35 protein-coding genes (2 of these 35 only partly in view) are annotated in these 57,671 nt (G+C 46.7%); 30 read left to right on the top strand and 5 right to left on the bottom strand.

Annotation, left to right across the window (positions count from 1 at the left end; genetic code table 11):
* On the top strand, positions 1-143 hold the 3' portion of the coding sequence (locus tag A3860_RS40530) for a helix-turn-helix transcriptional regulator (protein WP_143774067.1). 40 nt of this gene lie to the left of the window's left edge; only the last 143 of its 183 coding nucleotides appear in the window; the start codon falls outside the window, past its left edge; the stop codon is at positions 141-143.
* 292 nt (positions 144-435) lie between these two features.
* On the opposite strand, the gene A3860_RS12635 is transcribed toward A3860_RS40530, so the two are convergent.
* Positions 436-4,632, bottom strand: coding sequence for a hybrid sensor histidine kinase/response regulator (locus A3860_RS12635; protein WP_081147063.1), 4,197 nt, complete (start codon positions 4,630-4,632; stop codon positions 436-438).
* Positions 4,633-4,937: 305 nt separating this feature from the next.
* Here A3860_RS12635 and A3860_RS12625 point away from each other — a divergent pair, with 305 nt between their 5' ends.
* From A3860_RS12625 to A3860_RS12545, 17 genes are all read left to right on the top strand, one after another.
* Positions 4,938-8,204 carry a SusC/RagA family TonB-linked outer membrane protein gene (locus tag A3860_RS12625; RefSeq protein WP_081147121.1) on the top strand — a complete coding sequence of 1,089 codons (3,267 nt, stop codon included), beginning with the start codon at positions 4,938-4,940 and terminating at the stop codon, positions 8,202-8,204.
* A gap of 44 nt (positions 8,205-8,248) precedes the next feature.
* Positions 8,249-10,189 carry a RagB/SusD family nutrient uptake outer membrane protein gene (locus tag A3860_RS12620; RefSeq protein WP_081147061.1) on the top strand — a complete coding sequence of 647 codons (1,941 nt, stop codon included), beginning with the start codon at positions 8,249-8,251 and terminating at the stop codon, positions 10,187-10,189.
* A gap of 33 nt (positions 10,190-10,222) precedes the next feature.
* Positions 10,223-11,494 carry a DUF4959 domain-containing protein gene (locus A3860_RS12615; protein WP_081147060.1) on the top strand — a complete coding sequence of 424 codons (1,272 nt, stop codon included), beginning with the start codon at positions 10,223-10,225 and terminating at the stop codon, positions 11,492-11,494.
* 112 nt (positions 11,495-11,606) lie between these two features.
* Complete coding sequence (locus A3860_RS12610) at positions 11,607-12,311, top strand: DUF4998 domain-containing protein (protein ID WP_081147059.1); 705 nt, start codon at positions 11,607-11,609, stop codon at positions 12,309-12,311.
* Positions 12,312-12,525: 214 nt separating this feature from the next.
* Positions 12,526-14,121, top strand: a complete 1,596-nt coding sequence (locus tag A3860_RS12605; protein WP_216823424.1) for a glycoside hydrolase family 28 protein — start codon at positions 12,526-12,528, stop codon at positions 14,119-14,121.
* Between the two features lie 144 nt (positions 14,122-14,265).
* The gene (locus A3860_RS12600; RefSeq protein ID WP_081147057.1) at positions 14,266-17,391 is read left to right on the top strand and encodes a SusC/RagA family TonB-linked outer membrane protein; all 3,126 of its coding nucleotides are present in this window, start codon (positions 14,266-14,268) and stop codon (positions 17,389-17,391) included.
* A 23-nt stretch (positions 17,392-17,414) separates the two neighbouring features.
* Complete coding sequence (locus tag A3860_RS12595; protein WP_081147056.1) at positions 17,415-19,133, top strand: RagB/SusD family nutrient uptake outer membrane protein; 1,719 nt, start codon at positions 17,415-17,417, stop codon at positions 19,131-19,133.
* 145 nt (positions 19,134-19,278) lie between these two features.
* Entirely contained in the window at positions 19,279-20,913 is a 1,635-nt protein-coding gene (locus A3860_RS12590; RefSeq protein WP_081147055.1) for an alpha-L-fucosidase, read from the top strand.
* Between the two features lie 4 nt (positions 20,914-20,917).
* On the top strand, positions 20,918-21,571 hold the full coding sequence (locus A3860_RS12585) for a 3-keto-disaccharide hydrolase (protein WP_081147054.1): 654 nt from the start codon (positions 20,918-20,920) through the stop codon (positions 21,569-21,571).
* Positions 21,572-21,591: 20 nt separating this feature from the next.
* On the top strand, positions 21,592-22,737 hold the full coding sequence (locus tag A3860_RS12580; protein ID WP_081147053.1) for a glycoside hydrolase family 88/105 protein: 1,146 nt from the start codon (positions 21,592-21,594) through the stop codon (positions 22,735-22,737).
* Positions 22,738-22,959: 222 nt separating this feature from the next.
* A complete protein-coding gene (locus tag A3860_RS12575; RefSeq protein ID WP_081147052.1) occupies positions 22,960-23,586 on the top strand; it encodes a TetR/AcrR family transcriptional regulator in 627 nt (208 codons plus the stop codon).
* Between the two features lie 63 nt (positions 23,587-23,649).
* The gene (locus tag A3860_RS12570; protein ID WP_081147051.1) at positions 23,650-24,720 is read left to right on the top strand and encodes an HlyD family secretion protein; all 1,071 of its coding nucleotides are present in this window, start codon (positions 23,650-23,652) and stop codon (positions 24,718-24,720) included.
* Between the two features lie 2 nt (positions 24,721-24,722).
* A complete protein-coding gene (locus tag A3860_RS12565) occupies positions 24,723-26,297 on the top strand; it encodes a DHA2 family efflux MFS transporter permease subunit (RefSeq protein WP_081147050.1) in 1,575 nt (524 codons plus the stop codon).
* Positions 26,298-26,319: 22 nt separating this feature from the next.
* Complete coding sequence (locus tag A3860_RS12560; protein ID WP_081147049.1) at positions 26,320-27,636, top strand: TolC family protein; 1,317 nt, start codon at positions 26,320-26,322, stop codon at positions 27,634-27,636.
* Positions 27,637-27,751: 115 nt separating this feature from the next.
* Positions 27,752-29,635, top strand: a complete 1,884-nt coding sequence (locus A3860_RS12555) for a glycoside hydrolase family 97 protein (RefSeq protein ID WP_081147048.1) — start codon at positions 27,752-27,754, stop codon at positions 29,633-29,635.
* Positions 29,636-29,673: 38 nt separating this feature from the next.
* A complete protein-coding gene (locus A3860_RS12550) occupies positions 29,674-31,719 on the top strand; it encodes a glucosidase family protein (RefSeq protein WP_081147047.1) in 2,046 nt (681 codons plus the stop codon).
* Positions 31,720-31,946: 227 nt separating this feature from the next.
* Positions 31,947-32,459, top strand: a complete 513-nt coding sequence (locus tag A3860_RS12545) for a DUF5063 domain-containing protein (protein ID WP_158085221.1) — start codon at positions 31,947-31,949, stop codon at positions 32,457-32,459.
* A gap of 54 nt (positions 32,460-32,513) precedes the next feature.
* Here A3860_RS12545 and A3860_RS12540 read toward each other — a convergent pair whose 3' ends face one another.
* Complete coding sequence (locus tag A3860_RS12540) at positions 32,514-32,990, bottom strand: hypothetical protein (protein ID WP_143774066.1); 477 nt, start codon at positions 32,988-32,990, stop codon at positions 32,514-32,516.
* A gap of 89 nt (positions 32,991-33,079) precedes the next feature.
* Here A3860_RS12540 and A3860_RS12535 point away from each other — a divergent pair, with 89 nt between their 5' ends.
* Complete coding sequence (locus tag A3860_RS12535) at positions 33,080-33,973, top strand: tetratricopeptide repeat protein (RefSeq protein ID WP_081147044.1); 894 nt, start codon at positions 33,080-33,082, stop codon at positions 33,971-33,973.
* 15 nt (positions 33,974-33,988) lie between these two features.
* Positions 33,989-34,465, top strand: a complete 477-nt coding sequence (locus A3860_RS12530; RefSeq protein WP_081147043.1) for a CYTH domain-containing protein — start codon at positions 33,989-33,991, stop codon at positions 34,463-34,465.
* Between the two features lie 5 nt (positions 34,466-34,470).
* Here the strand turns inward: A3860_RS12530 and A3860_RS12525 are convergent, their stop codons facing one another.
* From A3860_RS12525 to A3860_RS12510, 3 genes are all read right to left on the bottom strand, one after another.
* The gene (locus A3860_RS12525) at positions 34,471-35,658 is read right to left on the bottom strand and encodes an alginate lyase family protein (protein ID WP_158085220.1); all 1,188 of its coding nucleotides are present in this window, start codon (positions 35,656-35,658) and stop codon (positions 34,471-34,473) included.
* 49 nt (positions 35,659-35,707) lie between these two features.
* Complete coding sequence (locus A3860_RS12520) at positions 35,708-37,864, bottom strand: alpha-galactosidase (RefSeq protein WP_081147041.1); 2,157 nt, start codon at positions 37,862-37,864, stop codon at positions 35,708-35,710.
* A 252-nt stretch (positions 37,865-38,116) separates the two neighbouring features.
* On the bottom strand, positions 38,117-38,710 hold the full coding sequence (locus tag A3860_RS12510) for a hypothetical protein (RefSeq protein WP_081147039.1): 594 nt from the start codon (positions 38,708-38,710) through the stop codon (positions 38,117-38,119).
* A gap of 348 nt (positions 38,711-39,058) precedes the next feature.
* On the opposite strand from A3860_RS12510, the gene A3860_RS12505 reads away from it, so the two are divergent.
* From A3860_RS12505 to A3860_RS12460, 10 genes are all read left to right on the top strand, one after another.
* On the top strand, positions 39,059-42,154 hold the full coding sequence (locus tag A3860_RS12505) for a SusC/RagA family TonB-linked outer membrane protein (protein ID WP_081147038.1): 3,096 nt from the start codon (positions 39,059-39,061) through the stop codon (positions 42,152-42,154).
* 10 nt (positions 42,155-42,164) lie between these two features.
* Entirely contained in the window at positions 42,165-43,616 is a 1,452-nt protein-coding gene (locus tag A3860_RS12500; RefSeq protein WP_158085219.1) for a RagB/SusD family nutrient uptake outer membrane protein, read from the top strand.
* Positions 43,617-43,626: 10 nt separating this feature from the next.
* The gene (locus A3860_RS12495; protein WP_081147036.1) at positions 43,627-44,310 is read left to right on the top strand and encodes a fasciclin domain-containing protein; all 684 of its coding nucleotides are present in this window, start codon (positions 43,627-43,629) and stop codon (positions 44,308-44,310) included.
* Between the two features lie 123 nt (positions 44,311-44,433).
* Complete coding sequence (locus tag A3860_RS12490) at positions 44,434-46,884, top strand: glycoside hydrolase family 2 TIM barrel-domain containing protein (protein ID WP_081147035.1); 2,451 nt, start codon at positions 44,434-44,436, stop codon at positions 46,882-46,884.
* A gap of 72 nt (positions 46,885-46,956) precedes the next feature.
* On the top strand, positions 46,957-49,530 hold the full coding sequence (locus tag A3860_RS12485; RefSeq protein WP_081147034.1) for a glycoside hydrolase family 95 protein: 2,574 nt from the start codon (positions 46,957-46,959) through the stop codon (positions 49,528-49,530).
* 24 nt (positions 49,531-49,554) lie between these two features.
* Positions 49,555-51,696 carry a glycoside hydrolase family 31 protein gene (locus tag A3860_RS12480; RefSeq protein ID WP_081147033.1) on the top strand — a complete coding sequence of 714 codons (2,142 nt, stop codon included), beginning with the start codon at positions 49,555-49,557 and terminating at the stop codon, positions 51,694-51,696.
* A 17-nt stretch (positions 51,697-51,713) separates the two neighbouring features.
* Positions 51,714-52,928 (top strand): alginate lyase family protein, encoded by a 1,215-nt coding sequence (locus A3860_RS12475; protein WP_081147032.1) that lies wholly within the window; start codon positions 51,714-51,716, stop codon positions 52,926-52,928.
* 18 nt (positions 52,929-52,946) lie between these two features.
* Entirely contained in the window at positions 52,947-54,809 is a 1,863-nt protein-coding gene (locus A3860_RS12470) for an alpha-L-fucosidase (protein ID WP_081147031.1), read from the top strand.
* Between the two features lie 132 nt (positions 54,810-54,941).
* Entirely contained in the window at positions 54,942-56,117 is a 1,176-nt protein-coding gene (locus A3860_RS12465) for a glycoside hydrolase family 88 protein (protein WP_081147030.1), read from the top strand.
* 151 nt (positions 56,118-56,268) lie between these two features.
* Positions 56,269-57,671: the 5' portion of an alpha-L-fucosidase gene (locus tag A3860_RS12460; RefSeq protein WP_081147029.1), read on the top strand. Its footprint extends 34 nt past the window's final position; only the first 1,403 of its 1,437 coding nucleotides appear in the window; the start codon lies at positions 56,269-56,271; its stop codon lies beyond the right edge, outside the window.

The raw sequence follows: 57,671 nt of genomic DNA, 5'->3' as shown, positions 1-57,671 counted from the left end.
GATTGATCACCAACGTTGATCAGTTTACGTTAGCTGAATTGTACAAGATCAGTGATCTGTTGGATGTAGACTATAAGGCGATCTTTACGTTAGCGCACACGCAACATTTCGGTAATGACAAAAGGGGTAAAAAAAAACCTTGACCGGGTTATCTTAGACCTGTAACCGGTTATCCTGTTCTGCCATGCCTTATCCAAGCTCTCGCCGGATTCTCCGCGGCTGGCGGCTTCGGCGGTCAATGTACAACTCCTCCCATGTCCATAAATGATTAGTAGCCCGGAGGGGTATGAGGGCTGTCCTGGTTCGCCGGGATGGCCCTTCGTATTTGGTCAATGGTCAATGGGCAATGGGCAATAAATTTTGGCGGCGCAGGATCAGTTATTAATTTCAAATATCGCGAGCTATTCACCATTGACCATTCACCATTGACCAGCATCACGCCCGGTCCTGCAGCGCATGTAAAGCTTTTGTGCCCCATTTTTTCAGCATCAGCACCAGGTCGTCGGGGTTCACCGGTTTGCTTAAATAATCGTTCATACCGGCCTGCAGGCAATCTTCCCTGTCTTCCTGCATCGCATTTGCCGTCATGGCAACGATCACGGGTTGCTGGCCTGTATGCGTTTTCCTGATGAGGCGGGTAGCTTCCAGTCCATCCATTTCAGGCATTTGCACATCCATCAATATAATATCATAAGTTTTTTGTTGCAGTTTCCCGAGCACCTGTTCGCCGTTCTCGGCCAGGTCGAATTGATAACCCAGCTTATTCAGAATGGCTGTGGCCACCGCCTGGTTAAATGGATTGTCTTCGGCCAGTAATAATTGCAATGGATATTGTTCTGCAAACTCCGCCTGTAATAATTGCTGATCAGTAGTTTCTTTTTCTATCACCACGCTGGCGGTTTTACTGAATGTGCTGAGAATATGTTTGCACAATATCTGTTGTTTGATGGGCTTGGTTAAAACAAAACTGAACAGGTTGCGCTGTTCCCTGCTTAGCTCATCGCCTACAGAACTTAACAACATAACAGGCAGCTGAGGAAAGCGCGAACGTATGTGCCCGGCGAGCTCGATGCCGGTCATTTCGGGCATGTGCATGTCGGTTAGCACCAGGTCGAACACCACACCGCTGCTCAGTAATTCAAGCGCCTGGTTGCCCGAAGCGGCCATTACCGGGTGCAGTTTCCATTGTTCCAGTTGCACCTTAAGTATCTTTCTGTTGGTAGCGTTGTCGTCAACAACCAGTAAGCGTTTCCCTTCCACATCGCCCAGGTTCATAATGGTTTCATTGGGTACGTCCTGGCTGGCCGTTTTTGTGGTAATGGCAAATGCGAATACAGAGCCCTGGCCGGGTTTACTTTCCACTTCAATATAACCGCTCATCAGTTTAATGAGCTTTTCGCAAATGACAAGACCCAAACCGGTGCCGCCATATTTGCGGGTGGTAGAAGAGTCAACCTGCGAAAAGGCTTTGAACAGGCGTTCGAGCTTATCTTCCGGTATGCCAATACCGGTATCGCGCACTTCAAACCCTAATCGTACGGTATCGGTTGTACGATTATCCATCAGGTATACTCGTACAAACACTTCACCGGTATGCGTGAATTTAATGGCATTGCCCACCAGGTTGATCAGTATCTGGCGAAGGCGGGAACTGTCGCCGGTGATGCGGTAAGGCACATTGCATTCTATCTGATAAACAAGATCGAGCCCTATTTGTGCTGCCTTGGGCGCAAACATGTCGAGCACTTCTTCTATACAGGTACGAAGGTCAAATTCTTTTTCTTCCAGTTCCAGTTTCCCTGATTCTATTTTCGAGAAATCAAGAATATCATTGATAACGGTAAGCAGGTTCTCGCCACAGGTTTTAATGGTTTCGGTATACGACCGCTGTTCGTCGTTGAGCGGGGTTTGCCCCAGCAGCGACGCCATACCAATTACCCCGTTCATGGGTGTACGTATTTCATGGCTCATAGTAGCCAGGAAAATACTCTTGGCTTTATTGGCTTTTTCTGCTTCGGCATGGGCTTTCTCTGCATCCTGCCGGGCGCTGCGTTCTTCATTAATTGACTGGGCCAGCTGCCTGGTGCGTTCCTGCACCTGTACTTCCAACGCCGCGTTGTGTGCCTGAATGCGGCGTACGCGGTACTTGTAAACCATCAAAATGAAGGCGGCAGCGCCGATGACGCATAATAGTTTAAACCACAGTGTAAGCCAGAACGGTGGCAAAATAGTTAGCTGAATGGAAGTGGACTTACTGCTCCATTCCCCTTCACTATTCAATCCTTTTACTTCCAGTACATATTTTCCGGGATCAAGGTTGGTATATGTTGCCGAATGCCGCGTGCCTACAAAATTCCAGTTCTTATCAAATCCCTTCAGGCGGTAAGCATATTGTTTTTTGTCTTTGCTGGTGTAATTCAGGGATACAAAATCAAATGAGATCACAGAGCTTGAATAGGGAAGCGTAATCGCTTTTGTTTCGCTCACCGGCTGGGTGAGCGGTGATTTTGGGTTGTGCTCATCGGCCACCGGCACTTCTTTATTAAAGATCTGAAAGCCGGTAAAGATCAATGGCGCATCATATACTTCAGGGTGAATATTGTCGGGGTAAAATTCATTAAAGCCGTTTACGCCCCCAAAATAGATATGGCCCGAGCGGCTTTTCAGCACAGAAGTTCCGGTAAATTCATTCGATTGCAACCCATCGGCCACAGAAAACTTTTTACAGGCCCTGGTAATGGGATTAAACCGGCAGATGCCATAGTTGGTGCTCAACCATAAATTTCCTTTGTTGTCTTCGGCAATGCCTTCGATGATATTGCCGGGCAATCCATCGCGCATGGTATACACCGTGAATTGGTTGGTAGATGGGGTATAACAGTTCAATCCGAAATGGGTGCCTATCCACACATTTTTATACCGGTCTTCATAGATGTACGTGATCTGATCGCTGCTGATGCTCCTGCTGTTGTCGTTATGGGTAAAACGGGTGAACAGACCTGTTTTTTTGTCGAAGCGGTTAATGCCGCCTTCAAAAGTACCGACCCAGATATAACCCCTGCTATCCTGGAGAATGTTTACAATGCGGTCATTGCTGACGCTGTTCCTGTTGGTACTGTCAAAGCGGTAGTTGGTGAATTTACCGGTTTTAATATTGTATTTGTCAACCCCATTGCCATAAGTGCCGATCCACATCTCCTTATCGGCATCCTGAAAAATGGCGCATACATTGTTTCCGGCCAAACAATTGGCATTGCTGGCTTCATGTTTCAGGTATTTGTAGGTATTGTTCTTTTCATTGAAAACCGTAATGCCTTCGCCGTAAGTGCCCATCCATACATTGTGATCCTTATCGCCATAAAGGCTGATGATCACATTGCCGCAAATGCTGTTTGCCTTTCCGGTCTGGTGTTCGAACCGGGTGAATTGTTTTGTGCGTGGGTTGAACCGGTTCAACCCACCGCCGTCGGTCCCTAACCAGATATCGCCGCCGGTGCTTTCGCAAATGCCAAGCAGCTTGTTATGGCTAAGACTGTTGGGCATACTGCTATGGCGGTAGTGAACGAATAAGTTAAATCCTTTGCTGTGTAAATTGATGCCGCCGTTGTAAGTACCTACCCACATATTTCCCTGCCGGTCGCGGTAAACCGAATAAATGGAATTATTGGTAAGGCTGCGGTCATCGATATCATCCTGCGTATAAGTAGAGAAAACGCTGGTCTCGGGGTTGAGGATGCTCAGTCCGCCATTCTCTGTTCCAATCCAGATATTATGTGCATCATCTTCGGCCAGGGCGAATACCACATTAATAGGTAAGCTGTTGCTGTTGGCCGGGTCATTTTTAAAATGGCGGAACCGGGCCAGGTCATTCTCCATTACATCGAGCCCGCCCATGGTGCCGATCCACAAGCGATGGCGGCTGTCTTCAAAAAGCCGCACCACTGCGTTGCTCCCTAATGAATGCGCGTCATTTTGGTTTTGGCGGAACCGGGTGAACACGCCTGTCTTTCTGTTGAACAGGTTCAGTCCGTTGCGCAAAGTGCCCACCCATAAGCGGTTGCGGCTGTCTTCATAGATCGTTGTTACAAAATTATCACTGATGCTATTGGGGTCATTGCCATTGAAAACATACCTGGTGATCAAACCGGTTTTGGTATCAAGCCGGTTGAGTCCGCTGTTTTGGGTGCCAATCCATAAAATACCATCGGGGGAAAACTGCAGGGAAGTGATAAAATTATCGGCGATGCTGTTGGCGTTGTTTGCCTGGTACTTGTAATGGGTGAATTTTTTTCTGTTCCGGTCGAACCGGTCAACGCCGCCGCCCCAGGTGGCAATCCAAAGATTGCCTTTGTCGTCTTCAATAATATTTTTGATGAAATTATGGCTTAGGCTGTTGCTGTCAGTGGCATTGTTCTTATATACAGTGAATTGATAGCCATCGTAGGTATTGATGCCATCCTTTGTGCCGAACCACATAAAGCCCTTGCTGTCTTGCAAAATGCAGGTCACATTGCTTTGAGAAAGTCCATCATTTATGCCCAGATGCTCAAACCGTAATTGTTGCTGTTGCGAATGGGCAACAAAACAATTGCAACACAGGAACAAGACAAACAACCAAACTATTGCTTTCATATCGGATCAGTCTCCAGGGTTGGCCAGCTTTATATTGAGTTCATAATCCGGGAATGCCGGTTTCATGAAACGTATGCGGGGCCTGGGTTTATGCGCATGCTGTGTTTGATTTACAATAAATAAGGAAATGCATGCGATGGAATACAGGTAAACTTGTATAGTTTGAAAAAGAGCACCATTCAGCATTCACGCACATTGATCTGTTGGTAAGATAGTTTAATATAATGCTAATTTAAGGACTCCGGTTAGTGATGGTAGTTGCTAATTTGGTAATGTTTAAAGACCCTGCTACCAAACTAACGATTATGAAACCGACTTGCCCCGCCCCAACCAGGTGGCTTGCAGCTTTTTGCTGTCAGTTATTCACCTTGTATGGCGCTTATGCACAACAACCTACAGTGTACACAGCTTTTTCGAGCCCACCCATTGCACATCTTAATTCAGGCCCCACTACTTATTATACCAGTGAAGTAAGGGGAACTGTTACCGATTCGGCCGGCGCAATGCCAGGTGTTTCGGTCTTTGTAAAAAACCAGCCTGGCATTGGAACCACCACCGATCTCAACGGCAAATATCTTTTGTCGGTCCCCGATGGGAATGTTACACTGGTATTTTCCATGGTTGGTTACGATAACCAGGAAATACCGGTGAAAGGAAAGGAGATCATCAATGTTCAGTTAAAGCGTGCCTCCAACTCATTGAATGATGTAGTGGTGGTTGCCTATGGAAAACAAAAGAAACGGGACATCGTTGGTTCTGTTACCACCATCAGTCCTGAAGAATTAAAAGTTCCTTCCAGTAATCTCACAACGGCCCTGGCCGGAAGGATGGCCGGTATTATTGCTTATCAAACAACCGGCGAGCCCGGGCAGGACAATGCTTCATTCTTCATACGTGGCGTAACCACATTTGGGTACAAAACATCGCCGCTTATTCTTGTTGATGGGGTCGAATACACGGCAACCGACCTGGCCCGCATTCAGCCCGATGACATTGCCAGCTTTTCTATTATGAAAGATGCAACGGCCAGCGCTTTATATGGAGCGCGTGGGGCCAATGGAGTTATACTTATAACTACCAAGGAAGGCAAGCAGGGTAAGGCAAAAGTGTATGTGCGGTTCGAAAACTCCATTTCAAAACCTACCCAAACCGTAAAGCTGGCTGACCCCGTCACTTATTTGAAACAGCACCAGGAATCGGTATTGACCCGGAACCCGCTTGCGCCGCTGCCTTATTCACAAAGCAAGATCGATTATACCGAACTCGGTGTAAATAAGGAGATGTTCCCGGCAGTTGACTGGATGAACATGTTATTCAGGAACCAGGCATCCAATCGCCGCGGTAACTTCAGTGTAAGCGGTGGCGGACAGATCGTGAACTATTTTCTGGCAGGTTCCTTCACCCAGGATAATGGTGTTTTACGGGTTGATAAGCGCAACAATTTCAATAACAACATCAACCTCAAAACCTATAACCTGCGCTCGAACGTAGGGTTGAAGGTTACCCGTACAACCGATGTAATGGTGCGCCTGTATGGCACCTTCGATGATTATAACGGTCCCATTGATGGTGGTTCGGGTTTGTATAAAAAAGTAATGCGCACCAGCCCCGTATTATTTCCAGCCTGGTATCCCGTTGATTCAGCGCACCAGTTTGTGAACCATATCATGTTTGGCAATTACGATAAGGGAAATTATGTGAACCCTTATGCAGACATGGTCTCTGGCTATAAAGACTATAACAAATCGTTGATGAGCGCCCAGTTTGAAGTAAAGCAGGACCTTTCCTTTGTTACGCCGGGTCTTGCAGTACGGGCGTTCACCAATATCAACCGGTCTTCTTATTTTGATGTATCGCGCAAGTACAATCCGTTTTATTATGCGGCAGCCGGTTATGATAAATATGCCAATACCTACCAGTTAACGGTCATCAATCCCGACCAGGTGGGCACTGGTGTTGTGCCGCAGGGAGGAACCGATTATTTGGGCGCTCCGCAGGGGGGTGATAAAACCGTGACCTCCAATTTTTATTTTGAAGGCGCCGCTAACTATACCCGTACCATTGATAAACACGGGCTCAGCGGATTGCTGGTTGTTACCGCCCGCAGCAAACAGGAAGGTGATACCAAAACGCTGCAAAAATCATTGCCTTACCGAAACATGGGCGTATCGGGCCGCGCTACGTATTCGTTCGACAGCCGGTATTATGCCGAATTCAATTTCGGATATAATGGTTCCGAACGGTTTTATAAAAGCGAACGTTTCGGATTTTTCCCTTCAGTGGGGATGGCCTGGTATGTTAGCAATGAAAAATTCTTTGAACCCTATAAATCGGCCATCAATAAGTTAAAGCTGCGGGCAACGTATGGCCTTGTAGGAAATGATGAGATCGGCAGCGCCGATGACCGGTTCTATTACCTGAGTGATGTGAACCTGAACAGTACAACCAATAATCCCGCCTTTGGTACCGATGGCCGTTATACCCGCAATACCATTGTTATAAACCGCTACGAGAACCGCGATATTACCTGGGAAACTTCACGCAAAGCCAACTATGCCATGGAGCTGAGTTTGTTTGGCAAATGGGATATCGTTGCCGAGTATTATACCGAAAAGCGGTATAACATTTTGATGGCGCGTACGTACATACCCTATACGCTGGGCTTGCAGGTAAATCTCGATAACAATGCACCCAAGGCCAATGTGGGCGAAGCTTCGGGCCGGGGAATAGATGTTTCGGTTGAGTACCTGCAAAATTTTGGAAAAGACTTTCTCATTCAGGCCCGTGGTAATTTCACCTACGCACGCAGCCGGCTCGACAAAAACGAATCGTTGCAGTATGGGCCCGACCTGTATTATCTCAACAGGACCGGTTCGCCCATTTCACAACCCTGGGGGTATATAGCCGAGCGCCTGTTTGTAGATGATGATGAAGTAAAGAATTCGCCCACCCAAACTTTCGGCGATTACAAAGGCGGCGATATTAAATACCGCGATGTTAACCGCGATGGGGTAGTGGATAAGCTGGATATGGTGCCCATTGGTTTTCCCACTACACCGGAGATCACTTACGGGTTTGGCGTTTCGGCCAAATACAAAGGACTTGATGTGTCTACTTTTTTCCAGGGAACGGCCCGCCGTTCTTTCTTTATAGATGTAAGAGCCACTGCGCCATTTGTTTCGTACCGGTATGACGATAATGAACTGCCCGGATATATTTTGCAGAACCAGTTGTTGAAAGCCTATGCCGACGATCACTGGTCAGAAGAGAACCGAAACCTCTATGCGTTATGGCCGCGCCTAAGCCCCACACTGAATGGAAATAATAGTCAAACAAGCACCTGGTTCATGCGAAGCGGCGCTTTTCTGCGGCTGAAGCAGGTGGAGCTGGGATTTACATTTCCTAAAAAACTTACCAACAGGATCCATATCGACAACGTGCGGGTATACGCAAACGGCACCAATTTGCTCAACTTCAGTCAGTTTAAGCTATGGGATATCGAACTGGCCGGCAATGGCCTCAATTATCCCATACAAAAGGTCGTCAATATGGGTATACAGGTAAGCCTGTAACCAACATCAACTATTTACCGGTGTTCAACATTTAAAAAGCACTGATGAAAAATCTTATAATACCAATAGCACTAGGGTTGTTAATAAGCGCAGGTTCCTGCAAAAAATACCTCGATGTGGTACCTGACCAGGTGGGAACCATTGACAATGCCTTTACGCAGCGCAGTACAGCCGAAAAATTCCTGTTCACCTGTTATGCCTACATGCCAAAGCATGGCGATATGGACGACAATCCCGCCTTTAACGCGGGTGATGAAGTATGGTATATGGACCCCATACGCGATGTGGACGCCGACTTCTGGAACATTGCACGAGGGATGCAGAATGTGGGCAATCCCTATGGCAGCTTCTGGACCGGAAAGAACCAGGGCATAAAACTGTTTACAGCTTTACGCGATTGCAACATCTTTCTGGCCAATATTGATAAAGTAAGGGATATGGAATTGATTGAAAGGGAACGATGGAAGGCTGAAGTAACATTCTTAAAAGCCTACTACCATTTTTACCTGGTGCGCATGTATGGCCCCATTCCCATCATAAGAACCAATCTCGATGTGGGCAGCACACCCGAACAGGTGCAGGTGCCCCGCGAACATGTTGATAGTTGTTTCAGCTATATTGTTCAGTTGCTCGATGAAGCAGCTGCCAACGATGCGCTGCCGGCCAAGATCGTAGGTACCGAGCAAACCGAATTGGGAAGGATCACCAAAGCCATTGTGCTGGCGCTGAAAGCAAAAGTGCTGGTGACCGCTGCCAGTCCGTTGTTTAATGGCAACAGTGATTTTACCGGGTTGAAGACCGATGAAAAAGGCGGCGGCGTTCCCCTCATAAATCCGGTGGCCGATGCAAAAAAATGGGAAGCAGCTGTTGCCGCCTGTAAGGAAGCCATTGAATTTTGCCAAAGCAATTTTTATTCATTGCAACGATACAACCCCGCTTTAAATCCAAGCTGGATCATTAATGATACCATCAAAACGCAGCTCAGTATTCGCATGGCCGTAACAGAAAAGGATTTTAATACCGAAGTGATCTGGGCCAATACATCGAGCCGGGCTACCGATCTTCAACGCTGGACAATGCCCATTTTGGGCAGTGGCGCCGTGAGCGGCAGCGGCCCCAAAGGAATACTTGCCCCGCCCATTAAAATGGCCGAACTGTTCTACACCAGGAACGGGGTGCCTATAACCGAAGATAAAACCTGGGATTATGCCGGCCGCTTTCAATTAAAGACCGCAACCAGCGCTGATACTTTCTATATCAAAAAGAACGAGCAAACTGTTAAGCTGCACTTCGACCGCGAACCCCGTTTTTATGCCGACCTGGCTTTTGACCGGGGCGTTTGGTTCGGCAATTGGGTAAATAACTATTCCATCAACAATATGCTTTATGTAAAAGCAAGAAGAGCGGAGTTCGCAGCCCGGCAGGGTGTAAGTAATTTTTCGGTTACGGGTTACTGGATAAAAAAGCTGATCAGCATGGGTACAGCCGGCGCTGCTGACGGAAATGTCACCGGAAGTAATCAAACCCCGTATCCCTGGCCCGAGATCAGGCTGGCCGATCTGTACCTGTTATATGCAGAAGCGTTGAATGAAGTGAACGGCCCCGGGCCCGAAACGTTCCGCTGGATCGATGCAGTAAGGGACAGGGCCGGTTTGCCCACCGTAGCGTATTCGTGGGATAATTTTTCGAACCAACCCACCCGGTACACGACAAAAGCGGGGTTGCGCGACATTATTCACCAGGAACGATTGATTGAGCTGGCTTTTGAGGGACAACGCTTCTGGGACCTGAGAAGATGGCGCGAAGCCCATATTGTGCTGAATGCACCTATAAAAGGCTGGAGCACCGAGCAGCAGGACCCTGCCGCTTATTATAAACCGGTGGTGCAATGGACGCAGACCTTTAAGCTGCGCGATTATTTCTGGCCCATTGATCAGGACGAGATCCTTAGAAATAAAAAACTGGTGCAGAACCCCGGTTGGTGAGTGTCACTCTTCTATAACCATAAACTATTTCAAATGACAACCCATAAATATAGTATAACCGGCCTGCTATTGGTAACCATTGCAATGGCTGCCTGTAAAAAAGATAACCGGAACCCGCTTTCGAAAGATGGCTCAAAACCCGACCCGGTTAGCAACACGAAGGTTACCAACCTGGCCGGCGCTGCATTAATTTCCTATACATTACCAGGTAACGAAAACCTGTTGTATGTAAAAGCGGTGTATACGCTGAAGGGCGTGCAGAAGGAAGTAAAGATGTCGATGTACCAGAACAAATTACTGGTCGATGGCTTTGGCGATACGCAGGAACGGGTGGTTGACCTGTATGCGGTAAGCCGCAGCGAGGTAAAGTCGGAGCCCGTATCGGTGACCATAAAACCCCTTACACCACCCATCGTTAATGTATTCAAATCGATAAAGACCGATTCAACGTTTGGCGGCATTAATGTGAAATACACGAATGTTGATTCGGCCAGCATTGTATTTGAAGTGCTGGTGCTTGATTCGGTGGGCGACTGGCAGCACGCTGATTTTAATTATACCAGCATGAAGCAGGGCGCCTTTAATGTGCGGGGATTCCCGCCGGTTGAACGTACCTGGGGTATTTATGTACGTGACAGGTGGGATAATCACAGTGATACGCTCCGGGTTAAGATCACGCCTATTTACGAAGAAGCGTTGGATAAAACCAAATTCAACGACGTGCGCACCACTTATGCCAAATACATTCCGCAGTTTGATCCGCTTCCTAATTCAGGGTTACCCATAGCGAATGCCGTGGATTACAACAGCACCTATCAAATGAAAAACCTGTACGATGATAATGTGACCAGCATGTTCCATACAAAAGAGAAATATGATCTGCCGGTATGGATACCGATTGACCTCGATAAAACCGGCGCCGCAAAATTTGTGCTCAGCCGGTTCAAGGTATGGCAGCGCACCGGCAGTAGTTTTATTTTCAATCACGGCAATCCGCATCAGTGGGAAATATGGGGAACCAATAAGCCGGGTGTGGTAAGCACCAACCCCAATAACACTGATCCCAATGTGGGCTGGGTAAAGCTCGGCGAATGGGTAATGACCAAACCTTCAGGCTGGGATGTGGGGCTGAATTCCAATGAAGATACAGATGCGGCCACCAATGGGCAGGAATATGAATTCCCGAATGGCGTACCGCCGGTTCGTTATATTGGCTGGAAGAATATTGACAGCTGGGGTTCTATTGATGGCTATACCGGGTTCTTTCACCTGTTTGAGCTTTCGTTATGGGGGCAGAAGAAGTAAAGGGGTGGAGCTGCCTTTGAGGCGGACTCACCCTGATAATGGTGAGCTGCTCTTTTAGAGGGCGACCCACCTTAACCATTTTTTTAACCAGCTTACCAGCTAAACATTTAGTATGCGTGTAAAAAAATATAATACCGTCGTAGTGGCCGTATGCTGCATGGTGCTGTTTGCCTGCAGTAAAATGGACGACACGTATGATGATTTTATTAAAGATGGCGAAATCGTTTATCCCGCAAAGGTAGATTCAATAAAAGCATATCCCGGTAACAACCGTATGGGGTTATCGATGCTGCTGATCTCAGACCCGCGTATCAGTAAAGTGAAAGTATTTTGGGAGGTCAGTGGGCAGGCCGATTCAGCTGAAAGATCAGTGCAACGAACGGCGGGGGTTGATACCGTACGGTTTTCATTTCCTAAACTGGCTGAAGGCACCTATACCTTTTATATTTATTCATATGATAATGCCGGCCACCGGTCGGTAAAGACTGATGTAATAGGAACGGTATATGGAGAAAAATATATAAACCAGCTCGTGAACCGGGCAATAAAAAGCGGAACATTTGATGGCGCTGCCAATACAGCAACTGTTAAATGGTTTGGTGTTGGCACCGATGTCATCGGCGAGGAAATTATTTATACCGATATGCAGGGTGTGGTGCGAAAGCAAATTGAAAAACATGAAAGCCTGGCAGATAGTGTAACCGTGTTGCCGGCTTATACAAAAGGAAGCTCATTCCAGTTCAGGACCTTTTACAAACCGGCGCCAAATGCACTGGATACATTTTATTCCGGTTATGAAACGCGGTTGGTGCCCTGATGGAATGCGATGGTACATTTTCCCATACAGTAGTTTTAAAGGAGGTGACCTTCGTGTTGCCTCCGATTTTTTTACGCAATCGTTCCCGGGAATTTTTTCTGCCAATATTGTTGAATGAATGGCGATTTAATGGTAAAAAGTCTGTTGTAATAATTGGTTGCTTGCATTAGGAAAACCAGCTATGTTTTTGTGCTGGAAACACTGACTGATGCATATGAAACAACTTGCTTTGGGGATAGCCTTCCTGATCAGTATAATAGGGGGGCATGCAGCGCCGTGTGTTGATATTGATATCGCCCGTTACGGAGCCGTGGGCGATGGAAAAACACTTAATACCACGGCTATTCAAAAGGCCATTGACGATTGCCATCAACAGGGTGGGGGCAAAGTGATTTTCCCGGCTGGCACCTGGTTATCGGGTACCATTGTAATAAAAGACCAGGTTACGCTGCAGTTCAACAAAGACGCCCGGCTGCTGGGCAGTACCAATCTCGAAGATTATCAGAACATTGATCCATTTACCGAGGGGCTTGGTATTGATGTAGGTTGGGCCTTACTGGTGGCTGTAGATGCAAAAAATATTGGCATTGAAGGCGAAGGCGCCATTGACGGACAGGGCGCCCAATTAAAAGAGCTGCAAATTGCTACCGATACGCGGCCCGAATCACAGCGATGGGGGCGCCGCCCGTTCTTATTACGCATTGTACGCTGTGAAAATGTTACGGTAAAAGGCATAACGCTCAATTATGCAGCTGCGTGGACTTCCCATTATTTCCAAAGCAAACAGATACACATTGAAAAAGTAAAAATTGTAAGCCATGGAGTGGCGCACAATGATGGCATCGATATAGATGGCTGCCAGGATGTACACATTAAAGATTGTGATATTTTCAGCGGCGACGATGCGCTTTGTTTCAAGACCACTTCCAGCAAAATGGCCTGCAGCAATATTGTGGTAACCGGTATGCGTCTGAAAAGCAACCAGGGCGCCATAAAAATGGGTACCGAATCCATGGCCCCATTTGAGAATATCAACATCTCCGACTGCTATATCTATGACACCAACAACGGCGGTATAAAATTATTGACGGTCGATGGCGCGCATTTGCGCAATGTGAATATCTCAGGCATTACTATGGTGAATGTGCGCACTCCCATGCTCATACGATTGGGATCGCGGCTAAGCGTATTCAGGAAAGGGAAAGACAGCCAGCAGCCAACCGGTACGCTGGAAAATGTGGTGATAAAGAATGTAAAAGCACAGGCCGCGGCCAATGCCCAGTTGATGCCGCCATCAGGTATTCTTATTACCGGTGTTCCCGGTCATTACGTTACTGACCTCACGCTTGAAAATATTGAATTAAACCTGGCCGGGGGTGGAACCGTTGAGCATGCCCGCCAGCAGGTACCCGAGGCCGTTGATAAATATCCCGAGGTAAAGACCTTTGGCCCGCTGGTGCCGGCGTATGGCATCTGGGCGCGTCATGTAAAGGGTATAAAACTCCTGAATATTACCCTGCATCTCGACAGCAACGACAGGCGGCCGGCCTTTATATGTGAAGATGGAAAAGATATTCAGCTCAGCGGCTGGAAGATCCCTGAAACCTCCGGAGCCCCATCGGTCATTCGACTCGAAAATGTGGAGAAGGCCCGCATCAGCAATATGGATGTAAAAGGCAGGGCCGCGGTGCTGGTTAAAGCAGAAAGCAACAGCAAAGACATTCAGCTTGGAAAAAACAAAATTCCGGGCATAAAAAAAGCGCTCGACACAAGTGAGCTGCCGGCTAATACCGGACCCGCTATTCAATAAAATACCACCTGTTTCATTCTATAACCAAATCAATTGCTTTTATGAAAAAGAATATAATTCATGATAAAGCCCCACCTGCCGTTTAACCCTGCCCATGGTTATGCACGACGATTGTTTATTCATCACCCAGTTAAATTTTGCTGTATGTTAAAAGCTTCTATTGAACGACGACTACCCCATAAAGCATTCCTGACCATTTGTATTTTTTGTACTTCCCTGTTGCTGCCCACCCTACTGCATGCACAGGAACCGGCTACTGAAAAAAGCGTTACTATTAAAGGCGCAGTAAAGAGCGAGAGCGGTGAGCCGCTTTCCGGAGTTTCGGTGATTATAAAAGGAACTTCTATAGGAACTACCACAAAGGCCGATGGTGGTTTTCAAATTTCAGTACCGGCCAACAGTACGCTATCCATTACCATGGTAGGGTATATAAATAAAGAAATTAAGGTTGGCAGAACCGATCAGCTGGACCTGGGCATCTCCCTGAGTTCAGACAGGCTTGAAATGGATAAGGTGATCGTAGTAGGGTATGGTACGCGGCGTAAGTCAGATGTTACCGGTTCTATTGTTTCTATCAACGAACAATCTATCAAAGATATCCCTTCCTCTAACCTGGCTGCAGCCATTCAGGGGCAGGGTGCAGGTATCGATATTCAGCGCAGCGGCGCCAACAGTAAACCGGGCGCTACGCCGAGTATCCTTATCAGGGGTTCAAGATCGTTAGGTGCCAGCAATTCCCCATTGATTGTGGTGGATGGTATTCCTTTCAATGGCAGCATCAATGATCTCAACCAGGATGATGTGGCCTCGGTAGAAATATTAAAAGACGGTTCCTCTACTGCCATCTATGGTTCAAGAGGCGCCAATGGCGTTATATTGATCACGACAAAACGCGGCAGAACCGGCAAAGCCGTATTCTCCTATAGCGGTTATGTGGGCACCAGCCGGTTAACAAAAGAATTCCCCATGATGAACGCCGCTGAGTTTACCGATCTGAAAAAATGGGCGAATATCATTGCCAATCCGGGAAAATATACCGGTCTCGATGACCCGCAGTTTTTAACCAATGGCGTGTTTGATCCTGCAGAAGTGGAAGGTTTAAAGAACGGCCGCAATACCGACTGGCAAAGCCTGATCTATAAAACCGGCATTATTACCGATCACCAGCTATCGGTTGCGGGCGGAACCGATCAAACACAATATGCCATTTCAGGCGGCTACTTCAATCAGACGGGTATTTACGCCGGCCAGAGTTTTGAACGGTATACTGTTAAATTAAGCGTAGACCAGCAGTTGGGAAAAATTTTCAAAGTAGGATTGAACTCGCTGAACACCTACTCGGTGCGTAAAGGGGAAAGTGCTAACCCCATGGCGCAGGCGCTCAGGGCCAGTCCCCTGGCTTCACCCTACGATAGTGCCGGCAACATTCTGAATGATTATGTTCCTGGAAGCGCCAACCAGGTCTGGAACCCGTTGGCAGACCTTATTCCCGGTGCAGCAGTAGAAAGCAGGAGGCGATTGGGTACGTTTACCACCTTATACCTGGAAGCGAACCTGTTCAAGGGACTGAAATACAGATTAAATGCCGGTGCAGAGATCAGATCGGATGTGTATGGAAATTTTTATTCAGCTAAAACAAGTTTCCGCGTTAACCAGGGTGGGTCAGGTTCTTCGAACCGGGATAGTATGTCGAATAACTATACGCTCGAGCACCTGCTGATTTATGATGCTACCATTGCCCATAAACATAAAATAAATTTCACGGGGTTGTACAGCTTGCAGGAAGTAAGTGGTTTATTCAACCAGTTTGATAATACAAATATTCTGGCCGATTACCTGACCTGGAATAACCCCACCTATGGGAGCAACCTGAAAGGAAATGGCAGAACTTCCAAAGCAGACATCATTTCCTACATGGGCCGGGTGAATTACAGTTTCAATGATAAGTACCTGTTAACATTGACACTGCGGTCCGATGGTTCCTCACGACTGGCAGATGGTAATAAATGGCATTCATTCCCCTCAGCTGCGTTTGCCTGGAACGTAAGCCGCGAAAATTTTATGTCGGGGATCTCTGCCATCAGCAACCTGAAATTCAGGGCCAGCTATGGCAGCGTGGGGCAGCAATCGATCAATGCGTATCAAACGCTCGGACAATTATCGGGACTCGTATATAATTATGGCGGCAACATGGTGACCGGTGCCTATCTCAGTTCTACGGTTAACCCCACATTGACCTGGGAGTATACCAAAACAGCCAACCTGGGTATTGATTTCGGTTTGCTGGGCAATCGTATCACCGGTTCGGTGGAAGTATATAAAGCATTCACCAACTCCCTGTTATTGCCGCAAACCTTACCGCCCACTTCAGGTATTCCTACAGCTATTGTAACCAATGTGGGCAAAACGGAGAACAAGGGCATTGAGGTACATATCAATACAACAAACATACAGGCACAATCGCGCAAGGATTTCAGCTGGACGAGCGATTTCAACTTTTTCGTGAACCGCGGTAAAATAACCGCACTGGCAAACGGGGTAACCAAAGACGCCGCCAACGGCTGGTTTGTAGGACAACCCCTGGATGTATATTATGATTATAAACGTTTAGGCATTTGGCAGAACAACTCAGCAGATACTGCCGCTGCAAAAGCGCTGGGCTTATCGGTGTCGGGCAATTCATCTGTAATAGGCACCATTCGTGTGGCCGACTTAAGCGGGCCCGATGGAAAACCCGATAGTAAAATTGATGCTACCTACGATCGCATGGTTGTAGGAACAAGTCAGCCCAGATGGGAAGGCGGTACCACCCAGCGTTTTGGTTTCCGTGGTTTTGATTTGACAGTGGTTGCTTTTGCCAGATGGGGCTATACTATGAAAAGCGACCTGTATGGAGGCGGATTCGCCAATACCTATCAGGGAACATATAATAATGTAAAAACGAATTACTGGACGCCATTGAATAACGAGCCCTGGAATCCCAAGGCAAATGCCAGCGCCACCAACCCGTTGAACCGCTCGGTAATGGGCTATTTCGACGGATCATTTGTGAAGATCAGAAGCATTAGCCTGGGTTATAACCTTGACCCGGCGTTGGTAAAAGCCATCAAAGCGAAGAACTTTCGCGTATATGCAACCGCTTCAGATCCGTTTATTCTTTTTTCACCTTACCGCAGGGCCGGTGGTATAGATCCTGAAGGTGCAGGGACAGTGGGCGTTGATACGCCGCCTACCTGGTCGTTGATCTTTGGTGTTAATATGTCGTTTTAATTATTACTACAAAAAGGAGATTTATGAAAAAGCTATTAATATACTGCAGCTCGTTACTGATTGCTATAACCGGTTGTAACAAGAAATTGGAAGAAAAGCCTGATTCAATACTTGTTCCTTCATTTTTTCAAACCAGCCAGGGTTTACAGGCCGGGTTGGATGCTGCTTATGCGGGTATGCGCAATTTCTGGGGTGCACAGGAACTGTTCACCGTTACGGTAATTGGTACCGATGAATTTCAGCGGGGCGTTGACGGCAACAGCGATATTAATTTGTATAGTTATACTTCCACACACAGCACCACTACCACACTTTGGAAGGCCGCGTATATTTTCATCAACACCTGTAATGGTATTATCGACTATGCCGATAAAACCGACCTGCCGGCAGCTACCAAGGCCAGCATGGTTGCGGAAGCCAAATTCCTGCGTGCGAATTATTATTTTATCCTGGTGCAGTTCTGGGGCGATGTTACCCTTAATCTGCATTTTCAGTCTGAAGCCACTACTGCTGCCAAACGCGATCCGCTGGCAGATACCTATAATTCCATTATTCAGGACCTTACTGATGCCATCGCTGCATTGCCTGCAGGCCCAAAAAGTTCGGGTGTATTGCCGGGCAAGGCAACGGCCGCTGCAGCCAAACATGTGCTGGCAAAAGTATACCTCACCCGCGCCGGATCAGCTGTAAAAAAAGCCGATGATTACCAGAATGCTTATAATACAGCCGTTGGTCTTATCAACAGCCGCGCAACGCTTGGGTTGAACCTGGTAACAGATTTTAGTAAAGTGTTTGCTGAAGGCAATGAAGACAATGAGGAAGTGCTGTGGGCTGTGCAACACACCTCGAATTTAGCGTATAATGGACCCAACAACAGCGGCGTCTCCAGCTACAGTGCTGATAACGTATTAAATCATATGTGGGTGGGTCAATATGAAAAAAGACCGGGCATGATCCGCAGTACAGCTTACGGCCGCCCTTATATTCGCTGCACCCCCACCCGTTGGTTAACCGATACGGCTTTTAAAGAAAGAGTGAATGACACGCGGTACAGCAAAACTTTTCAAACAGTATGGTATGCCAATAATCCCGATCCCAAGGGATACCCCGTATGGCCCAGTCCATTACCAGCAGGCGCACCCGCGGGTGCCGTTTCCGGACAACCGAAATTTAAATTGGGCGATACGGCCATCTATATGCCGGGTGTTGATGCTACCGATGCAAAAATAGCTGCTACCCCGTATCTGTTGGTTCCGCCCCGTAAATACGATAATACCCTTTCGGCAACCATGATGAAATATTTCGATACAAAACGCGCCGATCTGAACTCGCCTTCAGTAAGACCCGTGATCGCTTACCGGTTGGCCGAAACCTACCTGGTGGCTGCAGAGGCTGCCTTTATGATCGGCAATACAGCAGATGCAGTAAAATACATAAATACCGTTAGGGAAAGGGCTGCTTATCCAACAGGCAATGCAACCGCCATGGATATAACTGCGTCTGACCTGTCGCAGGATTTTATTCTTGATGAACGTACCCGCGAATTGTGCGGTGAAAACGTACGCTGGTGGGACCTGGTGCGCACCGGTAAATTATTACAAAGAGTAAGGATGCATAATAAAGAAGCAGCGGCCAATATTATCGACAAACATGTGTTGCGGCCGATACCCCAAGCGCAGATAGATGCTACCACCACCGGCGATCCGTATAATAATAGTTTGTATTTCCCATTGTGGAACTAAGCGCTGGGTGAGCTTGTTATGTACGAGCTTGCGCTGAGCTGAGTCGAAGAGCGGTCAGGGTGGGTGCCTTGTTCATGAAGTTAAAAATTGCGCCCATCTCAAAGGTCACTCACCCTGTCCGCATTTTTTAAGACAGATTATTCATATGAAGAAATTGCTTGTCATTTTGCTGGTTTGCATAGGGAATTATTTATATGCGCAGAAAGAAGAAAGCGATAACCGTTTTGCTGCAAATAAGAACAAGCCGGCTCGCCAGGAGTGGTTGCGCGACCTGGGTTTTGGCATGTTCATTCATTTTAATGTAGATGCGCAGTTGGGCATTACGATCAGTCATTCCCTGGTAGGCGCTTCAGATGATTATCTGAAAAGATATTTTAATGAACTGCCAAAGACATTCGATCCGGCTCAATTTAACCCGGCAGCCATTGCCAAACTGGCGAAACTGGCAGGCATGAAATATGTTGTGTTCACGGCCAAGCACCATGCTGGCTTTTGTTTCTGGGATACGAAGACCACCGCTTTTAAGATCACCAATACACCTTATAAAAAGGACCTGTTAAAAGAATATGTTGAAGGAATAAGAAAGGCCGGCCTCGCTGTTGGATTGTATTACTCGCCTGAAGATTTCAAATTTTTATACGATCATAAAATTCTCATCAAACGCGGCGATATGCAGTTCGACAAAGCGACAACTGCGGCTTATGACGACCTGGTGCGAAAACAGACTACTGAATTGTTCACGCTATTTGGCAAAATTGATGTACTTTTTATTGATGGCGAACCAAAAGAACCCTGTCGTGATGTGGCCTGGAAGCTGCAACCCGATGTGGTGATCACCCGCGGCGCCGTCAACACGCCTGAGCAAACATTGCCCGGCGTTGCATTAAATGAGTTGTGGGAATCCTGTGTAACTATGGGCACCCAATGGAATTACAAACCAACGCATGATAATATAAAAACAGCAGGCCGGTTAATTGAACTGCTGGTAGAGGCAAGGGCAAAAGGCGGTAACTTTTTGCTGAATGTAGGACCTCACCCTGATGGATATATTCCCTATGAGCTCGAAACCGAATTGCGCGAAATGGCTGCCTGGAATTTCATTAACCAGGAAGCGATACAAAGCGTGCGGCCCTGGATCGTTACCAATGAAGACAACCTGTGGTTCACTGCCTCTAAAGATAAAAAGACGGTATTTACAGTTATTACCGGCCAGCCCGATTGGGCAAAAGGCGACCGGAAGGAATTTGTGCTGGGTTCGGTAAAAGCAACGCCAACAACCAGGATCAGTGTATTGGGGCAAAACGATCAGGTGACCGAATATGCGAATCAGCTCGATGTGCATTCGCGCTTTGAACAAAAAGAAGATGGATTACATATTTCGGTAGTGAAGGCGCAACGGGTATATGACAATTATAAATGGCCCAATCCCATAACCGTAAAGCTGGAAAATGTAGAACCGGCCCTTGACCCGCCCCAGGTTGAAACCGGCATCGCCAATAGCAGCAATGGGAGCGTTGAATTGAATGGCCGGTTAATAAAGAAAGGAAATGCCGATTCGTTGCAGGTGTATTTTGAATACCGCCCCTATGCCGGTTTTGCCGAAAACCTGTACAGCAAGGATTGGCTCAAAACAACGCCGGTATATATACGTGAAGCAGGGAATTTCACCCGGTTACTACCCGGGGGTGAAGAAGGAAAGGAATATCAGTACCGCGCTGTGGTCATTCATCCCCGATTAACCGTACGGGGCGATGTAAAACGTGTAACCATTAAAAAGTAGGACTATGAAATATCTTATTCTTTTATGGGCGGTAATATTTGTTGGCAATGCCAATGCCCAAAAGGTGCAGTCATTGTTTAACGGGAAAGACCTCGCCGGCTGGTATTCATTTATAAAGAACCGGGGAAAGAACAACGATTCGGCCGGGGTGTTTTCTGTGAAAGACGGATTGCTGCACATCACCGGGCAGGAGTTCGGCTATATTGTTACGGAGAGGAAGTTCACCGATTTTCATTTAACGGTTGAATTTAAATGGGGCGAAAAGAAATATCCGCCCCGCGAAAACCGGGTGCGCGACAATGGTATCCTGTATTACGTGGTTGACAGCGACCGGGTATGGCCCAGGTCAATAGAATGCCAGATACAGGAAGGCGATTGTGGCGATTTCTGGCTCATCGACAGTGTTACCCTTGTAATAGATGGAGCCCGCACGCAGGCCACCAAAAATACCCGGATCACAAAAAAGAAAGATAATGAAAAACCAACCGGTGAATGGAACCGGTTAGAGATCATTGCGCAAAAAGGCAAATGCACACACATTATGAATGGAGAGGTGGTGAATGAAGGAACCGATGCCAGTTTGCGCACAGGCAGAATATTGATACAGTCGGAAGGCGCAGAGATCTATTACCGGAAAGTTGACATTTCAGCATTATAATATTAAATAACACAGCGTACATGAAAAAAACGATTCAATGCCTGGTATTGGCAGTTGGTATTTCGCAACTGCATCCGGGCGACTGTGAGGCACAATCAAAAAAAGCAAAGACCGATTTTTCAAAATGGCCGGCCGGTACATCGCCGCAGGAAGTAGGCAAGCGGGTGGCCGAACACTTTGTGCAAACACCGCATACGAATTTTGGCCGTTCAACGCCACCCAAATTTATTACCTATCCCGAAACCTGTACCTGGTATGGCGCGCTCACCTTTGCCAAACAAACCCGGGATAAAGAACTGGTGAAAAAACTGGCCGAACGTTTTGAACCGTTGTTTGGCGCACAGGATACCCTGATCCCCAAACCAATTCATGTTGACTATACAGTATTTGGCGCAGTACCATTGGAGTTATACATACAAACAAAAGATAAGCGTTACCTCGAAATAGGGCAGCGCATTGCCGATAAGCAATGGGGCACTCCGGAGGGCCCCCATGTAAAACCCGAGTCACAGGGTTATTTAGACCGTGGCCTTACCTGGCAAACCCGTATGTGGATCGATGATATGTTCATGATCACCGCTGTGCAGTCACAGGCATACCGCGCAACCGGCGACAAAAAGTATATTGAAAGAGCCGCAAACGAAATGGTATTATATCTTGATTCTTTACAAAAGCCCAATGGGTTGTTCTATCATGCACCGGATGTACCGTATTTCTGGGGCAGGGGAGATGGCTGGATGGCCGTTGGTATGGCAGAACTGCTTCGCTCATTGCCGAAAGACAATCCCAACCGCGAACGTATTATGAAAGGTTATAAGAGCATGATGGCCTCTTTGTTGAAATACCAGGCAGAAAGCGGCATGTGGCGGCAGCTGATCGATGATGCCGAATCGTGGCCCGAAACTTCCTGCACCGGGATGTTCACCTTTGCCATGATCACCGGTGTAAAGAATGGCTGGCTCGATGCGGCTACCTATGGTGAAGCAGCCCGCAAAGGCTGGCTGGCGTTGATCGCCTATATTGATGCAAATAGCGACGTGCGTGATGTGTGCGAAGGCACCAATAAAAAGAACGACCGGCAATACTACCTCGATCGCAAACGGAATATCGGTGACCTGCATGGACAGGCGCCCATATTATGGTGCGCTACGGCGTGGTTGCGGTAATTTACCAGGATCATAATTTGACCTGTAAGGAGCTTCATTTGAGCGGGCGCCTTACAGGTCAATTTATTTTCGGCCACGAGCTGCCAGCAGGCAGAAGCGCCTGGCCGGGCTGATTGGCAACACAGTAAAGTGCGCCTTACCCGTCTCTTACCTCTTTTTTTTAAAAAAAACTTTGACAATTCAGAAACCGGTTCTACATTTACATACCAAACGGTCGGTTTTATGAGCGACGCCAGAGACACCAGAGAACATATATTGAATGCCTCATTTATGTTGTTCCTCCAAAAGAACTTCAAAGAGGTGACCATGAAAGAGATCGTGGAGCGTACGGGGCTCTCAAAAGGGGCGTTCTATCATTATTTCAGCAGCAAGGAACAGGTATTTGAAGAGGTGATGGACCATTTCTTTGCAGCCGGCATAAAGCAAAATTTTGAAAGTTATTCCTTTGAGACATTAAAAGAGTTTTACCAGGATTATATAAAGGATGCGATCGCCAAGATGCGGTCATTCAAAAACCTGCGCACTGATAATAATGAGGAAACATTTTCAACCAATCACTACTTCCTCATTTTCGATGCCATGAAAATGCTGCCTTCCTACAAGAAAAAGTTGTTGGATAATAACCAGGAAGAACTGAAATACTGGAAAAAGATCGTGCACATCGCAAAAAAGAGCGGTGAAATTAAAACTACCATGACCGATGAGCAGATAGCCAAGCTGTTTATTTATTCAGGCGATGGATTAGGCATGCAACTGATCATGAGCGATCCAAGTGCGCAGAAAATGGAAAAATTTAAAAGTGAACTGCAGTCGATCTGGGACGGGTTATACAATGCACTGAAAGGCTGATATTTTTTTTATCTATAAACATACCGAATGGTCGGTTTTATTTGACCTGTTTAAATTTTAACTATGAAACAAAAAAAGAAAAAGGGGTTAATTGCCGCCATAGTCATTTTGGTGGTTACCGGCTCCGGCGCCTGGTACTGGAAAAGCAGTACCGGTTATGAAACAACCGATAATGCTCAAATAGATGGCAATATAGAATCCATGCGATCGGGTATAACCGGTTACCTCGAAACTATCAGGTTTGCCGATAATGAAACCGTAAAAGCAGGCGATACCCTCATGGTGTTCAATACCACTGCCCTTCAGGCAAAAGTAAAACAGGCGGAAGCCGTGCTCGAAAATGCCAAAGCCAATTTAAGTGTATCAGATATCAAAGCGCTGGCCAGCAGGGAAGACGCCAATGCATCCTTCCAGAATTCAAAAGGCAGCGAGCAAACCATTGTTATTGCAAAGGCCAATGCAGAAAGGGCGCAACAGGAGTTTGACCGTATTACCGAACTGTTGAAATTAAAAGGCGCCACGCAGGAGCAATATGAGGCGGCGCAAAACAAATTGCAGGTTGCCCGGGCCGATTATGCCCAGGCCATCAGCAGGCAACAATCTGTAGCAGCTACTTCGCTTGGCCTGCAATCTACCGCCAATGCCGCACATCACCAGATCACCGCTTCTCAGGCCCTGGTAAAACAACGGGAAGCAGAACTGGCTTTAGCGTTGGATGATTTGCACCACGCTTATATCATTGCGCCATTCGATGGCATTGTAACGAGGCGCACAGTGCAAACAGGCCAGTATGTTTCAACCGCACAAGCCCTGTGCGCGGTGATCGATACCAAACACATTTGGGTAACCGCCAACTTCAAAGAAACCCAATTGAACAGCATCAGGCCCGGGCAGGAAGTGGAAATAAAAATAGATGCTATGCCCGGCGTAACTGCAAAGGGGAAAATAGAATCCTTTGCCGGCGCTACGGGAGCAAAATTCTCCCTGCTGCCGCCCGATAACTCCACCGGTAATTTCATTAAGATAACCCAGCGTTTTCCGGTACGCATCAGGATGGATCTTTTTAGCCCCCAAAACATACCGACCGGTCTGTATCCTGGCCTGAGTGCGTTTGTAAAAGTCAAAACCTTATAACAATGGAAGCCTTATCTACGCCAAAATATCCGGTTGGCGCTCAAAAATGGATCCTGATCATCACGGCTATTTCCTGCGCCATCCTGGAGTTGATAGACAGCACCATCGTGAACGTATCGTTGCGCGAGATCAGTGGGAATATTGGCGCCACCACCACTGAAATTTCCTGGGTGATCACCGCCTATAGCATCGCCAATGTGATCGTGATACCCCTTTCGGGCATGTTATCGAACCTGTTTGGCCGTAAGACCTATTTTACTGCCTCTGTAGCGGTATTCACCATTTCCTCGCTGTTATGTGGCCTGTCGACCAACTTATGGTTCCTGGTGTTGTGGCGTTTTGTGCAGGGCCTGGGCGGTGGTGGATTGTTATCAACCGCACAAAGCATTATCATGGATGCATTTCCGCCCGAAAAAAGAATGACCGGTATTACCATCTTTGGACTGGGCATTATACTCGGTCCCTCCTTTGGTCCGGTATTGGGCGGGTACATCACCGATCATTTATCCTGGCACTGGATCTTCTTTTTAAATATTCCCATCGGCATTACTGCTTCATTATTATCCTGGCGTTTTGTGCCCGATCTGGAAGGCGTAGAGAAACCATTGATCGACTGGTGGGGAATATTATTCCTGGTAATTGGTATAGGCTCACTGCAATATGTACTGGAAGAAGGGACTGCCAAAGACTGGTTCGAAAGCGCTGACATTACCCGTTTCTTCATAGCCGCCATCATTTTCCTTGTTGCGTTTGTGATCAGGGAATTGAGTATCGATCATCCTGCCGTGAACCTCAGGTTGTATAGGAATTTTAACCTGGCCATGGGCAGCCTGATGAACCTGGTAGTAGGCATCATCAACATAGGTACCCTGTTCGTATTTCCATTATTCACCCAGATAGCGTTGGGCTGGACGGCCACTCAAACAGGTGCTTTTATGATACCTGGCACCATGGTAGCCATTGTGGGAATGGTGCTGGCTAAAAAATTACTGGAGGCCGGGGTGAACCCAAAAGTGGTGATCTTGTCAGGACTAAGCCTTACCATGCTATTCCTGGTCATCATGTCGTATTCTTCACCAGATTCTTCAGCCAGCAATTTCTTCTGGCCCTTTATAATCCGGGGCATTGGCACCGTGATGATGATCATGCCGGTAATGGACCTGGCCGTGGCCGGCTTAACAGGTAAAACATTGGCGCAGGCTGTTGGGTTATCGAATATGTTGCGGCAACTGGGCGGCGCCATTGGAGTAGCGCTAATGAATATTTACATCAATCATGAAAATGCATTTGTACGCGGTAATATGACCGGGAACATCAGTGAATTTAATAGTGAAAGTACCGACAGGCTGGCGGCATTTATACAACTCTTTATCAACCAGGGGTACGATACCTACGAAGCCACCGGTGCAGCTTACCGTTTACTCGACAATTCGCTTACCAAACAACAATTGTTGGTTAGCTATAATCACGGCTTTCTGTTTGTGGCATACACCTTATTGATCTGTGTGCCCGTGATCTTAATGATCAGGTATAAAAAAGGACAGAAGAAGAAAGAAGTAATAGCCGACGCGCATTGATAAAACACAAAGACTCATTCAAATGAAAAAGATATTTCTCTTATTGATAACAGCAATGGCAACCGCTGCTTTTGCTCAAACAAATAATTCCTTATCATTAAGCCTGCAACAGGCCATCAGCACCGGATTGAAAAACCGGTACGATATACAAGCCAGTCAGTATGATGTATCACTGGCGCAAAACGCTATCAGTAAGAACAGGCAGGAATGGTTGCCCGAGATAAATGCCTCGGGTAATATGCGGTACAATACACAATTACAGGCAACCATGATACCGGCCGGTTTCGGCGGATTTGATAAAGCGCAACTGCTGGCGCTGGGCGCAAAAAATGTGACCATATTCGGGCTCGACCTGGTTCAACCCATTTATAAACCGGCCCTTACTTCCGATATAAAAATTGCGCAAAACAACCTTGACCTGCAAAAGGAAAAGAACCGGGAACAGGAGATCAATATAAAACAACAGATCAGTGAAGCTTATCTGAATGTATTATTGAACCAGTTACAATTACGTACCGCTACCGGCATTGAAAAGCGGTATGAAGATTACTATGAACTCGCATCTGGTAAATATGATCATGGCGCATTGATAGAAAATGATTACCTGCGCGCCCGGTTAGATCTTCAGAATGCACAGGTACAAATGCAGCAATCAAAGCAGAATTATGACCTGGCGGTAGATTATCTGAAATACCAGTTGAATGTGCCTGCCTCAACTGCGCTGGTGTTAACCGATTCGCTGGCTTCAAAAAATAGCGCGGCTGTTGAAGAGGCTGCCAGCCTGGCCGGGAACAGACCCGAAATAAAAGAAATACAACTACAGCAACAGAACAACGCGCTGCTATGGCAAAAAAGCAACCGCGAATGGTTACCCACCGTTTCCTTTTTTGCCAATTATTCACAGCAATTCCTGAACGGGAAATTTGCGTATACCGAAAATAAATGGTGGGCGCCCTTTAGTTATGTGGGTATAAAATTGAACATGCCTATTACGCCGGTTTTAAAGAAGCAGGTCAAAAAGCAGGAGTATGCATTTAAAGTTCAGCAAACCAACCTGAATTTGCAACAAAAGAAAGCCGATATAGCCTATGATGTGCAAAAGACCCTGGCATCACTGAACAATGCCTGGCATAACATGCAAACCACTCAGGACAATTATGAGCTGTCGAAACGTATTTATGAAAATCAAAAGCAACAGTATGCGTTGGGTTCTTTTCAATATAGCAACCTGCTCGATACCGAAAGATCGCTCAATACCGCAGAACAGAATTACGTAAAAAGCGTATATGAGTATTTGCTGGCAAAACTGAATTATCAAAAAGCAACCGGGCATTTGTAAGAGCGCAAGGGGAGGGAAGTGGTAAGAATAGCTGAATGTTTTGCCAATTGGGGAAATGGTACCAAGGGCAAATAGTTGTTGATTGCATTCTTTGAAACTTTCCCTTACTGGCTATATGAAAAAGATCTTACTCACCGGTTGTGTGTTGTGTTTGATTTCCGTAGCTAAAGCATTGCCGGATGCTTCCATTTTAATAAGCAGCCCCGACAAACAAATTCAATTCCGGCTGTCATTGCACGACGACAATTTTCAATACACGGTCTTGTTTAAGAATGTACCTGTTGTAGAAAGCTCAACCCTGGTGATGCTGCTGAATGATAAAGCAGTGGCTGGCACCGTGAATATAAAGAGCGTGCAATGGTATCAGCTAAACGAACAGTATCCCTGGCTGGGTGTACATGCCACAGCGGTGAACAATTATAAGGGTGCAAAGATCCCCCTGCAACACCAGGGCAGTACCGATACGCTCGATATCCGGGTGTATAATGATGGTGTGGCATTCAGGATGATCATGCCGGCGGCTGCTACTATCAGCCGCATTCCTGATGAAGCAACCGTATTCAATTTACCAGCCGGCAGCACCATCTGGTATCATGACCTCGACATGCATTATGAAGGCGTGCACGTAAAAAAAGAGATCAGTCAGGTGAAGGCGGGTGAATGGGTGGCGCCACCGGCCACGTTCAAATTACCGCAGGGTTATTATGCAGCAATTACCGAAGCCAACCTGGTGAATTATCCGGGGATGGCATTACAGGCGAATGGAAAAAGCGGATTGCAGATCAGGTTGACGCAACATCAGCGGCCTTCCTATCCTTATCGCCTGCGATATAGCCCCGAAGATACGTTACGCCTGCAACAGCCTGCAGCTATAAGCGGAACCATAACAACACCGTGGCGGGTAGTGATTGTCGGTAGCGATCTGAACGCCATGGTGAATAGTGATATGGTACATAATTTATGTGCACCCCCCGATAAAACATTGTTTCCGCAAGGCGTTCATACCGATTGGATCGTTCCCGGGCGGGCCGTATGGAAGTACCTCGATGGCGGTGGCCCCGGGTCATTTGAAGCCGCGAAAAAATTTACAGATGATGCGGCGCAACTGGGTTTTGAGCATAACATCCTCGAGGGCTACTGGGCGCGCTGGGGTGGCGATACCCTGCGCCAGCTCATCGATTATTCGCGCCAGAAAAAAGTAGGCATCTGGTTATGGAAACATTCAAAATCGCTTCGTGACGCCAATGAAAGGACCGCCTTTTTTAAAAAATGTCATGACCTTGGCGTTACCGGTTTAAAGATCGATTTCTTTGATCATGAGGCCAAAGAAACCATCGATCTCTATACAGCCATATTGCAGGAAGCGGCCCAAAATCATTTACTGCTCGATTTTCATGGCGCCAATAAACCCACGGGTTTGCTGCGTACCTGGCCCAATGCGCTTACCAGTGAAGCGGTAAAGGGAATGGAAAGCAGCAAGCTGGAAGACCGGGCTACGCATGAAACCACGATCCCATTCACCCGCTTCCTTGCCGGACCGGCAGAATATACCGTAATGCTGTTTAATGATCACAAAAGAAATACCACGGTAACGCATCAGATGGCCAGCGCCGCCATACTCAGCGCGCCGTTGCTTACGTATGCGGCCAATCCCACCAGTATTATCACCAATCCCGCTGTGGCGGTTATTAAAGATATTCCCGCTGTGTGGGACGAAACCATCGTTTTGCCCTCATCACAGATCGGGGAGCTGGCAGCGTATGCCCGCCGTAAGGGAAATACCTGGTTTGTGGCTGTTATGAATGGAACAGTTCCTAAAAAAATATCCATTACATTGCGTTTTTTGAAAACCGGAACGTATAAAACGACAGTAGTAAAAGATGATGGTGACAATGGAGACCGTGTGCTGGTTGAAAACAGGACCTATGCCCCCGGCGACACCATCGGGCTTGACCTGGCGCCCGGCGGCGGTTATTTGGCAGAATTTGTACTGCCTTAAGAATTTCTAATTTATAAGAATACAATTGTTATAGTCTCATGAAGAAGCCTGCTTGCATACTATTTTTCCTCGGTATCATTACTTCAACGCATGCGCAGTTATCGATGCTGCCCGAACAAAATGACCGCTGGCGAATAACAACCGATGGCAGTATTGAATGGGCCATTGATAACCGCCTGCCACATAATGACCATGTTGAAATGAGCGGGGAGAAGGTGTCGCTGTGGGTGCAGTATGGTGTGGGTAGCGACGGACAACCCTCCTTAAACCGTACCATGGTATTCCCCTCCTTCAGGTTATTACCGGTACGTACCATTGCCAGCATGATGTACAATGTTACAGACAATGAACTGCCGCGGTTCCTGATCAACGACCGCCTGTTAAAAGCGGGAGTTTATAATGCAGCAGCTACCGACAACCTGCCTGAAAAGGTGGTAAGCATCCGGCAGAAAGGTATTCTACAGCTTAACAGTGTGGTAGGAAAGGATGGAACGATTGCCCTGCAGCGAACGCTGTTCCCTTCAGTAGATAAACCGGTAGCTATTGAAAAATGGGTATTCACCAATACCGGTAAACAACCCGTAAAAATTGAAATGGAATATTTGTACCGCGATGTGCGTCCGGCCGAAGAGCGCACCACACCGGTGCAACACAGTTTTGTAGTGAGTACGGTGAATGAAGGACTGAAAACGGTAGCGCCCGGCGATTCGGTGCAATTCGCATTGCTGTATCAGGCTATCGATAAGAACAATCCACTTGCATCGATCAAAATAAATGATGAGTTGAACAGCAGGCAACAGCGGCTGAATAATATTTTATCGCTGATGCAAATGGAAACACCCGACCCTATTCTGAACACCGCATTTTCTTTTGCGAAGATCAGGGCCACAGAAAGCATTTACAAAACAAAAGGCGGTTACCTGCATGGCCCCGGGGGCTTACGTTATTATGCCGCTATTTGGGCGAATGACCAGGCCGAATACATCAATCCGTTTTTTGCCATGCTGGGCGATGAAACGGGTAATAAGTCGGCGATGAATGCTTACCGCTGGTTTGCCCGCTATATGAATGATGCGTACAATCCCATTCCAAGCTCCATCATTGCCGAAGGCGACGCCACCTGGCATGGGGCCAGAGACCGTGGCGATATGGCCATGATTGCTTATGGCGCTTCACGCTATGCACTGACATTTGGTAATAAAGATTCAGCCAAAGTACTATGGCCGCTGATCGAATGGTGTTTGGAATATTTAAAAAGAAAGCTCAATGAGAACGGGGTGGTGGCCAGTAACAGCGATGAGCTGGAAGGACGGTTCCCTGCAGGCAGGGCCAATTTAAATACCAGCATCTTATATTATGACGCCCTTCGTTCTGCATCAATGTTGGGCAAATTGTTGAATGCGCCTAAAGAACAAACCACGCAGTATGCCAGCGAAGCGCAAACCATGCGTACAAATATTGAAAAGTTCTTTGGCGCTACGGTAGAAGGGTTTAATACCTATCGCTATTATGAAGGCAACGATACCTTACGCGCCTGGATCTGTTCGCCATTGACGGTTGGCCTGTTTGAAAGAAAAGCAGGCACTATTGCGGCGTTGTTCTCACCCCGTTTGTGGACAGCAGATGGACTGGCTTCCCTGGCCGGCAATACAACGTTTTGGGACCGTTCTACACTATATGCATTACGTGGTGTGCTGGCTGCCGGTGAAACGGAGAAGGCCATGGAATTCCTGCGGTATTACTCAAAAAGAAGATTATTAGGCGAACATGTTCCATATGCGGTAGAAGCATATCCCGAAGGCAATCAACGGCATTTATCGGCCGAAAGCGGTTTGTATTGCAGAATATATACCGAAGGTTTGTTTGGCATACGGCCGGTTGGTTTTAACAGTTTCGAGTGTACGCCCAGGTTACCAAATGGCTGGGACCGGATGGCTTTGAAAAATATGCATGCTTTTGGAAATGTATTTGATATAATAGTGAACAGGGCAGGAGCCGGCAAGCTGGGGATTACCATAAAAAATGGGGAAAAGGAGAAGAAATATGTGGTAAAGGAAGGTGCCACACAACTGATGCAGTTGTAAAAGCGAAACAGTATATTCACTATTTTGAATCGTAGAATAACGAAATGGTAGTCACGAAATATACCAATGTGTTTTTGTAATTATAAGTAGCCCGTTGAATAACAATACAGGTGACGTTTTTAGTGTTACATATACAATAATCAGGCATCATTTTTGGATACTTCAATAGCAACCATTATTTAATAACCGCTATTGAGAACACATTGCCACTCTCTGACAAGATATTAGTGTCCAAAATTATCGCGACAAATGAGTTTACCAGCTTCATTGACGCCGCAAGGAAGTATTGTTCCTTTGTTGAAACATATGAAGCCGAAACCCCAAGAACTTTCATTCTGCTTTCACAAAATCATTTGCTTTCCCTGTATAACCTGGGAAACTGTATGATCCTGATGGAAGAGAAAAGCGATAAGAAGTTTGATGTAAAACTCGACGAACTCGAATTTCAAAAGTCCCTCCATTTTATAGCCGACCGGTTATGGGATTACCGCTATTACTGGTATGTATTTGATCCCACTGCAAAGAAAAAAGACACCGACATAGTATATGGTGATCTGTATGAAGACCTGGGCGCTATTTATAAATACCTGAAGCAGTCCCTGTTGTTATACGGTTTAAAATCATCCGATGCCAAGCAAAATGCGGTTTGGGATTTCAAATGGAATTTCGATACGCATTGGAGCGGGCATTGTGCGAATGCTATTTGCGCTATTCATTATTTCCTGCAGAAGGGTAGGTAATGATTGAACGGGTTTTTTTATTTTTGTTGCATAGTTGGTTATGCCGCCTTATTTCTATATAAGGTTATGGAAGTAGTCGCTAACGATGAGACGTAAGTTCGCAACTTTCGCCCCAATGTTCGCAACTTTGACCCCAATGTTTTGAAGTTTCACCTCAACCTTAAAAACTTTCCACAAGAAGTTGCGAACAAGCGCCCCATCGTTTGCAACAAGCACCCCATCGTTTACAACAAGTGCCCCATCGTTTACAACAAGTGTCCCATCGTTTACAACAAGCGCCCCATCGTTTACAACAAGCGCCCCATCGTTCACAACAAATGTCCCATAGTTTGCAACAAGTGCCCCATAGTTTATAACATATGCGGCATAATTAGCAACTTTGGGGCGGCCCTTTCCGGAAACACCACAATATGTCACCCTTATTGTGTAAAACGGCACATCTTTATGCTGAATAATGTAAAGCCGGATACTTCTTTGTTGTAAATATGGAAAGCCTGGTAATTCAAAGATGGAAATTACTCCGAATTCCATCTGCTCGTCGACAAACTCGCACCATTTACAAAAAATAATATGTTTATTTATCGGCGATTTGTAGATTTGGCGCACCCCAACAACCTGCAATGCCTAAACATTTACTCGCGTTCTTTTTGCTACTTATTGGTAGCCAAACCTTTCCACAAGGGTTTACAACTGATTTCGATAAGGTATTGAAAGAGAGGGATACCGCCGCCCAGTTACAACTGCTGCATAACTGGCAAAAAGCCAATCCCAATGACGCAGAATTGTTCATCGCTTATTTTAATTACTACTTTTTTGCCAGCCGCCGGGAAGTAATTGCGTTAACCGATTCAACCAATGGACTGCAATCCCTTGAGGTAAAGGACAGCGCCGGTTTGAACACCGTAGGATACCTGGCAGAGGATATAGATTTTGACAGTACCCTGTTGCAGAAAGGCTTTCAATATATTGATTCCGGCATTAACACCTGGCCCGCGCGGCTCGATATGCGTTTTGGAAAGATCTATGTGTTGGGACAACTGGAAAATTATGAAGCCTTCACCAACGAGATCTTAAAGACGATAGAAACAAGCAACCAGTTAAAGAATAAATGGAGTTGGAAAAACAATAAACCGGTTGAAGATGCTGAGCGTTTTTTGTTAAGCACCATTCAGGAATATGTAGTTCAGTTATATGATGCAGGCGATGATCAGTTACACCGGATGCGCCGCATAGCACAGGCTGTGCTGAAATATTACCCCCGCCATGTAGAAAGCCTTTCTAACCTGGCCATCACTTATGGCCTGCAGGGCGATTATGACCGGGCGCTGGATGCCTTACTGAAGGCCGAAAAGATCATGCCCCGCGATGTCATAGTTTTAAATAACATTGCCAACATGTATGAAAGAAAAGGCGATAAGCTCAATGCCATCCGGTATTTTGAGCTTACTGCAAAGCATGGCGACAAAGACGCCAAAGATGCCGCGGTGAAAAAATTGAAGGAGTTAAAGAATTAGATTTGCAAAAAAGTTATGGGGGTTGAAATAGAAAGAAAGTTCCTGGTCAATAAAGAGAAATGGAGCCAGGCAATAAAAGAAGAAAGATCATTTTTCCGCCAGGGTTATATTGTGTCTGATCCCGAAAGAACGATCCGGGTACGCCTTATTGATTCAGCTGGTTTTATAACTATTAAAGGCCTCACCGTTGGTGCTACCAGAACTGAGTATGAATATCCCATTCCAAAAGAAGATGCCCAACAACTACTCGACAATTTTTGCAATTCAGAACTTAGCAAAATAAGATACTTTATTACGCACGACAACAAGCTGTGGGAAGTAGATGAGTTCCTGGGAAACAATGAAGGACTTATCGTTGCTGAAATTGAACTCACCGATGAAAATGAACCGTTTTCCCTTCCCGACTGGGTGGATACAGAAGTGACCCATGAAAAAAAATATTCCAATTCAAACCTGGCAATAAAGCCATATAAGAACTGGAATATTCAGTAATACTTTTATTTGTTCAACAGATCAACTACCACATCATTCACTTCCTCATCAACCTGTTTCGCTAAGGCGGTATAATGATCGTCTTTGTAAATGCCGGCTGCCTGTAGTAACAGCGGGTAAATATTGTTCTTTTTGTATTCGCCTATTTGCTGGTAGGCCCATTGTTTTTGGCCAAGCGCATAAGGAAGCATCCAGTCCAAAGCAGTACGAATACCGGCGCCCTGCACATTTTTATATTGCCACAGGTCGATGCCGGTATGTTGGGCCAGGGTGGCAACCCTGAACCAGGCCTGTAAATTAAAAGTAGTATACCCCAGTCCGTTGGTGCGGTCGAGTTCCAGTTGCATTTTGCCCTCGGGGTTGATCTGGGAATCCATTCTTTTTTTAGATTCTTCTATGAGCTCTTTTGCTTTGGCCGTATTGCCGGTGAACAAAGCAAAATCGATGGACTGGGCATAGTACCACGTGCCATGGTTGTTTTTGGCAGCATGTTCCTCGTTGCCGTTTTTGCTGGTCAACATCCAGTTCAGGTATTGGGCATACCATTGTTGTATGCCTTTGCTGTCTGCATCGGTTAAAGCCTTTGAACCATTTAATAAGGCTACTGCATCGGCAATACCCGTTAAAGCAATGGTTTCAATAATGCCTATGCCCCTGCCATTATTTATGCCGGGGATCGCCTGCGCATAATTCAGGTTCGGGTTCATTTTAGTGGCATCATTCAAAAACCAGTAGCGCAACAGGGCGGTGGCTTTTGCTGCATATTTTTCTTCGCCGGTGCAATACCAGGCAAGCGCTAAAGTTCTGCAAGTGTTGTCAAGCTCACTAAGATACTTATGGTCTGTTATTTTGTTGATTTCGGGATTGCGCACTCCATCTTTGCGCATATAAGGCAGGCCATTGGGTTTGCTGCTATCGTACCAGAAGTACGGCGCCTGGCTCATATAATCATGTTTATCGCCGCTGGCCGGGGTAAATGCTTTGTCAATTACAGAAGCCGGTTTCTTATTCAATAGCTCATCGGCTTCTTTTCGTAAGGCACTTACCTGCTGCAGCGTTGATGCATCCTTTTGTTGGATCTTATTCTTCAGGGTTACCAGCTTGCCGGCATCCATTACCAATACCCCTGGTTGTTGCGCTATTGTTGCAAGGCTGCAATGTATAAAGAGGTAACAGTAGATTATTTTTTTCATATGGCTTTTTCTATTGTAATGATGAACTCCACCTGATATTAGTTGCACATTACTCTTCAGTAATTTCAAATACATTACTTGTTAACGATGTCACTTTACCCGGCGTGAGGTTAATACCAACCGTCATCAGGTAATCACCGGTGAACACCTTGTCATTATCCGGGTTGCCTGCTTTGGTGCCGGGAAACAGGTTGATCTCTTTGATGCGGTATTTCTTTTTCGGATCGAGCCCCTGCAATTGCACCCGGGTAAAAATATCCTTCCGGCGTACATTCAAAATATAATTGAATAATATAGCCTTGCTTTTATTTTCATTTACATACATCACTACCGACCGGTTTTCTTCATAAGGAGAAATGATGCGGTACAGATCGCCCAGCCAAATAATATCGCTGATGCGTTTATAGGTTTTTACCGCCTCCTGGCTAAACTGCAGTTCCTGGGGCGTGAATTCATTTACGCGAATGTCGTACCCCAGTTTGCCGCTCATGGCCACATCGGTCCTGAATTTGAGCGACTGGCCCTTGCCCATACTGGTTATATGCGCGGCAATGGTATTGGCTGGAAAGAAATACGAATAGCCCCATTGAATGAAAATGCGTTCCAGTCCGTCGGTATTGTCGCTGGGCCAGAATTCAGTAAAATATTTTAACCCGCCATAATCTGTGCGGCCCCCGCCGCCTGAGCACAACATAACTGGAAGGTGCGGATATTTGGCGCGAATTCTTTCCATTACTTTATACAAACAACGGGTGTATTCAATAAACAAATGCGATTGTTTTTCTTTCAGATAAGCAGAATACGCATTGGTCATGCTGCGGTTGCAATCCCATTTAATAAAAGCAACGCCCGGGTTTTTAGTGAGCATATCATCTACGATCGAAAAAACAAAATCCTGCACTTTGGGATTGGTAAGGTCAAGCACCAGTTGATTGCGCGCGAGGTTTTCCGGCCGGTTGGGTAATCGTAATATCCAGTCGGGGTGTTTCTGATATAGTTCGCTTTTGGGATTTACCATTTCCGGTTCCAGCCAGATACCGAATTTGATGCCTTTCTTTTCAGCCTCCTGCACCAGCCGCCCGATGCCATTGGGTAACTTGCTTTTGTTTTCCTGCCAGTCGCCAAGGCCGGCTTTATCATCATTTCTGGGAAATGCATTCCCGAACCAGCCATCATCCAGCAGAAAGAGGTCAACGCCCAGTTGTTTGGCGCCATCAAACAGTTCGATCAGCTTTTCTTCGTTAAAATTGAAATACGTGGCTTCCCAGTTATTCAGCAAGGTGAGCCGCGGTCCTTTACCATCCAGCACGGCATAATTACGCGCCCAGCGATGCAGGTTGCGGCTGGCCTGTCCCTTTCCCTGGTTGCTGTAAGTGAAAGTAAATTCCGGTGTAGTGAATACTTCACCCGGTTGCAGGGTGTAATCGGATGCAAACGGGTTTATGCCCGGGCGCACCCGTAATTGATTACGCTGGTCTATTTCAAAAGTGAACTGGAAATTACCAGTCCATGCGAGTGTGCCTGCAATCAATTCCCCACTGGTTTCTGTGGCCGGATTATTCAGGGAAAGAAAAAAAGCCGGCGTTTGATAGAAATTGGCGCGGGTACCCAATTTGCTCTCGATGCTTTTGATGCCATTGGTTAATTTTTCTTCCACCATATTCACCTCGCGCGCCCAGTCGCCATGAAACTGGGTTAACCAGTAGTTGTCGGCGCTGAAATGCAACATGGTAGAAGCATATTGGGTTAACCGTACAGGTTTTTTTTCATGATGTTGAATGGTGGCGCTGCAGGTGATCACATCTTCATTAAAATAAACTTTGTATTGCAACACTACCTCCACCGGGTAAACTGAATCTTTTAAAACAATGCGGGTAGTGGAAGTGGTACCTTCCTGTTGCGTGTTGTGCGATACGTATTTCAATTCCAGGGAGGGGTTGCCATCTTCGTGCACCAGCCTGATGGCGGGTTCAAACTGATTCTCCATGCCCGCAGTCAAATACACCTCGCGGCCACCGGATAATTTTTCTACCTCAGCAGGGGCTGCCAGGCGTGGGCCCAGGTACGATTGGTACAGGCGGTTATTACCACCTACCGTTAATACCAGACTGGTATTTTTCGTTTGAAGGTTTATAGGCGCCTGCGATTGAGACAACACAGCCAGTGAAATGACATTTGGAATAAGCAATAGCAAATATTTTAGCATATGACCCGGGTGATCGTTTGAATGTATATAAACTGGTTCAGTGAACCGAATATACAAAGGAAGGCAACGCGAGTATTGAGTGTGGCTGGCTGGTTGTCTATTTATTCAATGATATTAGCAAGCACAAAACGGCAGGTCATCCCGATTTCTATCGGGATGCCTGCCGTTTTAAAAAAGTCGGGAGCGGAGTTGGGTCGGGAATGAGCTTGCTCTGAGCGGGCTTGCTCTGAGCGAAGTCGAAGCGTCGAAGGATCATTCGTCTCTTCTGCCCTCGTTCAGCGCGTCCTTGTCTGGACCGCCCAAACTGTAATAATCGTTTTCTTCATCGTCCAGATCCTTTTTGGGATCATCATTTTCTTCTTCGGGAACATCCAGGTCATCGCCGGTGCTGTCTTCATCAACGGCTGCTTCATTTAATGGATCGCCATCAAAGTCGGTATCATCGAGGCCTTCTTTTCTTATGAGCTCATCTTCGTTCATGTCCATATCCTCATCACGATCGCCCAGCATATCGAGGTCTTCCTTGGTAACATCGGCTTCGGTTCCCATTACAATATCTACATTATCGTCTTCTGCCAGAATATCCCTGCCTGCGCGAATGCCTTCTTCATCATCAGATGAAATGGTGGTATCGCTCATGGCGCCGGGTACGCCTGCATTTACAATTTTTTCCTGACCGGGTATATCTTTAACGTCTGGTATTTCTATATAAGATTCATCCTGTGCCAGTTTTTCTTTTCTTCTTTTGCTGGCGCTCCCATCTTTTGCATTTGTGTTGTCGAAAGAAGTGGTATCCTCCAAATCTTCATCCAACTGCTTTTTTTTAGAAACTTTTGTCTTTGCCATAATGGGTATTTTTCTGTATCCCTGAAAAAACTGTGCCTGGCACAGCCCGCAAAACGGCGCTGCAACTATCAGAAAAACATAGTTAAATAAGGGAAACCCCTACCAGTTTTCAGTACAGTGCATGACACATTTTCATAAAATAAAATTGCTTCATTGGTATTGTTTTATAAATAGTTATGTGGATATCTCATATGGTAAAATAGCTTATTACAATGGCAATTAAGCAAAATAGACTTAGCAAAAATGTAACGTACTTGCATTAGCTACTGACCAACACTTATTATTAACTCTAGAGACATGTTCATACAACTTTAATTGTTGTATGGCTTGTAAAAAACTAACTGCTGTATGGAAAAGAAATTTATTTCTTCACGGCACCTATTTGCCCCACCACGCCAGGTATTTGTTCTTCTCCTGATTCTTCTTGGTTGTTTACACACGGTAACTGCGGTTGCCCAGGGCACTACCGTTCGCGGAACGGTAAATGATGCCAATGGCAAACCGTTGGGGTCCGTAACTGTAAGCATTAAAGGAAGTACGATAGGAACACACACAAATACCGGAGGCCAATTCAGCCTCATGGTGCCTGGCCCTAAATCTGTTATTGTATTTTCTTCGGTTGGTTTTACCACCAAGGAAATAACAGTAGGTTCCCAAACCGAATTTACTGTTGCATTATCACCCGCTAACACTTCTATGGATGAAGTGATCGTAATTGGTTACGGTACGCAACGGAAGAAAGACGTTACCGGAGCCATTTCTTCTGTTTCTTCAAAACAAATTGAAGAGCGCCAGGCGATCGATGTGCTCGATGCCATGCAGGGACAGGCGCCGGGTCTTCAAATTGCCCAGGAATCGGGCCGCCCCGGTGCCGGAAGCTCGGTACGTATTCGTGGTATTGGTACTTTTCAGGGCGGTGTTGACCCCCTGTATATTGTTGATGGCGCCCAGGGCGTAAGTATCGACGGTATAAACCCCGGCGACATTGAGTCAATTGAGATCCTGAAAGATGCCGCTTCTGCCGCTATTTATGGTTCTCGTTCGGCCAACGGGGTAGTGATCATCACTACCAAAAAAGGACGCGAAGGCCGGCCTACGCTCGATTTGCGCTACCTCACCAGCATGAGTAAGTTATCGCACAAAATTCCACAGGCCAATGCAGAAGAACGCCGCCTGCTTGAATTGAAGCGGGGCGGTACCGGTGCTGTAAATACCGACTCATTGAACCCATCGTTCAATGCCGATAACGACATGCAGGACCTGCTTACGCGCACTGCCTTCCGCCAACAGGTAGACCTGAGCCTTGGCGGTGGATCGAAGAATTTGAATTATTACGGTAGCCTCGGTTATTTGAAAGATGAAGGCATTATCCTGAACAGCTGGGCAAATATTCTGCGTGGCCGGTTTAACGTTGATTATAAAGCAACCGATAAACTCACCTATGGTAACAGGATACAGTTCTCCTATCAAACCGAGAACCGGATCAATGAAGGCAATACGCTGAACCAGGCCATTCAACGGCCACCGAACTTTCGGGTTTATTTGCCAGATGGAACATTGGCTGGTAACCTGGGCGGAAGGAAAAACCCGGTAGCTGAGGCCTTGCTTCGTAAAAATGAGTACCAGATCCTGGATGCCAACTTCTATAATTATATTAGTTATTACTTCCTGCCTTCATTAAAATTCACGGTAGATGCCAATGTGAGCGTGAATTATACCCACCATCTTACGTTTGAGCCAAAGCTGTTAAGCAATACCGGCAACGACAACAGCGGCAGTGATGAAACTGATTTCAAAACGTACTGGATGACGCAGGCTTACCTTAACTACAATAAAACCCTGGGTGGTGTGCATGCATTGACCGGCGTACTGGGTGTAAGTGCCGATCGCCAGTTTCAGCGGGGCGCTGAAATTGATGGAACCAATTTTGCCACAGAATCGGTAACCACCCTCAATGCGCCGCAGGTGTACAATCCACTGCCTACTACAGACGAAAAACGGTTTACTTCAACCTCAGCGTTTGCCCGGTTGGGGTACGCTTATAAAGGAAAATACCTGTTCAACAGTAATTTCAGGGCCGATGCTTCTTCGAAGTTTGGTAAAGACAACCGCTGGGGTTTTTTCCCTTCGGCTTCTATAGGCTGGCGTTTCTCTGAAGAACCATTTATGAACCCGATAGCTCATATTCTTGATGATGGTAAGTTGCGGGCAAGCTATGGGGTAACCGGTAATGACCGCATTGGTGAATATGATGCCACCCGCCAATATGTATTCGGTTCTTATTACTACAATGGGGTGTCGGGTGTAGCGCCTTCCTCCACTTTTGGTAATAGCACATTGAGCTGGGAGCAGGCAAAACAGTTCAACGTTGGTATTGATCTTACGTTATTGCGCAATCGCCTGATGATAACTGCGGATTATTATGTGAAAACAACCGATAAATTATTATACCAGGCGCCACTGCCATATGAGTCGGGCTACGATAATGTGAACGTGAACATTGGCTCTATTCAAAACAAAGGGTTTGAATTTGTGGTAAGCGCCTACCCCGTTCGCAACAACAAATTCTCGTGGAATGTGATCTATAACATGTCGTTCAACAATGCCATCATAAAGAGCCTCTATGGCAATACTCCTATTGCCAGCAGCGTATGGAAAACCCAGGAGGGAAGCCGCGTAGGCGATTTCTTTGGCTGGCAAGCCCTTGGGGTTTACCAGTATGATGAAAGTAATGCGTACACCGATGACTGGGAACAATTGACGCCTGTTTTTGTCAGCGGCACTTTCCAGGGCTATACCCTCAACGGTAAATCGTATAGTGGAAATGTGAACAGATTGAAAACGCAGGGTAATGTGTTAAAAGGCGGTGATATGATTTGGGCGAATACCAACAAGGATAGTGTGATAGACGATGCAGACCGCATTCTTTTGGGTAATGCCCAGCCAAAATGGATCGCCGGTTTATCAAACGTGCTCAATTATAAGAACCTTAGCCTGTCGTTCAATATTTATGTTAGCTGGGGTGGAAAGATTTACGACCGTGGCCGCCAGCAATTAAATACCAATGCCACTTCCAATGTAACGCCCGATCCGGAATACATCCGCGATTCATGGTGGCACCAGGGTGATATTACCAAATGGGCCGTTGCAAAAAACAATGGTATGGGTAATGCCCGGGAATTAAGCAGTCAGTACCTGGAAGACGCTTCATTTATCCGTTTGCGAAATGTGCGGCTCACTTATGCGCTTCCCAGGGACCTGACCTCAAAAGTTAAAATGAAAGGTGCATCTGTGTACTTGTATGGCAACAACCTGCTTACCTGGACCAATTACTTCTGGTTCGATCCTGAAATTAGTTTTAACAACCCCTTGCAGATGGGTCAGGATAATGGCCGCTATCCGAGAAAAAGAGAAGTGGGTGCAGGTATTAATTTGAACTTTTAAAATGCCAACAATGAAAAAATCAATTTATTATATAAGTATACTGTGCCTGTTTGCAGTAACAGGATGTAAGAAATTTTTGGATCAACAACCTATTTCCCAATTATCGCAGGAAAAATTCTGGAAAACTGCCGATGACGCCAAACTGGGCGTGGCAGCCATATACGATGGGGTTCAAAAAACCCTTAGTGGAAATTATACCGATTGGGGTGATGCGCGCTCTGACAACTTTACGTATGGGGGAACGGGTGAGAACCAGATCAACGTCACATTGAATGGATTGAACTCACTCACCGGCGCCGCCAACTGGAACAATTTATATTATACCATCGCACGCGCGAACCTGGCCATTAAATACCTGCCAAACATCAGTGCGCTGAGTGCCGTTGCCCGTAATAATTACCTGGCACAGGCATATGGCGTAAGGGCATACATGTATTTTTATGGCATCAGGGTATGGGGTAAATTACCGGTTACACTTGAGCCCTATGAAGATATCAATGCAGATCCGAAAACCACCCGCAACTCGGTTGATTCTATTTTGGATAACGTAATTATTCCCGACCTCAATACGGCCTACAACCTGGTCGATAAATCAAGCACTACTGTTTGGGAGGTGAATGTGGCCGGTATACTGGCCATGCAAACAGAAGTATATATGTGGAAGAAAGATTATGTCAAAGCATTGGATGCTTCTCAGAAACTCATCAGCCTTTCATACAAATATGATGTATCGGCCGGCACTTCTGCCGACTGGAAAAGGATCTTCCTCGATCCGGCAAGTACCAAGGAAACTATCTGGAGCCTGCAATGGAGTTATTTAACAGATGGCGGAAATGGCATCTCGAAGATCGGCTCAGGTGGTAATACCTCTAACTATTATATAGATAGTTCGGTATACCTGCGTTTCGAAAGTAACAAGAACGATATTCGCCGTTCTGTTACCTACGATACTGCGTTGGCGAATGCGGGCACACGCATTATACAGATCGGTAAATTTTATCCGCTCGATGCCACTACCGGCAAAGTTCTTTATCCGATCAACGCACAGAACGAAGCCAAGCTTACTTTATATCGCATAGCTGATATTTTGCTGTTGCGCGCCGAAGCATTGAACAAAACACAAGCCGATAAAACACCCGTATTCACCATTATTAACAAGATCCGTAACCTGCGCAAAACCACTCCGCTTGTTGCTACTGATTATCCTACAGACAATGACGTAGAAAAAGCGATACTCGATGAGCGGCAACTGGAGTTGTTTGCTGAAGGCAAACGCTGGTTCGACCTGGTAAGGACCGGGCGTGCACTCACCGTGATGGATCCCCTGGTAAAGTATCGCCAGAAATTACTGAACATCAGTCAAACCGGTTTTACTGATGCCCGTAAACTCCTGTGGCCGATCTCAAGAGACGCCCTCACAAGAAACCCCCTGCTCGATCAAAACGAACCTTACTCAGAATAAAACTTGCGATATGAAAACAGTAATAATGAAACAACGAATTATATATAGTGCAGTAGTGATCGCTTTGCTGGTGGTGAGCCTGCCGGCCTGTAAAAAAGTAGCCGGGTTAAGATTACAGGAAGATGTTGACCATACCACCAGTACCATTGATCCGCATATAAATAAAACTGCCTGGCAGTATTTAAAAGACCGCAGTGTAAACGACCCAACCGATACGGTCTTCAAACGAATGTACGATGCCATTGTTTATTCGGGCATTGATTCAAACGAATACCTGCAAACCGGAAGGACCTTTATTTTCATGCACAACGATGCGGTATACAGAAGCGGCAATCCGACCGATTCTTATTTTGGCCGGTATAAAATTGGCAGTGCGGCCGGTACCAAATGGTCTGATTATTCAAAACAACAGGTGAAGAACTGGTTGTTGTATTTAATAGTGAACGGGGAATATAGTTTTGATAATGTGACGCCTGATAATGTAGAAGTAAAATCATTGTTGCCCGAAGGGGCCGACGCCGCCAATCCCCGCAGTATCATGTTATTTAGAGTGGTTAACGACCGTAACTCAAAGTTTACCATCAATGACTTTACCAATTCGGTTCGTTCAACTGCCACCCGTACTGCAGGCATTTTAAGCGACAACGGGCCCATTCATGTGATTGACAAGGTTGTTGAGTATGGAACCAAGTAAATATAGCTTAATAAATACGACAATATAGCTTAATAATATGGCGGCATGCAACCAGTAAATAAGAATGTACAATCTTAATTTTGACAGCGATTAAACAGCATTGGTCTTTAATAGTTGAATGTGATGCAAAAATTAAGATGGTTATTTTTATTGACCCTGGTATACGGGCAGCTACATGCGCAACAAACTACCCGATTAACAGGTAATTGGGAATTTTTAAAACAGGATGCAGGCGGTATTTGGGAAGTAGTTCGCCCGGTGGGTAAAGGAAACCCTGAAAGTGTACCCCTATGGCAAAACGTGCAGCTGCCACATTGTGTAAATGCCGAAGATGCAGTTGATCCTGATGTAAATTATTACCAGGGACCTGCCTGGTACAGGACGCAACTTGAGATCAATAATCCATACAGCAATGGCCGTACCCTTCTTTTCTTTGAAGGCGCCGGGCAAAAGACAGATGTATATGTGTACACCACGAAAGTAGGTTCACATACCGGCGGTTACGATGAATTTACGGTAGACATTACCGATGCCGTTGCTGCTTTTAAAAAGTTGCCCGTTTATCAAAGCCAGTTTAAAGGAAAGATACCTGTTTCAATAAAAACCGATAATACAAGAGACCTGGAGCTGATCCCTTCAGGTCTTTCGGATTTTAATGTATATGGTGGAATTTATCGCTACCTGAATTTAGTGTATCTGCCGCCGGTAGCCATTGACAAATTATTTGCAAAAGCAGAAACTGATAAAACCGGTAAGGTGGGAACCGTTCAGGTAACAGCCCGTTTTTATCCCGTATCTGGTATGAATGCGCCGGTCAGCATAAAGTTGTTTGATGCGAACGGAAAAGTAGTGCAACAAAAAGAAGTTACACCCGCCGCCCTCACCGGTGATGTACACCTCACCGATTTTACGGTGAAAACTCCCCAGTTATGGTCGCCGCAAAGCCCGGTGCTGTATACCGTGGAAGCTACCGTAACCACTGCAGAAGGAACATTTGTACAAAAGGAAAAGATAGGATTCCGCAATTTTGAATTTGTTGACCATGGTCCGTTCCTGTTGAACTCGCAACGCCTGTTACTACGGGGAACACACCGGCATGAAGACCATGCGGGTGTTGGCGCTGCGATGACCGAAGACATGATGCGCCGCGAAATGATCATGATGAAAGAAATGGGCGTTAATTTCATTCGGCTGGGACATTACCAGCAATCACGAATAATCCTTAATCTCTGCGATAGTTTAGGAATACTTGTATGGGAAGAAATTCCCTGGTGCCGCGGTGGCCTCGGCGGCCCTGTTTACCAGGGGCAGGCACGCCGCATGCTCACCAATATGATCGAACAGCATTACAATCATCCGGCGGTCATTATTTGGGGAATGGGCAATGAGAACGACTGGCCGGGTGATCAACCGGAGTTCGATAAGGAAAAGATCCGCAATTTTATGAGGGAGCTGAATACGTTATCGCATCAGTTAGACCCTTCGAGAAAGACCGCCATTCGCCGTTGCGATTTTTGTAAAGATATTGTTGATGTATATTCTCCATCGATCTGGGCCGGTTGGTACCGCGGTGTTTTTACAGAGTATAAACAGGTAACGGAAGAAGAGTTCAAAAAAGTAAATCATTTTCTGCATGTGGAGTGGGGTGGCGATAGCCATGCCGGCCGTCATGCAGAGAATCCCGATAAAGCGCTGCAGGTGGTGAAAACAGGCAATGGGGCCGATGAACGCGCCGGTGATGCCAGTTTATTTGGCGGCGCCGCACGGGTTTCAAAAGATGGCGACTGGAGCGAAACTTATTTGTGCAACCTGGTCGACTGGCATTTAAAAGAACAGGAAACCATGCCCTGGTTAACCGGTTCTGCCCAATGGCCTTTCAAGGATTTCTCAACACCGGTTCGCCCCGACAACCCGGTTCCCTACATGAACCAGAAAGGCGTGGTGGAAAGAGACCTCACCAAAAAGGAAGCGTATTACGTATTTCAATCTTACTGGACCACAAAGCCAATGGCACATATTTACGGCCATACCTGGCCGGTACGCTGGGGAAATGAAGGCGAGGAAAAAATGATAAAGGTATATTCCAATTGTGCCGAAGCAGAGCTGTTTGTAAATGGCAAAAGCTATGGGGTAAAGAAACGCAACAGCCAGGATTTTCCCGCCGCCGGTTTGCGTTGGAATGTTCCGCTTTCGGCCGGCATGCAACAGGTGAAAGTGATAGCAAAAAATGGAAAAACGGTTCTCAGCGATTCAATAAGCTTTACTTACCAGACCAGCAAATGGAGCAAACCCGCCAAATTATTGTTAGAGAAGATCGGGGAAGAAAATGGCATTGCCACCATGCAGGTAAAGCTGCTCGATGAAAAAGGCGTGCCCTGCCTCGATGCTGCGAACTGGATCCGGTTTGGGCTGGCAGGCGATGGCAAACTGATCGATAACCAGGGAACCCCTTCCGGTTCCCGGTACGTGCAGGCTTACAATGGCCGGGCAATCATCAGGGTTCAAACCAATGGCGGCCATTCGGTGATCAGCGCTCAGCGTGAAGGATTGACGACGGTGTTTAAAGATATTTAAGAACAATAACATGCCAACTTTCCGGCGCTGCAATACGTCTTGTTACTATTACTTGCAAGTCATTACTCCCATATGAAATTTAATAGTACGATATTTTGTTTTCTGCAATTGGTAAGCGCGTCGCTGTATGCCCAAACCGGCAATGATTTAAAGTTATGGTATACTAAACCGGCCGAAGTGTGGGAAGAGGCCCTGCCACTGGGCAATGGAAAGACCGGCGCCATGGTATTCGGTGGATTGGTTACAGAACGGCTGCAATTAAATGATAATACTTTATGGTCGGGTTATCCCGAGGCTGGTAATAATCCCAACGGACCAACGGTGTTACCGCAGGTTCGGCAGGCGGTGTTTGACGGCGATTATGAGAAGGCCGCCGCTTTATGGAAAAAAATGCAGGGGCCTTACTCAGCGCGGTATTTACCCATGGCCGATCTGTTCTGGCATTTGCAGGTAAAAGATTCGGTGGCTGCTACCTATTACCGCGATCTGGACCTGAACAGTGCGGTAGCCACCGTACGCTATAAAATTGGGGAGGTAACGTATCAGCGGGAAACGTTTATCAGTTATCCTGCCCAGGTGTTGGTGATGCGCATCACAGCCGATAAAAAAGGCGCCATCAATGGAACACTGGGGTTAACCAGCAAATTAAAATACAAGGTGACTGCGCCCGCTGCTAATTACCTGGTGCTGCAGGGTAAAGCGCCCAAATTTGTTGCCAACCGGGAGTATGAACCGCAACAGGTAGTGTATGATTCATTGGCAATAACGCCCCCTTATAAAGGCGAAGGGTTGAATTTCGAAGTGCATGTAAAAATTAAGACCGAGGGTGGAACCGTTCATCAGCTCAGCGATGAATTGAGCGTACAGGGGGCGAATACAGTTACCATATACCTTTCCGATGCCACCAGTTTTAATGGATTTGATAAGTCGCCCGGTTATGAAGGAAAAGACCCGGCCATTGCAGCGAAAGCGAATCTGCAAAAAGCCTGGGCGCTTTCTTATGAGCAACTAAAAGGCACGCATATCCGCGATTACCAGTCGTTGTTCAAACGGGTTGATTTTAAACTGGTCACTGATCTGCAGGTGGTGAAGCAACCCACCGATGAGCGGTTGAAAAATTATGCAGCTGCCCCCACCGACCAGCAATTGCAGGCATTGTATTATCAATATGGCCGCTATCTTTTGATTGCCAGCTCACGCCCCGGGTCCCGTCCCGCCAATTTGCAGGGCATCTGGAACGACCAGGTAAAACCACCATGGGGCAGTAACTATACTACCAACATCAACACCGAAATGAATTACTGGCTGGCCGAGAATACCAATTTATCGGAATGTCATCAGCCATTATTCAATTTTTTAAAAGAGCTGGCAGTGAATGGCGCGCAAACAGCCAAAGTGAATTATAATATAAACGAAGGCTGGGTAGTGCATCACAATAGCGACCTGTGGGCAAAAGCATCACCGCCCGGCGGCTATGAATGGGATGCGCGTGGCATGCCACGCTGGAGTTGCTGGCCCATGGCCGGCGCCTGGTTATGCACGCATTTGTGGGAACATTACCTGTATACCGGCGATGCAACATTTTTGAAAAATGTATGGCCGTTGATGAAAGGCTCGGCCCAGTTTATGCTGCATTGGCTTATAAAAGATAATACGAGCGGGTATCTCATCACCAATCCATCTACCTCGCCTGAAAATACCATGAAGATAAATGGCAAGGAATACCAGGTAGGCATGGCCACTACTATGGACATGAGCATCATTCGCGAATTGTTCACGGCAGTAATTAAAACAAGCAGCATACTGAAAACAGATGAAGCATTCCGCAACGAGGTAATACAGGCAAAAGAAAAATTATATCCGTTTCATATTGGCCAGTATGGACAATTGCAGGAGTGGAGTAAGGACTGGGACGATCCCAATGATAAACACCGGCACCTGTCGCATTTGTTTGGCTTATATCCCGGAAGCCAGATCAATCCGGCAACCACACCCGAACTGGCGGCGGCTGCCAAACAATCGCTCATCTTCCGCGGCGATGTAAGCACCGGCTGGTCAATGGCCTGGAAAATAAACTGGTGGGCGCGTTTGCAGGATGGCAACCATGCCTACAAAATATTAAGTGATGCATTTACTTATATCGATCCCGGGGTAACAAGAGATGCCATGAGTGGCGGCGGCACTTATCCTAATTTGTTTGATGCCCATCCGCCATTTCAGATCGATGGCAATTTTGGTGCAACGGCCGGTATTACCGAAATGCTGTTGCAAAGTCATAATGGCGAGCTGGCCTTATTACCTGCCTTGCCCGCTGCCTGGCAAAATGGATCGATCAGTGGAATCAAGGCACGCGGTAATTTCAGGGTGGCTATTGATTGGAAGCAGGGGAAGTTGACGAAGGCTACAATTGTTGGCGTGCTGGGTGGGCCCTGCCGCATCAGCGCCCCGCAACCGGTTAAAGTAATTGAAGTGGCTGCGAAAAAAGCGACCGGCAGCAATGCCAACCCATTGAGCACTTCCTACGGTCAACCACCGTATGAAAAAGTGCAGCAGGCGAAATTGACTGATTTAAAAACACCGGAACGATATACGATTGAGTTTGTGGCTGAGAAAGGAAAGACGTATACGGTTGTTCCGGCTGAATAGTTGATAACGATTACAAAAAGCTATATGCATAAAAGAAGTTTTTTACTGATTGTTTTATTGGTAGTTAAAATTACCATTCACGCCCAGGACCTGAAGTGGACGGAAACAGCGCCCGGTGTGTGGAAGGCGGTAGTGGGCGTGCCTGAAAAGTATGATCTGTTAAAAGCGTCTGGCGCCACCCCAGATCGCAACGCATTATCAGCAATAACAAAAGCCGGCTTTCCGCTGGCGCAAAATGAAATTTCAGTACGGGTAGTGGATGGAAAAACCTTTCTGCGTTTCCCGCTAAAAAAAGAAGAACAGTTGTATGGGTTTGGTTTGAATTTTCAAACGGTACATCAACGCGGAAAAATATTACAGCTGCATGTTGATCATTACGGCGGAAAGGACAATGGGCGAACGCATGATCCTACACCCTTTTATGTGTCATCAACCGGGTATGGCGTATTCATCAATTCGGCCCGCTACCTGCAGGTATATGCCGGCACGGCCGTTCGCGTAGACAGTAAGAATGCACCCGTTGCCAAAGACCGCAATACCGATAAAAGCTGGAGCGCGCGCCCTTACTCCGATGCAGTGGAAATTTTAGTGCCTGCTGCCGGTGTGGAAATATATGTATTCGGCGGCCCCACGCCGTTAGATGCCGTGCGCCGGTTTAACCTGTTCAACGGCGGCGGTTGTTTACCACCTCGCTGGGGACTGGGTTTTACCCAGCGGGTAAAAACATTATACACGGCAGAAGAGGTGAAGAAAGAAGTGACGGCATTCCGCGAAAAAGGCTTCCCGCTCGATTTTATTGGGCTGGAACCGGGCTGGCAAAGCAAGAGTTATCCCTGTACATTTTCCTGGGATAGCAGCCGGTATCCCAATCCGGCCGGCTTTGTACAGGAGTTGCTGAAAGAAAATATTCGCGTAAACCTGTGGACCAATCCCTATGTATCGCCCAATGCACCATTTTATAAAGCCATTGTTCCCTATAGCGGTTCCCACACAGTGTGGAATGGACTGGTGCCTGATTTTACCATGCCTGAGGCGCGCAAGCTGTTCTTTGATCAGCTGAAGAACAACCAGGTTTCCATGGGTGTTAGCGGGTATAAAATTGATGAAGTGGATGGCTATGATTATTACCTGTGGCCCGATGTGGCTTCCTTTCCCTCAGGTGCAACAGCCGAACAAATGCGGCAAACGTTTGGCTTGCTGGTGCAGCGATACAGCGCCGAGCTGTACCATCAACAGAACAAGCGAACGTTTGGACTGGTACGTGGTTCCAATGCCGGTGGCGTTTCATTCCCCTATGTTATTTACAACGATTATTACAATCATGAAGATTTTATAACCGCCCTTATCAACAGTGGATTTGCAGGTGTTTTATGGACGCCTGAAGTGCGGGCTTCCAAAACTTCAGAAGAATGGTTGCGCCGCTTTCAAACAGTTATCTTTTCACCTATGGCCATGATCAATGCCTGGGCGAGTGGAACAAAACCCTGGTCGTACGATGATGTGGCCGAACCTGTAAAGCAACTCGCCTTGTTGCGTATGCAAATGATGCCTTACTGGTATACTGCATTTGCGCGGTATCATTTTGAAGGCATTCCCCCATTCAGGGCCATGAACCTCGAAGAAGGATTTATTCCGGAAGCAAAAAAGGAAAACGGCAATGCCAACCTCGAAGAAAATCCCTATGCAGAAGCCGTGTCGAAAGAGATCAAGGACCAATATATGGCCGGCGATTATTTGCTGGTAGCGCCATTGTTTGCGGGTCAAACCACGCGCAAGGTGGTGTTGCCAAAAGGCAAATGGTTCGATTTTTACACCGGCGCTTTTGTGGGCGATGGCGAAGTGATAACTGTAACCCCGGGATTGGATAAGATCCCGGTGTATGTAAAAGACGGCGCCATTATTCCCATGATGAAGCCGGTGTTGCATGCACCATTGCCTGGTGAAAAAGTGGATCTTACCATCAGGTATTATGGGGAGAAGCCGGGGAAGTATAAGTTGTATGATGATGATGGTGAAACCTATAATTATGAAAAAGGTGATTACAGCTGGCGCGAAATAAAAGTAGAGAAAGATGGAACCGGGAAATTAAAAGGCACGATTGCTGAACCGGTAAAAGGAAAACCGAATACAGTAGGGACGGTGACGTTTGAATTTATGACAAAGTAAGCTATAAACTCATTGATATGGGATTGAAAAAAATAACGATCTGCTGGTTGCTGTTTACCGTTGTGGCGAACCTCCAGTTCAGGGTTGCAGAAACGCAGGACAGCGATCGGCGGGAGCGGGTCCGAAGGGTAAACGATTACAAAGCCGAAGTGATAAAAACCCTGCGCAAACAGATCTTGCAACAGGCCGCCTGGGCTATGCAACAGGCGCCCGTGACGGTAACGGCACAATCGTCGCCACGGAGCGCCGGCGGCAAACACGATTTCTTTTCAGAAGGCGATTACTGGTGGCCCAACCCACAGTCGCCCGATAGTCCGTATATACAGCGCGATGGCATGAGCAACCCCGACAACTTTGTGGCCCACCGGCTGGCGATGATAAGGTTTAGCCAGATCGTTGGTGCATTGGCTTCGGCGTACCAGATCACCGGCGATGAAAAATATGTAGCGCAGGTGCTGAAACATTGCAAAGCCTGGTTTACAGATACAGCTACCATGATGAACCCCAGCCTGCAATTTGCGCAGGCCATCAAAGGCCGGTTCACCGGCAGAGGTATTGGTATCATTGATACCATTCAATTGATGGAAGTGGTGCAGGGATTGCTGGCAATGGAGAATGCCAAAACAATGGACCGCCAGGCGCTGGAAGCCATCAGGAACTGGTTTGAACAATACCTGCACTGGCTCACCACCCACCAGCATGGCAAAGATGAAATGAATGCCGCCAATAACCATGGCACCTGCTGGGCCATGCAAACCGCGGCTTTTGCCCGGTTCACGCATAATGATACGCTGATGCGCTTTTGCCGCGACCGGTTCAAAAACGTGTTACTACCTAACCAGATGGCGGCAGATGGCAGCTTTCCCCAGGAATTGAGAAGAACAAAACCTTATGGTTATTCGATCTTTAATCTCGATGCCATGGTGACCATGTGCCAGATCCTTTCTACCAAAGAAGATAACCTGTTTACTTATACAACGCCCGATGGCCGCAATATGCGCAAGGGTATTGAATACCTGTATCCGTTTATTGCCGACAAAAGCAAATGGCCTAAAAAGCCTGATGTAATGTATTGGGAGAACTGGCCGGTAGCTCAGCCGTTTTTGATCTTTGGCGCCAATGCCTATGATAATAAAGAATGGTTGAAGACCTGGAAAGCGCTGGAGCATGAACCGAAAGTAGAAGAAGTGATCAGGAATTTGCCAATACGGCACCCGTTGATCTGGTTGTAAACACTTTAAAAACACCTGATGAATCGTAAACTAATTATACTGGCCTGTTCACTCATCACATTGCGCACATTTTCTCAAACTGCCGGTGATGAAGATAAAGAAATGTTCAATCGCGGTAAACAACGCGATAAACAGGCGATCGATGAAGCCATCAAGGGCTGGTGGACCGCTTCCATGAAAAATCATGATGAGCGTATACAATGGTGGCAACAGGCGCGTTTCGGCATGTTCATTCATTGGGGCATCTATTCACTGCCCGGTGGCGAATGGCAAGGCAAAAAGGTAGATGGGTATGCCGAACACCTGATGCGCAAGGAAAAAATAACGCGGGCCGATTACCTGGTGCTGGCGCATCAGTTCAACCCCGTATTGTTTGATGCCGACGCCTGGGCGAAGCAGGCAAAAGAGGCAGGCATGAAGTATATGATCATTACCTCCAAACACCACGATGGGTTTGCGATGTTTGATTCAAAAGTTTCTGACTTTAATATCATGCAGCAAACGCCTTTCAAACGTGATCCCATGGCAGCGCTTTCCGCGGCCTGTCACAAATACGGCATCAAGTTCGGTTTCTACTATTCGCATGCGTTTGACTGGGAGCATCCCGATGCACCGGGGAACGATTGGGAATATAGCAACCCGGGTGGCGATAAAGGACTGTATGGTGGCGTAAACTGGTTCAACATTCATCCTGAATTATTGCCAAAGGCAGTGAAATATGTTGATGAAAAAGCGATCCCACAAATAAAAGAGCTGTTGGTAAAATACCATCCCGATATTTTATGGTTCGATACACCATCAAAATTACCGCTCTCTGAAAACATCCGCATCCTGAAAGCCATTCGCGAAGTGGATAACCATGTTGTAGTGAACGGCCGCCTGGCGCGAAGTGCAGAGTATAGCTTTGGCGATTACAAGAACACCGCCGACCGGCCGCTGGAGTTTTACCCGGTTACCGGTGATTGGGAAGCCATTCCAACAACCAATGAATCATACGGCTATCATAAGTTTGATAACAGTCATAAACCCGTGAGCGCCTTTGTGCAATTGCTGGCAAAGGCTGCATCACGCGGTGGAAATTTATTGATGAATATTGGCCCCAAAGGCGATGGCACATTCGATACCAAAGACCAGGCTATCTTAAAAGGCATTGGCGCCTGGATGCAAAAGAATGGCGAAAGCATTTATGGTTCCAAAGCAAGTCCATTGCCTTTGCAAAGCTGGGGCGTTTCAACGGTGAAAGAAAATACCTTATACCTGCATGTGTTCAACTGGCCTGCAGATAATAAATTATACGTGGGCGGTTTACAAAGCAATTTTGGCAAAGTATACCTGCTGGCGAATAAAAAGCCATTAACCGCAACGCGGTTGAATGAGAAAGATGTTATCATTAACCTGCCCGCATCAATGCCCGATACCATGACCACGGTGATAGCGATAGAATTAAAGGGCGCATTGAAAACTGACAGCATAATGGTATTGTCGCCTAACATTTCTACACACAGGTTACTGGCTTTTGATGCGCAACTGCATGGCGATGGGTTCAGTTATGGCGATGGAAAAACCGGAAAGTATTATGTGCAGAACTGGAAGTCAAAAGACCAGTGGCTGAGCTGGACGTTCCGCACAACAAAACCCGTAACGTTTTCGGTAAGTATGAAATACCTTGCCGGCGAGGGTAATGGCGGCACTTTCCTGTTGCAAACCGGCGCCCATTCAAAAGAAATAAAAATAACCGGCGGCGGAGCAGATACAAAAGTGATGACAGAAGACATTGATACCATCACCTTGCCGGCCGGTACGCATGAGCTCAACATTAAACCGGTTTCAATTGATAAAGGAGAGTTGATGAAGTTGCTGGAGTTGCAGTTGCGGAACTGAAAACCCTGAGCGAAGTCGAAGGCTTAAAGTAAAAAACGTCGGGCGTGCTTGTACCGGTCCCGATAACTATCAGGACGAAGTGTAGAGACGCCACTGGGTAAACGAAATTAATTATATAGTAAATAAATCAGAATGCAAAACAAACTCGTTGGGACATTCGCTCTTTTGCTGGCCGCATTCATGGCAAACGCGCAGGCTGTAAAGCTGGCGCCCGTATTTGCCGATGCAGAAAAGCAAACGCAGCTGATGTTAAAAAGTATTGATGAAGCAAAAGGAAACAAACCTGAGCTGGTAGCGCCGCGTACCCTCGAAAACGGACAACTGAAACTGGTTCCCGCCCGGGACTGGACCAGCGGTTTTTTTGCCGGTGAATTATGGATGTTGTATGAATTCACCCACAAGTCCGAATGGAAATCAAAAGCCGAAGCATTTACAGCCCAGCTGGAAAAAGAAAAATTCAATGGCGGTACCCATGATATGGGTTTCAAAATATACTGCAGCTATGGAACCGGCTATAACATCACCAAAGATGCGGCGTATAAAGAGGTGATCATTCAATCGGCTAAAACACTGTCAACCCGTTTTAATCCGGTAGTGGGTTGCATTCGCAGCTGGGACCATCACAAAGAGCAATGGGGTTACCCTGTCATTATCGACAATATGATGAACCTGGAATTATTGTTTGCAGCAACAAGGCTCACCGGCGATTCTTCTTTTTACAGGATCGCAGTCAGCCATGCGAACACCACCATGAAAAATCATTTCAGGGCCGATTATAGTTCTTATCACGTAGTAGATTACGATACCCTCACAGGTAAGGTAGTGAAAAGGCAAACGCACCAGGGCTATGCCGATGAATCGGCCTGGGCGCGTGGACAGGCATGGGCCCTGTACGGATATACGATGTGTTACCGCGAAACAAAAAATGTGGCTTACCTGCAACAGGCAGAACATGTGGCCGCATTCATATTACATCATCCCAATTTGCCGGCCGATAAAATACCGTACTGGGATTTTAATGCACCTGAAATTCCAAATGAGCCCCGTGATGTATCAGCTGCCGGTGTAATTGCTTCAGGTTTGTTAGAGTTATCAAAATACAGCAAGAACAAAAAAGAATACCTGTCGGTAGCCAATACCATTTTACAAAACCTGACAAAAAGTTACCGGTCGCCCATTGGCGAGAATAAAGGATTTATTCTGTTGCACAGCACCGGTTCAAAGCCAGCCAAAAGTGAAGTAGATGTGCCGTTGAACTATGGTGATTATTATTATTTGGAAGCACTGTTGCGGCAGAATAAGAAATAAGGTTAACAGGAAAAGCTGGCGTTAGATTAGCAAAAGATTAAAATAAGCAGGGCCAAAATGTAATGCTGAAATAAGTGAATACATTGCAGGTTGGTTTATAAGCCGGGATGGTAATATTCAGTTAGTTGCACATAAAAACAAAAGTGTCTATATGAAAAAAGTAGTTTCTGCAATTGTGCTGTTGGGTTGTTTGCTGCATACAGTATCTGCACAAACTTCTGCACAGGTAAGCCATGATCAACGCATGCAATGGTGGCGCGAAGCCCGGTTTGGCATGTTCATTCACTGGGGGGTGTATTCAGTGCCGGCAGGTTATTATAATGGCCATTCCATAAACCGTATTGGGGAATGGATCATGAACCGCGGAAAAATTCCGGTTGCCGATTACCAGGCATTTGCTGCTTCTTTCAACCCCGAAAAATATGATGCGGATGCGTGGGTGAAACTGGCAAAGGAAGCCGGTATGAAGTATATCGTGATCACCGCCAAACACCACGATGGTTTTGCTTTGTTTAAATCAAATGCCAGCAAATGGAATATGGTGGATGCTACGCCTTATGGTAAGGACCTGCTGAAACCCCTGGCCGAAGCCTGTCGCAAATATGGGTTGAAGCTGGGCTTTTATTATTCACATGCGCAGGACTGGAATAACCCCGGTGGCGCTGCTGCAAGAAAAGTAACGAGCGAAGGCTGGGCCAACCCTGATTCAGCCGCCATTGATGCATATACGGCTGCGCATGAAGGTCATTGGGACCCCACACAAACCACCAAAACCATGGCCCAATACATTGATGAAGTAGCGGTGCCGCAGGTGAAAGAATTGTTGACCAACTACGGCGATGTGGCGGTATTGTGGTGGGATACACCTACCGGCATGACCGATGAATTTGCAGAAAAGCTGAATGCCGTGCTGGCCCTGCAACCGAATATTATTACCAACGACCGGTTAAAACGGCCCAATTTCGCGGGCGATTATAAAACGCCTGAACAAAGAATTCCAAAAGAAAGTGATCTGGATGGTAAAGATTGGGAAACCTGCATGACCATGAACGGTACCTGGGGTTTCAAAAAAGACGATCACAACTGGAAGAATACCGAGACACTCATCAGAAACCTGATCGACATAGCATCGAAAGGCGGTAATTATTTGTTGAATGTGGGTCCCAAAGCCGATGGCACTTTCCCCGACGAAAGTATTGAACGCCTGAAACAGGTGGGCGCCTGGATGAAAGTGAATGGCGAATCTATTTATGACACAAAGGCCAGTCCGTTTGGAACTTTATCATGGGGCCGCTGCACCAAGAAAGAAGTGAAGGGAAATACTACCTTATACCTGAGCGTTTTCAACTGGCCGGCCGATAAAAAACTGGTAGTGCCCGGTTTACAACAACCGGTTACATCGGCTACCTTACTGGCTGGTGGTAAAAAATTAGCTACGGCCAAATCAGCTGATGGCCTGGTGATCACGCTTCCTGAAAATGCACCCGATGCCATTGCCTCAGTAATTAAACTGCAGGTAAAGGGCACTGTGGCCGATAAGAAGTTTACCGGTGC

Source organism: Niastella vici, from assembly GCF_002077945.1.
GTDB lineage: Bacteria > Bacteroidota > Bacteroidia > Chitinophagales > Chitinophagaceae > Niastella > Niastella vici.
The sequence above is the reverse complement of the archived record's forward strand: the minus strand, read 5'-3'. Positions and strand labels throughout refer to the sequence as shown.

Bases quoted from the DNA above. Each gene is read 5' to 3' on its own strand.
- A3860_RS12500 (WP_158085219.1), top strand. From the start codon at position 42,165: ATGAAAAAATCAATTTATTATATAAGTATACTGTGCCTGTTTGCAGTA.
- A3860_RS12580 (WP_081147053.1), top strand. From the start codon at position 21,592: ATGAAAAAAACGATTCAATGCCTGGTATTGGCAGTTGGTATTTCGCAA.
- A3860_RS12590 (WP_081147055.1), top strand. From the start codon at position 19,279: ATGAAGAAATTGCTTGTCATTTTGCTGGTTTGCATAGGGAATTATTTA.
- A3860_RS12505 (WP_081147038.1), top strand. From the start codon at position 39,059: ATGGAAAAGAAATTTATTTCTTCACGGCACCTATTTGCCCCACCACGC.
- A3860_RS12560 (WP_081147049.1), top strand. From the start codon at position 26,320: ATGAAAAAGATATTTCTCTTATTGATAACAGCAATGGCAACCGCTGCT.
- A3860_RS12570 (WP_081147051.1), top strand. From the start codon at position 23,650: ATGAAACAAAAAAAGAAAAAGGGGTTAATTGCCGCCATAGTCATTTTG.
- A3860_RS12605 (WP_216823424.1), top strand. From the start codon at position 12,526: ATGAAACAACTTGCTTTGGGGATAGCCTTCCTGATCAGTATAATAGGG.
- A3860_RS12530 (WP_081147043.1), top strand. From the start codon at position 33,989: ATGGGGGTTGAAATAGAAAGAAAGTTCCTGGTCAATAAAGAGAAATGG.
- A3860_RS12555 (WP_081147048.1), top strand. From the start codon at position 27,752: ATGAAAAAGATCTTACTCACCGGTTGTGTGTTGTGTTTGATTTCCGTA.
- A3860_RS12565 (WP_081147050.1), top strand. From the start codon at position 24,723: ATGGAAGCCTTATCTACGCCAAAATATCCGGTTGGCGCTCAAAAATGG.
- A3860_RS12600 (WP_081147057.1), top strand. From the start codon at position 14,266: ATGTTAAAAGCTTCTATTGAACGACGACTACCCCATAAAGCATTCCTG.
- A3860_RS12485 (WP_081147034.1), top strand. From the start codon at position 46,957: ATGAAATTTAATAGTACGATATTTTGTTTTCTGCAATTGGTAAGCGCG.
- A3860_RS12540 (WP_143774066.1), bottom strand. From the start codon at position 32,990: ATGGAATTCGGAGTAATTTCCATCTTTGAATTACCAGGCTTTCCATAT.
- A3860_RS12535 (WP_081147044.1), top strand. From the start codon at position 33,080: ATGCCTAAACATTTACTCGCGTTCTTTTTGCTACTTATTGGTAGCCAA.
- A3860_RS12620 (WP_081147061.1), top strand. From the start codon at position 8,249: ATGAAAAATCTTATAATACCAATAGCACTAGGGTTGTTAATAAGCGCA.
- A3860_RS12510 (WP_081147039.1), bottom strand. From the start codon at position 38,710: ATGGCAAAGACAAAAGTTTCTAAAAAAAAGCAGTTGGATGAAGATTTG.
- A3860_RS12575 (WP_081147052.1), top strand. From the start codon at position 22,960: ATGAGCGACGCCAGAGACACCAGAGAACATATATTGAATGCCTCATTT.
- A3860_RS12490 (WP_081147035.1), top strand. From the start codon at position 44,434: ATGCAAAAATTAAGATGGTTATTTTTATTGACCCTGGTATACGGGCAG.
- A3860_RS12465 (WP_081147030.1), top strand. From the start codon at position 54,942: ATGCAAAACAAACTCGTTGGGACATTCGCTCTTTTGCTGGCCGCATTC.
- A3860_RS12525 (WP_158085220.1), bottom strand. From the start codon at position 35,658: ATGAAAAAAATAATCTACTGTTACCTCTTTATACATTGCAGCCTTGCA.
- A3860_RS12585 (WP_081147054.1), top strand. From the start codon at position 20,918: ATGAAATATCTTATTCTTTTATGGGCGGTAATATTTGTTGGCAATGCC.
- A3860_RS12475 (WP_081147032.1), top strand. From the start codon at position 51,714: ATGGGATTGAAAAAAATAACGATCTGCTGGTTGCTGTTTACCGTTGTG.
- A3860_RS12550 (WP_081147047.1), top strand. From the start codon at position 29,674: ATGAAGAAGCCTGCTTGCATACTATTTTTCCTCGGTATCATTACTTCA.
- A3860_RS12470 (WP_081147031.1), top strand. From the start codon at position 52,947: ATGAATCGTAAACTAATTATACTGGCCTGTTCACTCATCACATTGCGC.
- A3860_RS12480 (WP_081147033.1), top strand. From the start codon at position 49,555: ATGCATAAAAGAAGTTTTTTACTGATTGTTTTATTGGTAGTTAAAATT.
- A3860_RS12635 (WP_081147063.1), bottom strand. From the start codon at position 4,632: ATGAAAGCAATAGTTTGGTTGTTTGTCTTGTTCCTGTGTTGCAATTGT.
- A3860_RS12615 (WP_081147060.1), top strand. From the start codon at position 10,223: ATGACAACCCATAAATATAGTATAACCGGCCTGCTATTGGTAACCATT.
- A3860_RS12625 (WP_081147121.1), top strand. From the start codon at position 4,938: ATGAAACCGACTTGCCCCGCCCCAACCAGGTGGCTTGCAGCTTTTTGC.
- A3860_RS12595 (WP_081147056.1), top strand. From the start codon at position 17,415: ATGAAAAAGCTATTAATATACTGCAGCTCGTTACTGATTGCTATAACC.
- A3860_RS12495 (WP_081147036.1), top strand. From the start codon at position 43,627: ATGAAAACAGTAATAATGAAACAACGAATTATATATAGTGCAGTAGTG.
- A3860_RS12520 (WP_081147041.1), bottom strand. From the start codon at position 37,864: ATGCTAAAATATTTGCTATTGCTTATTCCAAATGTCATTTCACTGGCT.
- A3860_RS12610 (WP_081147059.1), top strand. From the start codon at position 11,607: ATGCGTGTAAAAAAATATAATACCGTCGTAGTGGCCGTATGCTGCATG.